This is a genomic window from Pseudooceanicola pacificus (assembly GCF_009789075.1).
Taxonomy (GTDB): domain Bacteria; phylum Pseudomonadota; class Alphaproteobacteria; order Rhodobacterales; family Rhodobacteraceae; genus Pseudooceanicola; species Pseudooceanicola pacificus.
The window spans coordinates 1-57671 of record NZ_WNXQ01000015.1 but is presented as its reverse complement, the minus strand read 5'-3'; the positions used below and the strand labels follow the sequence as shown (position 1 = coordinate 57671).

Genomic DNA, 57671 nt, shown 5'->3' with positions numbered 1-57671 from the left:
GCGCACAGGGCAGGGGCGTTACGTGGACGTGTCCATGTCGGATGCGGTGGTTTCGATGTTGACCGCATTCCTCGTTCCCGCCGCCAATGGAACACCGCTGGGCGAATTTATCGCCGAGCCGGGCTATGGCGTGTTCACCTGCAAAGACGGCAAGCTCTTGACCTTGTCCATCGCGCATGAGGACTGGTTCTGGAAACCGTTCTGCGATGTGATCAACAGGGCGGATCTTGCGCCGTTGACAGGCCGCGACCGTGTCGCCCGCAAGGCCGCGCTGCGCGAAGAAATCGCGGCGATTTTGGTCAACAAGACGCGCGCCGAATGGGGCGACCTTCTGGATAAGGCGGGGGTGCCATGGGGTCCGGTCAATTCCCTGGTCGAAACGTTGGACGACCCCCATGTGCGTGCGCGCCAGCTGCTGCGCAAGATTACGCATGACGGCGGCAAGGCCGAGACTTTTATTGTCCAGCCGTTGAAATTCGATGGTTTCGAAACCGCGATACCGGATCTGCCCCCCGAGCTCGGGGCAGATAATGACAGCGTTTTTTCGGACAGCTCCAACTAGAGGCGGCAGCCGTCCGATGGCGGCTCTAGCAGGCAAAAGAATACCCGCCATTCACCGGATAAGTTTGACCGGTGATCCAGCTGGCAGCATCCGAGCAGAGGAACAGGATCATTCCGGCGGGGTCTTCCGGCTCGCCCAGACGGCGGATCACGTATTGCGACAATGCCCGCTTCTCGGTCTCTGCATCCGGGATCAGGTCGGCGACAGCCGGAGTTCTTGTGCCCCCCAAGGCGACGCAATTCGCGGTGATCCCGAACCGGCCGCCGGCCTTTGCAATTGCCCGCATGAAGCCGGCCGCACCGGCCTTGGCCCCGGAATAAACCGCCAGATGCGGTTCACCGACACGGCCGGCGTCGGAAATGACGGTCACAATGCGCCCATAGCCACTGTTAACCATCAACGGCATGGCGTGACGGGTGCAGTTCAGCACCCCATCGAAATTGGTGGCCATCCAGCGGCGCCATTCGTCGGGATCGGATTCCCAAAAAGGGACCAGATCGTCGAGCCGCGATGTCGGCCCGGCGTTGCCCGCATTGTTGACCAGAATATCCACGCCGCCAAATGTGGTCTGCGTTTCGGCAAACGCCGCGCCAACCGCGTCGAAATCCGAGACGTCGAAGGCGAGCGGCAGAGCCTTTGCACCCGCTGCCTCCACTTCCGCGGCAACGCTTTCGGCCCGTTCGGCGTGAAAATCGTTGACAACGATGGCACCGGCTCCGTGTTCCGCCAGATAAAGCGCGGCTTGCCGACCAACGCCTTGCCCCGCTCCGGTTACAAATGCGGTACGACCTTTGATGGAAAGCAGGTTACTCATCTTCGTTCCTTTCTATCCCAGCCATCTCTTCCGGCGGCGATAGTGTTTGATATCTCGATAGCTTTTGCGCTCGCCCGATGCGGTGACGCCGAGATAGAATTCCTTGATGTCCTCGTTGTCAGCGAGCTTGTCGGCAGGGCCGTCCATCACGATCCGGCCGTTCTCCATCACATAGGCATAGTCGGCGATCGATAGCGCCGCGGCGCTGTTTTGTTCGACCAGGAAGAAGGTCGTGCCTTCTGACTTGAGCTGCTTGAGCACTTCATAAACATCCCGGATCATCATCGGGGCCAATCCCAACGACGGTTCGTCGATCGCGATGATCTTGGGGCTGGCCATCATGGCCCGGCCGATCAGCAGCAGTTGTTGTTCGCCACCAGACATGAAGCCAGAGGTGCGGTTGCGCAGGTCCGCAAGCCGGGGCATCAAGGTGTAAACATGGTCCAGGCGCTTTTTCAGCTCGGCGGAGTTGGGCACCATGTGCCCGCCGACGATCAGGTTTTGCTCTGACGTCAGATGCCGCAAAACGCGCCGCCCTTCCATCACATGGATGAGACCGTTCTTCACGACTTCCGAGGCTTCCATGTTCTGAATGGGAGTTCCGTCCAGAACGATGGACCCCGCCGAAACGGTTCCATCCTCGGATTTGAGCGTTCCCGAGATGGCTTTAAGCGTCGTGCTTTTTCCTGCGCCATTGCCACCGAGCAGAGCAACACATTGTCCCGCACGGACTGTCATGGACACGCCTTTGAGCGCCAGGATGACGTCGGAATATGTCACCTCTACGTTGTTGAGTTCCAGCATGGTCATATTGCCCGGGGCTAAGGATCAGAACGGGCGCCGCGACTGCGGCGCCCGGATTAATTCACCATTTCTCAACTTGCGGAACGTCGACACCCGTTGCCCCGATGGTGATTTTCCCATCTTTGACGGTGCCCACATTCACTTTGAGGCCTTCCAATGGGAACGGTGCTTCTGGCGTAAAGGACAAGGTCGGCAGGAACCCATGGGTTTCTTCGGTGGTGATCGGTTTGGCAAAAAGCGCCTCACGTACCATCTCTCCGGTCAGGCCCTCGGCGCCGTTCGCCTCGATCGCGTGATCGATCACGGTCACGGTATAGAGACCCTGAGATACGCCCATTGCGGTCACGACGTTCCAAGGTGCTTCGAGTCCGTAATCGGCAACCAATGTCTTGTAGAATTGTCGCGCGGGAGTGTCCTCATCGGCCGCAATCGCCATGCCGTAGGCTTCAAAGTCCCCCTCCATTTGCTCAAGCCCGCCAAGCGCGCCACCCGAGGCTGGAAGCCCGTTATGCGAACTCACCATGATCGGGATGTTCGCCCCGTTGGCCTGCAGCCCACGTTTCGCGGCAACCACGATAGAGGTGTTCGTTTGGATTACCAGCGCCTCGGCCCCGGCTCGTACAACGCGGCGCATTTGCCCCGTCAGATCGGTGGGTTGAACTTCGGTATAGATGACCTCGACGAGGTCGATCTCCTCGGGGTGCTCTTCGGCATAGAGTTCAAGGCCCTTTGCCATGTCGACATAGGCAGGCGATGCTTCGGAGGCGAGGATCGCAACCTTGAGCGGTTCGTCTCCTCCGCGCTGTTCACGCATCCAGTTCAGAAAGCCGACACTTTCGTGCGAATAGGTCGGGCGTGGGTTGAAAATCCAGGCATCCGGTTGCCAGGCAAAACCGTAGGCCGCTGTGGCCATGAACATCGGGATTTTGTCTTCCGGCAGGCGTTCGGAAAGGGCCGCGACGTCAGGCCCGCCGAGGCCGACAACCGCAATCGGGTCCAGTTCCGATTTGATCCCGGGCCAGAGACTTGCCACCTGTGCCGCGTCATAGCGGGTTTCGTAGTTTTTGTAGTTCAGCGTGACGCCAAGTTCCTTGCCGCGGGTTTCATTCCACCAGGTGAACACAGCTTCGCGTCCGCCTGCCAGGATGGGCATGATGTCAGCATAAGGGCCGGAAAAGTCCGACAGCAGGGCCAGATTATAGGTCTCTTCGGCCTGCGCCTTCAAAGGCATGGTCGCCGCGGCCGCCAAGGCAGCCGCTGCCAGTAAGCCGCGAAGACCTCGATTCGATTGGTAAGTCATATTCTTCCTCCCAGGTTTAGAGCCGCTCTATTTCTCAGTAAGGAAACGGCCAGATACGGTATGACGACTTCAGGATGTTCCAGCGATGCATCAGCCCCTTGGGTTCGAGGATCATAAACAATGCGATCACGCCGCCAAGAACGACATTCATGCCAGCGAACACGATGTCACCGCCAAGGAATGATACCGAGTCGGCGATATTGGGGCCGACCGTCGCGATAATTTCCTGGATGATGCGGATAATGAAGACGCCTATCAGGGCCCCCACGATTGAACCCATCCCGCCGACGATGATCATCGCGACGAAGAAGATCGAGTGAAACAGGGTGAACTGGTCTACCCCCACGAAGCGGATCAGATAGGCCCAAAGCGCCCCGCCGACGCCCGCATAGAAAGCGCCGATCAGGAAGGCATTTGCCTTTGTGGCCGCGACATTGATCCCCATTATACCCGCGGCCACGTCATCATCCCTGACCGCCACGAAGGCACGGCCGAAGCGTGACCGAACGATCCCGAACGCGCCCGCCACCATGATCGCGGTCACGGCGAAATTCAGATAGAACTGCGAAGATTCGCTGACAAATCGCTGCCCGAAAAGCTCGGCCGGGGGCACGGTGATACCGTTCGATCCACCCAGCCAGGTTGACGGCAGGTTCAATACGGCAAAGTGGAACAGGAACTGAGCTGCAATCGTGGTCAGTGCCAGATAGAACCCCTTGATCCGCGCCGCGGTCAAGCCAAAGAGAAAGCCGAACAGCGCAGCCGAGAGCCCGGCCAGAGGAATGGTCAGCAGAAACGTAAGGCCGGTCTTCGAGGCCAGTATCGAGGCCGTATAGGCGCCGACCCCCATGAACGCCGCCTGACCCAGGTTGATCTGGCCCGCATAGCCGGTGCAGATCTGAAGCCCGACGGCGATGACGGCGCTGATCATCATCATATTCAGGATAGCGATGATACGGCTGCTCACCAGGTAAGGCGCCAACAGCAGTAGAGCCATGAATACGACGAGGGCCAGAAACTGCCAGCGCGTTCGGATCAAACGTCTGTCACTGCGATAGCTTGTCGGGAATACGCCAGAAGGATCCATGGATTACACCCGTTCGATTGTGCGCCAGCCGAACAGGCCGGTCGGCCGGATCAGCAGAATGGCAAGCATTATGATATATGGAACGACACTGCCGAGCGAGCCACCGATCAACGGATCAAGGTAGTTGGTGGTCAAGCTCTGCGCGATGCCGATGATTATTCCTGCCAAGATAAGCCCGCCGATGGATTCCAGCCCGGCAAAGAGCGCCACCGGCAGGGCCGCGAACCCGATATCCGAGGCCAGGAAGGTCAGCGATTTGCCGCTGAGAAAGATCATCGCACCAATTGTGGACAGGATTGCCCCGAGAACCCAGGCAACGGCAATCGAGCCTTTCACCGAAATGCCCATCGAGGAAGCTACGACGTGGTCCTCCGCCACAGCGGTCATACGGAGGCCGGACCGGGTCCGGTTGAAGAACCACGACAGGCCGACGGCCGCGACAATGGTGATGATCCCACCTATCAGGAGGTTCATCGGGATCAACATATCGCCGAGGAACAAGGGTTTCAGCGGAAAAATGATCGGGAAGGGTCTTACCGCGGGACCGAACACAAGCAGCACCAAACCGCGCAGCAGGATCAAAAGGCCGACGGTGACCATGACCATCGAGAAAACCGATTCACCGATCAGCTTTGTCAGGAAAATCCGTTCGATTGCGTACCCGACCAGCCCGGCCAGAACCAGCGAAAGGGGTATCGACAACCAAAGGCTAAGCCCCGCTTGCATCGTTGTGAACCAGACGATGAACCCGCCGATGATCACAAGCTCGCCCTGCGCGAAGTTGAACACCTTGCTGGCGCGGTAAATCACAACAAAGCCCATGGCCACCAGCGAATACAGAAGGCCGATCAAAGCCCCGGTAATGATGTCATTGATGAAATAGACCATTGTCGCCGACCTCCTTTAAGATTTGGACTGCCGCTTGGCAGCCTTCGATGCGTTTTCAACATCCGACACGCGAACCGTGGTCTTGAGAACGCCTTGACGGCCGTCCTGATAGGTCACAGCGATTTCGAGATCTGTCTCGTCATCGCCAGCATAGATCGCCTCGACGAGCTTGGCATACCGTTCCTCCAGAAAGGCCCGGCGAAGCTTTCGGCTGCGGGTCAACTCGCCTTCATCCGGGTCGAGTTCCTTGGGAAAATTCGCAAAACGTGCCACGCGCGAGCCTTCGGCCAGGAGCGCATTGATGCGCGCCACTTCGCCTTTGATAAGGTCCAGAACTTCGGGTTTCTGCGAGAGATCGGTGTAGGTCGAAAAGCTGATCTTGTTCTCTTCCGCCCAACGCCCGAGAACTTCCATATCGATATTGATAAGCGCGCTGACGAAGCTCCGGGTTTCGTCGCCCAAGGTCATGAGATCCTTGATGAAGGGGCTATACCGCAACCGCGTTTCGATGAATTGCGGCGGATAGCTGTGCCCATTTGCCAGGCGGCGCATATCCTTGACACGGTCAAAGAACAAAAGCTCGCCGTCGTCGGTCATCGACACCGCGTCACCGGTCTTGTACCAACCGTCTTCGGTCAATTCCTCTGCGGTCTTTTCGGGCTTGCCGTGATAGCCACCGAAGCCCGATCCGCCACGCACCTGAAGCTCCCCTTCGTCCGAGACCCTGTATTCCAGCGGTTCGCCGTAGTTCGTGTTGCTTTGCATCCAGCTGCCGCTGGTTTCCAGCTGATAGCTTTCGCCGACATGCGCGGTCAGAAGGCCGATTTCGGTCGCGCCATACACGTTGCGCAGCTTAACCCCCATCGCGTGGAACATACGAAAGACGTCAGGTGCCATCAGGGCGCCGCCGCTCATTGCGTTTTTGGCCTTACCAAGGCCAAGATTGTCGCGCAGGTGATGCAGCACCAGAGCTTCGGCAAAGGGAAGCTGCAGGCGTGCGGCAAGGCTGGGGCTACGCCCCTCCAGCCGTTCCACATAAACGTCGTGGCCGACCTTCATACCCCAGTTGTACATCGCATTGCGGATTTTACCCGCCCCCAGCATCCGGGCCTGAACGATGGAGGCGAGATTTTCCCACTGGCGCGGGCTGAACACCAGTGCGTCGACCGCCAGTTCGCGAATGTTGGTCAGTACATCTTCAGGGCCTTCGGGGAAGTTGACGACCATGGGCGCGATCAAACCGATCGACAGGCCGAAAATCTGTTCCGTGACCCAGGCCGGCGAAATGTAGGTCAGGTATTCGGTGCCCGGCGCGATTTCGATTGCCCCCATCACCCGCGAGCAATTGTCGAACAGGTAGCGATGGCTGATGACAACGCCCTTGGGTTTTCCCGTGGTCCCCGAGGTATAGGACAGCAAGGCGGTATCGTCTGCCCGTCCACGTTTTACGTGTTCTTCAAATCTGGCGGGTTCCTTGGCGTGGATCTGACGCCCTGCCGCGCTCACACTTTCAAACGAATGCAACAGGGGATGATCATAGCCCCACAGACCGGAATCGTCCCAGTAAACGACCGCCAGGGCGCCCGAGTACTTGCCCGCAATCTCGATGCATTTATCGACCTGCTCCTGATCCTGCGCCAGAAAAATCCGCGTTTGCGAGTCTTCGGCCAGATACAGAATCTCTTCAGCGTTTTGATCCGGATAGACAGACAGGACTTTGCCGCCTAACGACTGGACGGCGTATTCAGCCCAGAAATGTTCGGGTTCGTTTTCGCCAATCATCATGACAGATTCGCCAGCCGACAAGCCCAGGTTCTCCAACCCGAGAGCCAGGGCGCGAACCCTGTCAAGAACATCGGCCCAGGTGAATTCACGCCAGATGCCCAGGCGCTTGTGCCGTTCGGCGAGGTTGGTCGGTGTGGATGTCGCTCGCGCGAGCAAAACCTGCGGCAGGGTTTCGATATGTGTCACTGCTGGGTCCGAAAAGACCATTGCTGTCCGTTGTTTGACCATGCCGCTACCCCAGATATGCCTTTATGACAGCCGGGTCCTTCTGGATTTCTTCCGGGGTGCCTTCGGCGATGACCCGCCCGAAATCCAGCACCACGATCCGGTCGGCAAGGTCCATCACGACGCCCATGTCGTGCTCCACCAGAACTACCGGAATCTTGCGCGCCTCGCGCACATCGAGAATGAAGCGCGCCAGGTCTTCTTTTTCCTCCGAGTTCATGCCGGCCATCGGTTCATCCATCAGCAGGATCGACGGTTCCTGCGCCAATGCACGGCCCAGATCGACACGCTTGCGCAACCCATACCCCAACGTGCCCACGGGCCGGTTGCGGATTGCCTCGATCTCGAGAAAATCGATGATCTCCTCTGCGGCTTCACGATGTTCCGATTCCTCGCGCATCACGGGACCGAACTGGAAAAAAGCCTGGACTACATTCGATTTCATCAGCATGTGGCGGCCGATCATAATGTTTTCCACCACCGTCTGCCCGGCAAAAAGATGGGTGCCCTGAAACGTCCGCGCCAGACCGCGCCGGGCGATCTGGTCAACACGCAGGCCGGTCACGTCCTGCCCGGACAATTCGACACGGCCCTTCTGCGGACGGTAGAAGCCCGCAGTCACGTTCAGAAGTGATGTTTTTCCGGCTCCGTTCGGTCCGATAATTGCAAGCAATTCATCGTCGGCCACAGAAATGCTCACATCGTCGAGCGCGGTCACACCGCCAAATTTCAAAGTTGCACCACGCACCGCAAGCGGTGAGGATACGTGCCCGTTATTCGTGGTCATGTTGCGGCCCGTGCTTTTGCCCCACACCTCATGGAGGCGCGCATAGCCTGACCGCACGGTTTTTCGTTGGTTACGAGTTTTCCTCGCATTGTTCCTCCTCCCACCTCTAAATTCAGAGGTTTGCCTGGTTTATTTACCAAGTCTCTCCGCGAAGCCTAACAGATGTTAGAAAAATTGGTCAACAACTGAATTCGCTACCGAAGAAGACCGATCAGACGGCCGCGTACTCTGCGGAAAAGCTTCGAAGACCTTTTTGATCCTGACACCAGACTGTCCCGGAGGTGCCGGTCCCTTCATTGTGCAGTTGCAATTCGCAGGGCAGGGTGAGTGGCGCGAGGCCACGGAACGAAAACCGGTGGGGCGATGTTTTCAACGCACCCGCCGCCAGATTCAGAAGCAGCGTGGCCTGCAATGGGCCATGCACAACAAGTCCGGAATAGGCTTCGGTTTCGGTGGCGTAGACGTAATCATAGTGAATGCGATGGGCATTGAACGTCAGCGCCGAATAGCGAAACAGAAGAACAGGATCCGGTGTCAGCGTCGATCTAAGCGTGTTGGGGTCACCCGCGTCAGCTGCGCTCTCGCCCGTGCGGGGGGTGGAAATCTCACGATAAACGATCGTTTGCTGCTCCCGGATAAAAAGCCGGTTGCCACTCAGATACTCATGTTCGACGGTCACAAAGACCAATGGTCCACTACGGCCCTGCTTGGCCACAATATTCCTGATCGAAGAGCGTCGGGTGATGATTTCGCCGATTTTCAGCGGCGCGATATGCGTAACATCGCCGCCAGCCCACATGCGGGCGGGCAGCGGAACAGGGGGCAGAAATCCACCCCTCGCGGCATGGCCGTCTTCTGACAGGGCGGTCGCTGGCACGGTATCAAGGGCAAGGCACCAATGAATTCCCAGCGGGACATCGCCCGCTCCGTCCCAAAGATGCGGACCGAGCGTGGCGCGGAATTTGTCGATCAGCCCGTGCGTCAGAACATCTTCCTTGGTCTCGGTGCGTCCCAGCCAGGGCGCCAGCGCGTCAAGGTCGATCTCACCCATAATCCTAGCCTTCAGAACGATCTTGGCATGCCGAGGATATGTTCTCCGACATATGACAGGATCAGGTTGGTCGAGATCGGGGCGACCTGATAGAGGCGCGCCTCGCGAAACTTGCGCTCAACATCGTACTCCCGTGCGAAACCGAAGCCGCCGTGGGTCTGGATGCAGGCATTGGCCGCTTCCCAGCTGGCTTCCGAAGCCAGCAGCTTGGCCATGTTCGCCTGTGCACCACAATCCAGTCCGGCATCGAACCGCCTGCAGGCTTCAAAGCGCATCAGATTGGCGGCCTCGATGTTCACATAGGACCTGGCGATAGGGAATTGCACACCTTGGTTCTGGCCGATGGGACGGTCAAAGACCACGCGGTCGCCGGCATAGGCGCGGGCCTTGTCAACGAACCAGTATCCATCACCGATGCATTCCGCCGCAATCAGGGTCCGTTCGGCGTTCAGCCCGTCAAGAATATGGTAAAACCCGCGCCCCTCGGTGCCGATCAGGTTCTCGGCGGGGATTTCCAGGTTGTCGAAAAACACTTCATTGGTTTCGTGGCCGGGCATGTTGGCGATGGGGCGGACCTCCATCCCGTTGCCGATTGCCTCTTTCAGATCGACCATAAAGATCGACAGGCCCTGCGACTTTTTCTTGACCTCGCTCAGCGGCGTAGTGCGGGCCAGCAAGATCATCAGGTCAGAATGCTGGATACGGCTGATCCAGACCTTCTGGCCATTGATCTCATACCGGTCACCCTTCTTGACTGCGATGGTCTTCAGTTTGGTGGTGTCGGTCCCGGTTGTCGGTTCGGTCACGGCCATGGATTGCAGGCGCAACGCGCCGCTGGCAATACCGGGCAGGTATGTCTGCTTTTGCTCATCCGAACCATGCCGCAGCAGCGTGCCCATGTTATACATCTGCCCGTGGCAATGGCCCGCGTTTCCGCCGCAGCGGTTCACCTCCTCCATGATGATCGAGGCTTCGGTCAACCCCAGACCCGAGCCACCGTATTCCTCTGGGATCATCGCGGCAAGCCAGCCCTCGCGGGTCAGCGCATCGACGAATTCCTCGGGGTAGGTTTCGTCTTCGCCGAACTTGCGATGATACTCTGGCGGAAACTGCGCGCAAAGTGCGCGCAAGGCGTCGCGCAGATCGGTGTGAGTGTCTGGGGCTGACGTCTGCATCGGTTACTTCGCTCCCGGACCCGACGTTTCAAGAATTTCCTGCTCGGCACGCTGCCAAAGCTCATAGGAAATCGGGTTTTCGCTCTCTTCGAGGATATGACCGACCAGACCGATGGCGCGTGCCATGACGCCAAAGCCCCGCACGATCTTCCAGGGGAAGCCAAATTCACAGCAGATCGCTCCGATCGCCCCGGTGGCGTTGATCGGCAGCATCTTACCCGATTTTTCTTCGGCAACGGCCTGAATTTTCTGGATCAACTCGATGTATTCACCGGACTTGCCGTTCTCGGCAGCGATCTGGAACAGGCGAGGTGCGCGCGGATCGACCGGCTTGTGCACCGGATGGCCCAGCCCCGGCACGATCATCTTGCGGGCGCGGAATTTTTCCACCGTCTCGACGGCCAGCGCATCCAGATCGACACCGGTGCCCAACTTGTCCTGTGGCAGTGCCTCGTAAAGCATCTTCGAGGCACCCTCCATAGAACCGACAAAGACGGTGCCCAGCCCGCACAAGCCAGCCGCCACAGCCGCCTGAAGCGATTCCGGCGCCCCCATATAGGTCATCCGCGCCGCCAGGGCCGAGGGCGTGATACCATGTTCGACCAAGGTAATGACGATGGCGTTAAAGACGCGGCTTTCCTCGGGCGTGGCCTTGCGACCCGTCAACTGCAGAAACGCCAGATCGCCGAGGTTCATGTGGCCCAGGATCTCGTTGGGCAGATCGAGCCCACGCACGCTGATCTTGTCAGAGGTGCTCCAGGCAATGTCGGAGCTGATTTTTTCTTTGCGTTTTCCCATCAAACCGGATCCCACGAAAAGACATCCGCCGAAACTTCGAGCGGCGTGAACTGTGATTTGAGCGCGGGAATGGCGCGCTCGGCGATTTCATCGGCGGTCCAGCCATCATCGGAATGAACCGACCGCACCGGGCGGGGCTGGTTGAACAGGAAGATCTCGTTCTTGCGAACCGCAAAGATTTGTCCTGACACGTCAGCCGCGCGGTCGCTCATCAGGAAACAGGCCATCGGTGCAACCTTGGCCGGTGTCATCTCCTTGATCTTTTCGACCCGTGCCACCTGTTCCGGGGTGTCTGTCTTGATCGACGAGATCATCCGGCTCCAGGCGAAGGGCGCGATGCAGTTTGACCGCACGTTCCAGCGTTTCAGGTCGAGCGCGACCGATTTCGAGAAGGCCGCAATGCCCAGCTTTGCCGCCGCGTAATTCGCCTGCGCCAGATTGCCGATCAGCCCCGAGGTCGAGGTCATGTGCACCAGAGCACCGCCCTCTTGTCCGCGGAAATAATCGGCCGCTGCACGGCTGGTGTTGAAGGCGCCATAGAGATGGACCTTCACAACCGCGTCGAAATCCTCGTAGGTCATTTTGTGGAAGAACCCGTCGCGCAGGATGCCGGCGTTGTTCACCACCGCGTCGATGCGGCCGAATTCCTTGACACCCGCCTCGATCATCGCGCGCGCGGCGTCCGGATCGCTGACGTTGCCGCCATCGGCGATCGCATCGCCGCCCGCCGCCTTGATCTCTTCGACGACTTTCTGCGCCGCAGTTTCTGTCTGACCGGTGCCTTTCAGGGATGCGCCCAGATCATTGACCACCACGGCGGCGCCTTCTGCGGCTGCCATCAAGGCGATATCACGCCCGATCCCACCGCCGGCCCCGGTGACCAGAACCACCTTTCCGTCAAGTGCTTTTGTCATCTTCTTGCTCCCTCAGCGTGACTTGCGGTATTTGTCCAACCCGCCGGTATGCATGACCCGGCCCATCAGCGGCACGCCGATGATTTCTTCGGCCTTGAGCGCCGCCGCGATCAGCTTGTCCAGATCAATGCCGGTTTCGATGCCCAGTTCGTGACATAGGAACACTGCATCCTCGGTGCAGACGTTGCCGGCGGCGCGGGCGTGGCCGTGGCCCGCGAAAGGACAGCCGCCAAGACCGGCGACCGAGCTTTCGAACATGTCCACGCCCATCGACAGGGCGGCATAAACGTTGGCGATCCCCAGCCCACGTGTGTCATGGATGTGCATACCGATGCGCGCCTCGGGCGCCAATTCGCGCAGGGCGCCGATCATGCGTTTGACCGCCTCGGGGTTTCCCCAGCCCATTGTGTCGGCGATCACAAGGATCGGCACGGGGATGTCCTCTTCCTCGCACAGCTGAAGAATGAAGCGGAAATCGTCCAAGATGCGTTCTTGGGGGATGGGGCCTTCGAGGTTGCAGCCGAAGGCAGTCATCACATAGGCCGCGTCGACCGTATATCCTTCTTCCTTGTAAAGACGGACCCAGTCACGTTGTTTTTCCCGCATCTCCGCCGAGGAACAATTGTTGTTCGATTGGGCGAATGCCTCGGAGGGATAGAACAGCAGACGCGGGTCGATATCGACGTCATGCGCGGTCAGGGCCTTGCGAAACCCTTTGTCGTTCAGCCACAGCGATGTGTAATTCACGCCCGGTTCGCGCTTGATACGCTGGAACAACTCGCCGGTGTCGGCCATTTGCGGCACGTATTTCGGGCTGACGAAACTGCCAACCTGAATGCGCTTCAGACCGGTTTCGCTGAGCATGTCGATCAGTTCGATCCGCTCTTCGATCGGATAAATCTTCTTTTCGATCTGAAAACCCTCACGCGGGCCTTCTTCGCGAAACTCGACGAATTTGGGAAAGTCGCTCATTTCATCACTCCTCGGATGGCAGAATCTCGGCGATGACTTGGCCACGATCGACCATGTCTCCATTCGAGACGGATATATTGCTGGCGATCCCGGCCGCGGCCGCCCGGATCGAGATTTCGAGTTTCATGGATTCCATGACCGCGACCACTTCGCCTTCGGCCACGCTCTGACCATCGGAGACCTTGATTTCGACAATCATTCCGGTCAGCGGAGAGGTCACGGCGCGATCCGCCGCGGCATCGCCGCCGGCAAAAGCAAGGGGCGCGGCGGGGCGGAAGACCAGGCGACCTTCGGGCGTGTCCAGTTCGATCACGCCCGCGTGCAGGCGCGCGTCGATCAGATGGACGGTGTCGCCTTCGCCGACACGCCAACGGCCCGGGGTCAGTTCACATGCCGACAGTGTCAGCGCCTCGCCGTTTTCCGAATGGACGGTGTACTTGGCGCCCGGTTTGACAGGGCCGATGCGCAGTTCTTCGGATACCTCGTCAGAATCGGTAAGCGTCACGCGCTGCCCCGCTTCAATCGCATCACCGCCCAGGCCAAGCCGCCAGCCGGTAAAGGCATCACGGTTGGTCCAGGGATTGGCGTTTGTGTCGCTGCGCGACTGGGTCACGAAGAGAATGGCAGCGGTCGCTTTCCACAGATCGGGGCGGGTCAGTCCGGGTGCTTGTGTCAGCTCATCCAGCCTGCCGTCGATCCAGCGGGTATGCACCTGCATCCGTTCGAATTCATGGTTTCGCGCCAGCGCCGTTAGAAAGGCGCGATTGGTCTCGACACCTTCGACCGCGACATGATCAAGCGCCGTGGCCAGACGTGCCAATGCGGTTTCCCGGTCGGGCGCGTGCACGATCAGCTTGGCGATCATCGGATCGTAATAGGGCGTGACGGCATCGCCTTCCTCGACGCCGCTGTCGATGCGCAGGCCCGATGGCAGGCTGAGCGTGGAGAGCGTGCCCGTCGACGGGGCGAATTGCATCGCCGGATCTTCGGCGTAAAGCCGCGCCTCGACCGCGTGGCCGTTGATCGTCAGATCGTCCTGCACCAGTCCAAGGCCCGCGCCTTCGGCAATCCGCAGGTGAAGCGCGACAAGGTCCAGCCCGGTGATCGCTTCGGTGACGGGATGTTCCACCTGAATGCGCGGGTTCACCTCAAGGAAGAAATACTCGTCCCCCGCGACCAGAAATTCGACCGTGCCCAGACCGCGATAGTCCAGCGTTTCACCAAGGCGCACCGCGTCGCGCGCGATGTCGTCCATAAGCGTCCGGGGCAGACCCCAGGCCGGGGCTTCCTCGATGACCTTCTGGTGGCGGCGCTGAAGCGTGCAATCGCGTTCGAACAGATGCACCACATGGCCCTTGCCGTCACCTGCGATCTGCACTTCAACATGGCGCGCCTCGGGCAGGAAACGCTCCAACAGCAGCCCTTCGGAGCCGAAGGTGGATTTTGCTTCGCGCAGCGCGCCTTCGATGTCCTCGACCAGCGTGGTTTCGTCGGTGACGAGCCGTTGCCCTCGCCCACCACCGCCGCCGACAGCCTTGAGCAGCACCGGCAGGCCCATTTGGCGCACCTCCTCGGCAATCTGCTCGGGATCGGACCGCGCACCTTCGGCGCCCGAAATCACCGGGACGCTGGCCGCCACGGCGGCCTCTTTGGCGCTGGCCTTGTCGCCGAAACGTTCAAGCGTTTCCGGCGTCGGCCCCATGAAGATCATGCCGGCGGCTTCGACCGCGCGGGCAAAATCGGGGTTTTCGGCCAGAAAGCCGTAACCGGGATGGATCGCATCCGCGCCCACCGATTGCGCAGCGGCAATCACCGCGTCGATTTTCAGATAGCTCTCGGATGCAGGCCCGGCACCGATACAGACAGATTTGCCGATCTCGCGGACATGCAGGGCATTGGCATCGGCCTGCGAATGCACGCCGACAGGGGTGATACCGCTGGCCCGCGCGGTGCGCGCGATCCGGCAGGCAATTTCGCCGCGGTTGGCGATCAGAAGCGTTTTGATTTTCACGGTTCGCTCCTCACATCCTGAACACGCCGAAGTTGGTATCGACCTTGGGTCTGCGCGATGTCACATCCAGCATCAGCGCCATGACGTCACGGGTCTCACAGGGCTCGATCACGCTGTCGATCCAAAGGTTGGAAGCAAAATTATAGGCTCCCTGAAAATCTTCGTATTCCTTGCGGATCGGTGCCTTGAAGGCTTCCTCCTCCTCGGGGGTCCAGCTTTTGCCTTCGCGTTCGTTGATCTGCGCGCGGACCTGAGCCAGCACGCTGGCGGCCTGTTCCGGCCCCATGATTGCCGACCGTCCCGTCGGCCAGGCGAACATTGCGTCCGGCTGGAACGGGCGGCCCAGCATCGCCAGGTATCCGGCCCCGTAAGAGCCACCGGTGATGATTGTGAATTTCGGCACCCGGGCCGAAGACATGGCCGTGATCATCTTGGCGCCAGCCTTGGCAATGCCCATCTGCTCGACCTCGCGGCCCACCATGAAGCCGTTCACATCGGCCAGGAACAGCAGCGGAATATCACGCTGGACGCAGAGATTGATGAAATGCGTCGCCTTCAGCGCGGCTTCGACGAAAAGCACGCCTGTATTGGCGATGATCCCGACCTCGTGGCCGTGGATGCGCCCCCAGCCGGTCATGATCGTGTCGCCATAAAGCGGCTTGAATTCGTGAAAATCGCTCTCATCGACCAACCGAGCCACGATTTCGCGGTTGTCGGTCGGCACCTTGGGATCGCGGCTGATGAGCCCATAAATCTCTTCGACCGGGTAGGCGGGCGCACGGGGCGTTTCGGGCGTCTTGCGGGGTTGGGGTTTTTCGCCAAGATGGCTGACAATTTCGCGCGTGATGGCCAGAGCGTGGGCGTCATCTTCGGCCAAATGGTCGGTCACACCGGAAACGGACGAATGCATCTTGCCGCCACCCAGTTCTTCGGCTTCGACCTTTTCGCCGGTTGCGGCAAAGGTCAATTCCGGTCCGCCCAGATACATAAAGCCCTGACCGCGCACGATCACCACTTCGTCACAGAGCGCGGGGATATAGGCACCACCCGCGGTGCAGGGCCCCATGACCACGGCGATTTGCGGCACACCATCGCCAGACATGCCGATCTGTTGGTGAAAGATGGAGCCGAACTGGCCTTCGTCGGGGAAAAGGTTGGCCTGGTCGGGCAGGAAGGCACCGCCGGAGTCCACGAGGGTGATGACGGGCAGCCGGTTTTTCCAGGCAATTTTCTGTGCCCGGACGTGTTTGCGGCAGGTGATCCCGAAATAGGTGCCGCCCTTTACGGTGGCATCATTGGCGATGATCATGCACTGACGGCCTTCGATCACGCCAATACCGGTAATGATGCCGGCGCCGGGTGGAACTCCCTTGTGCATATTCAGTCCGGCCAACTCGCCGAGTTCCAGAAATGGTGTGCCCGGGTCGATCAGCCGTTCGATCCGTTCGCGCGGCAGGATTTTGCCTTTGTCCACATGACGTTTGCGCGCCATTTCGGGGCCGCCGACGCGCTGTAAGAGCCGGAGGGCATGTAGTTCATCGACCTTTTCGCGGTAAGACACGTCGTTGGCGCGGAAGTCGTCCGACCCGCTGTCGAGAAGAGATTTCATTCTAGTCATGGCAGGTCTGGATATTTCCTGAGAACGAAGGCGACCTTAGCGGCGCCAGGTTTTTCGAAAGTGTCGGCCGCAACCAGGTGAACGTCGGCCTTGAAGACCAAGGAGTCGCGAAGCCGCTGCTCAATTTTCTTTTTGAGGGTGACGTCATCGGCCGGATCGCGATCGGGGCCCCGTTCGACAATCACTGTCAGCGCGCCCTGCGTGGTATGGCCCTCGAAATCGGCCACGATGCGCATGACGCCGTTGGTGTCCGGCACCATTTCGGTAATGATGCTGTTGATCGCCGACGGGAAGACATTGGCCCCGCGCACGATCAGCATGTCGTCGGTGCGGCCGGTGCAGCGGATCTTCGGTCCGGTGCGGCCGCAGGAGCATTCGGTATCGATCACTTCGATATAATCGCCTGACCGGAACCGCACGAGCGGGCTCGCCTGGCGGCCGAGCGCGGTATAGACCATCTCGCCTTCTGCGCCTTTTTTCCAGGGAATGATCCTGCCGCTCTCCGGGTCGAGCAGCTCGGTCAGGACATAATCCATGTTGACCATGTGCATACCCGACTGGGCGTCGCACTCGGCCCAGTATGTCACGCCCAGATCGGTGCCGCCCAGCATCTCGGTGCATTTCGCACCCCAGGCCTTTTCGATCTTTGCCCGAATTGCGGGAATTCCGCCGCCGGGTTCGCCGCCGACGATCACGCGCTCGATACCCAGTTCGCTGGCCTTGCAGCCAAGTACCTCGGGAGCCTTTTCGGCCAGGTGCAGCACAAAGTTCGGGGCGCCGACCACGCAACGCGGGCGGGTGTCGGCGCAGGCGCGCAGCAGCCGTTCCGCACCGCCATCGGCGCCCACCGGGACATCGATCGTGCCCATGTACTGCAATCCCTGCATCACGGGGATGCCGCCGACAAAGCCCTTGGCGAGCGAAAACGCGTGCAGCACCATGTCGCCCGGCCGCACGCCATTGGCAAAGAAACAGCGTGCCGTCATCTCGTGCCACATTTCGGCGTCGGATTCGGTCAGGGCCACATATGAGGGGCTGCCGGTCGTGCCCGACGATGCCTGCATTTGGATGATCTCGTACATGGGCGCGGCGCGGTGTTTGCCGAACGGCGGATCGGCGGCCAGGCTTTCGCGGATCTCGGTCTTGTAGGTATAGGGCAGTTTCTGCAGGTCTTCGATGGTGCGGATATCGTCGAATTCCACACCGGCTTTCGCGAACTTCTCCTGATAGAAAGTCGAGTTTGCCTTGAGATAGGCCATCTGATCGCGCAGTCGCTCTTCCTGAATACGGCGCACCTCGTCGAGCGGCGTGCCCTCGATCGCGTGCCAGAAGCGATCATTTACCTTGTCGGCGGCATCTTCCCGCCGGAAGCGCATTCCAAATTGCATGTCGTTCTCCGTTCCTAGCCGTGGCGATCAATAGGATCGTGGCAGGCCCATGACCTTTTCGCCGATAAAGCTCAGGCACAGTTCGCGGTTCACCGGCGCTGTGCGCAGCAGGCGGACCAGCGGGTACATTTCGTAAAGTCCCGTATCTTCGGTAAAGCCCGATCCACCATGCGCCTGAAGCGCCGCGTCGACCGCTTCGATCCCGGCTTCGGCGGCGGCATATTTCGCCATGTTCGACGACGCACCGGCAGGCAGCTTGTTGTCGAACTCCCATGCCGCGCGCCGGGTCATCAGACTGGCCATTTCGACTGCCGTATGCGCCTTGGCCATCGGATGCTGCACGCCCTGGTGCGCACCGATGGGTTGGCCGAACACATTGCGCTCGGAGGCATAGGCCACGCCCTTGTTCAGGGCGAACCGGCCGATGCCGCAGCACAAGGCGGCCAGGATAATACGCTCGGGGTTGAGGCTGTCGAACAGGATCGAGAACCCTTCGTCCACCTCGCCGACCACATCCTCGGGGCCGAGATCCACATCGTCGAAGAACAGTGTCCACTGCTCCTCGGGCAGGGGGATCGAGATCTTCACCCGCTGCTTGTGGACGCCTTTTTTCTTCAGATCCACGGCGAACAGGGTAAAGCCGTCGGTCTTGCGGCTGACCTCGGTATGCGGTTTGGTCCGCGCCACCACGAGGCAGTAGTCGGCCACTTCGGCCCCGGTGATGAAGGTCTTTTCGCCCGACAGGCTGAACCGGTTGCCTCGACGCTTGGCCAGCGTAGTGGCCTTCATCGTGTTCGACCCGGCCCCCGGTTCGGTGATCGCGAAACAGAACTGGATATCACCGCGGCAGGCGGCCGGCAGCAGTTCTTTCTTGTGGAACTCGCTCCCGTGGCTGGCGATATGGGCCAGCGACATGGTCGGCCCGACCACCATCATCAAAAGCGGAATGCCGTGATTGGCGGTGCCCTCCATGAACAGGGCCATTTCAGTCATACCAAGGCCCGCGCCGCCGAATTCCTCGGGCACCATGATGCCCAGGAAACCGTCATCGGCAATCTGCTTGAACATCTCGTGCGGGAACTCATGCCTGCGCGCGTGGTCCAGCCAATACGCATTGTCGTATTTCTGCGCCAGCTGGCCGCCATACTCGTAAATCTGGCGTTGTTCGTCGTTCAAAATGAAATCCATGTTTCGTCCTCAGGCCTTGAATTCGGGGGCGCGCCGGTTCTCGAATGCGTCGAGGCCCTCGGCCACGTCATCGCTGGGCAGTGCACGCACCGCGGCATCGCGCTCAAGCCGCATCTGCTGGTCGATACCAAGGTCCGCACCTTCGCGCGCCAACCGCTTCATCTCGGCGATGCCGGGACGCGAGCGGGTGGCGATCTTCTGGCAGTATTCCAGCGAGATCTTGTGCAGATCCGCATCCGGCACGATGTAGTTGACCAGGCCGGCCTCTTTGGCCTCGTCCGACTTGAGCCAGCGGGCCGAGAACATCAGATCGAGCGCCCGGCGCTGCCCCATCAACCGCGTCAGCCGCTGCGAGCCACCCCAACCGGGAATCAGCCCGAATTGCGCATGCTGATCGCCAAACTGGGCGCTTTCGGCCGCAAAGCACACGTCGCAGGCCAGCATCAGTTCGATCCCGCCGGCCAGACACAACCCCTGCACTGCGACTACGACAGGGAGGGAGGAGGTTTCGAGCGCACGCAGGTTTTTCATGCCAAAGGCGATGAAATGGTCCAGCGCGGCGGGATCGTTCAACTTACCTTTCACTTCCACCAGATCGGCACCGGTGCAAAAGTGCTTGCCCTGCGCCCGGATGAGGATCGCCCGAATAGCGGGGTTCGCCTCGAATTCCGCACGCGCGACAGAAATACGCTCATGCACCTCAAGTGACAGGCAATTGAATTTCTCGGGGCGGGCCAGTTCGATGATGCCGGTGTTGCCCTCGGAAGTGACGAGGATGGGGTCGCTCATTTCGAGGCTCCCTTCGCCTTCTTGTCATACTGCAGCGCCATGCGACCGACCTTCTCGCGGGCGATCACCAGCTTCTGGATCTGCGCGGTGCCGTCACCGATCTGCAAGCCGAGCACATCGTTGTAGCGCTGGTGGTGGGGCAGGTCGGTGGTGTAGCCGTAATGTCCGTGCAGGATCAGGCACTGGTGCAGGATCTCGCAGGCGGTTTTGGGCAGGTACCATTTGCACATGGCGGCCTGAGAGGTGTGGGGCAGGCCACGGTCGCGCAGGTCCAGCGTGTAATAGCAAAGCTGGCGCATCATGGTCAGTTGGGTCTCGGCCTCGGCCAAGGGAAAGCTGACACCCTGATACTGCACGATCGGGGCTCCGAATGCCTCGCGCTCCTGAACGTAGGCCCAGGTTTCATCCACCGACGCTTGCGCGGCCCCCAGGCACTCCAGCCCGATCAGTGCGCGGGAATAGTCGAAGCCCGCCATGATCGTGCCAAAGGCATGGTCCTGTTCCGCCATCATGTTTTCAGCCGGCACGAAAACATCGTCAAAGAAAACCGAGCCGCGCCCGACAGGCTTGGTGCCGATGTCGTCAAAATGGGTGCGCTTGATGCCTTCCTGGTTCAGATCGACGAAAAAGGCGCTGACCCCGCGTGAGCCGCCATCAGGATCGCCGGTACGGGCAAAGACGACCGCCGCATCCGCCTGACTGGCAAAACTCATGGATGTCTTTTCACCGTTCAGCCGCCAGCCGTTGCCGGATTTCTCGGCCCTCAGAATCAGGTTCGCCGCATCCGAACCGCCGCGCGGCTCTGTCAGGCCCAGGCCAATGACCGCATCACCCGAAACAACCTTGGGCACCCATTCCGACGCGATGTCCTTGGAGGCATGTTTGGCAACCATTCCGCCCATGAGAGAGCCCAGAAGCTGCACGTAACTTGCGTTGAAATCGGCATAGGCGATCTCTTCGACGATCAGCCCTGACGTGACAGAGCTTTCGCCGAGACCCCCGAATTCCTCGGGCAGATCGGCCCCGATCAGCCCCAGTGCGCCCATCTCCTTGATCAGCGCACGGTCGAATGTATGGCCGCTGGCGCGTTCTTGATATGTGGGCGCAAGCCTTTCAGTTGCGAAGCGCTTTGCGGTCTCGCGAAACGCCTTCTGATCGTCTGTAGGCTGGAATTGCATCGGTGCTCCTCCCCATGAGCGAAAATCTTCTTTCCAAAAATCTAACAAATGTTAGAATGTAGATCAAGTGCAGTTTTGAGGAGGAGAACCAAAGTGAAAAATAGACCAGATGGAAGCTTTGAAACCATGCTCTCGCCCATCCGCGCAGGCCAGCATACATTGCGAAATCGTGTCATCATGGGGTCGATGCACACGCGGTTGGAAACCGAGCCTGACGGCATAGCCAAACAGATCGCGTTTTACGCCGAGCGTGCGCGGGGGGAGGCGGCGATTCTGGTCACCGGCGGGTTTTCGCCCAATGCCGAGGGCATATTCGATCCAGAAGGTCCGAGAATCGATGACCCGGAAGAAGCGCTTGACCTGCGCCCGATCTGCGAGGCGGTGCAGGCCGAAGGCAGCCTGATCTGCGCGCAACTCCTCCACGCCGGGCGCTATGCCAAGATCGAAAGGTGTGTGGCCCCGTCGCCGATCCGCGCCCCGATCAACCGTTTCATCCCGCGTGAAATGACCGAAGCCGACATTCTCCGTACCATCGAGGATTTTGCCGTAGCGGCCGCCAATGCGCTGGCCGCAGGCTTTGATGGCGTCGAGATCATGGGGTCCGAGGGATACCTGATCAACGAATTCACCGTCACCCACACCAACAAGCGCCAAGACGACTGGGGCGGCAGCGCCGCGAACCGCCACCGATTCCCGGTCGAGATCGTGCGCGCGGTGCGCGAACGTTGCGGCCCCGACTTTCTGGTCATCTACCGGATTTCGGCGGCCGATCTGGTCGAGGGCGGCGCGCCCGCCGATGAAATTGCCGCACTGGCCCGCAAGATCGAGGCTGCGGGTGCGGATATCCTGAACACCGGCATCGGCTGGCATGAGGCCCGCGTGCCGACGATCGCCTACCCGGTGCCGCGCGGTGCCTGGCGCAAGGCGGCAGCCAACGTCAAAGCGGCGGTGTCGATCCCGGTAGTCGCCTCGAACCGGATCAACACACCCCAGCTTGCAGAAGACATACTTGCCTCTGGCGATGCGGACATGATCTCGATGGCGCGCCCGTTTCTGGCCGATCCGCATTTCGTGAAAAAGACGCGCGAGGGCCGCGCAGACGAGATCAACACCTGCATTGCCTGCAACCAGGCCTGCCTGGATTTCATTTTTTCGGACCGGCCGGTCGGATGTCTGGTCAATCCAAGGGCCGGGCGTGAAACGGAATTCCGGGATACGCCAACCGACACGCCAAAGAAAGTGGCCGTCGTTGGCGGTGGTGCCGCGGGCATGGCCACAGCCGCCGAGGCGGCACGGCTGGGCCACGATGTCACCCTGTTCGAAGCGCAGGACAAATTGGGCGGTCAGCTGAATCTGGCCCGCGCCGCACCAGGCAAGGACGAATTCGACGAAACCCTGCGGTATTATGCCGGTCAGATGCAGAAACACGGGGTCACGCAGCGTCTGGGACAGCGGGCAGAGGCGAGCGATCTTGAGGGATTTGACCATGTGGTCATCGCCACCGGGGTCACGCCGCGCATTCCCGACCTGCCGGGTATCGACCATCCCAGCGTCGCGACCTACGCCGAAATTCTGTCCGGTGACCGCGAGGCGGGCGACCGTGTCGTGGTGATGGGGGCGGGGGGCATCGGTCATGATGTGGCCGAGTTCCTAGTGACCAAACCCGCCGAGACCGCGAATTCCGACGTCTTTTGCGAAACCTGGGGAGTGGACCCCGAATTTGTCTCCTCGGGTGCCCTGGCGGGTGACCCTCTGGCACCGAAGCCGTCGCGCCGCAAGGTCGTCATGCTGCAGCGCAAGACCGCTAAACCGGGCGCGGGGCTTGGTGTTTCGACAGGGTGGATCCTGCGCAACGCGCTGCGCAAACATGGGGTCGAGGCAATGGGCGGGGTGACCTATGAACATATCGACGATGCGGGGCTGCACATCGTCGCGGACGGAAACCCGACGGTCATCGCAGCCGATACAATTGTGCTGTGCACCGGTCAGGAACCGGAACGGGCCCTGGCCAAAGAGGTTGTAGCGCGCGGCGTCCTGGTTACGATGATCGGCGGGGCAAAGGAGGCCGCCGAACTGGATGCGCTGCGCGCCATTGATGAGGGCGTGCGCCTGGCGCAGGATCTCTGAACCGAGGCTCGGGCAAGGGGGAAACTATGCTGACCGGCGTCATCCGCGCGGGGCGCGCTGATCTGTATTCGATCTTTCGAACCCGCGCACATGACTGCGCCCGCGCCCTCGCCATCGAGGACGGCAGCAGGAAACTGACCTATGCAGAACTGCTGGAGCGGGTCGATCGTCTGGCGGCTGTCTTTCTGGCACGAGGCGTGGCGCCCGGAGACAGGATCGCGATCCTGTCGCATAACCGCTCAGAATACCTGGAGGTCGAACTTGCAGCAGCGGGAATCGGCGCGATCGTCGCCTGTCTGAACTGGCGGCTTGCCCCCGATGAACTGCGGCACTGCATCGATCTGGTCGAGCCGGTTCTCGCGGTTGTCGAACCGGAACTTTCAGAAGCTTACCGCGCCGTCGCGTCGACACCCTGTCTAACCGTCGGGCCAGACCTGGAAACGGCCATTGCCGGGGTCGAGCCGGACCCGCGCACCGGAACCATGGTTGACGACCCCGAGGCCGGTCTGACGATCCTCTATACCTCGGGGACCACGGGCCTGCCCAAGGGGGCGCATATCAGCCACCGCGCGCATATCGCCCGATCCATGGTCTTTGCGGCCCAGCTGGCGCTGGATCCCGGTGACGGGTTCATCGCCTGGGCGCCGATGTTCCACATGGCCTCCACCGATCATGCGCTGGCAACGATCCTGCGGGGTGGGACCGTGGTGATGGTGGACGGGCTGCAGCCCGCCGTCATCAACGAGGCGCTGTCACGCCACAGGATCGGCTGGTTCGTGATGATGCCCGGGGCACTGGAGGCTTTTATTAACGAACGGCACGCCAACCCTTTGCCGCTGAAGGGGATCAAGGTTTGCGGCGCAATGGCTGATCTGGTGCCGCCGCATCAGATCGCGGAACTGACCGGTCTTCTGGACACGCCCTATCTGAATTCCTTCGGGGCGACCGAAACCGGCCTGCCGCCGGGAACCGCCGATCTGATCGCGCCGGGTGTGACCCCGGACCGGCTGTCCAAGCGCATCAGCGCCTTTTGCGAGGTGCGGCTGGTCGATCCCGACGACCGCGAAGTCCCCGATGGAACGCCGGGCGAAATGGCGCTTCGGGGTCCGACGCTGTTTTCCGGGTACTGGAACGCCGACGACACCAATGCCCGTGACTTTCGCAACGGCTTTTTCCACATGGGCGATCTGTTCCGGCGCAATGCGGACGGCACCGTCGACTTTGTGGATCGGGCGAAATACCTGATCAAGACCGGAGGTGAAAACGTCTATCCGGCGGAAATCGAACGTGTGCTTCTTTCTCATCCCGATGTGATCGATGCCGCCGTGGTAAGGGCCTTCGACGCGAAATGGGGGGAAAGCCCGGTGGCCTTTGTCGCCTGTGACGATGACGGGCCGGATGCCGAGGCGCTGCTGAACTTGTGCCGCGAAAGCCTCGCTGGCTATAAGCGACCACGCGAAATTCACTTCATCGCGTTCGAGGATTTTCCCAGATCGACCAGCGGCAAGATCCAGCGGCATATCCTCGAAGCCCGGCTCGCAGATTAATTTTCGCTCTGACCCGATCGTCAGCCAGCCACGCCAGTTCGCCCCAATAGCGATAAAAGCGTTCTTATCCTCGTTGCCACGAGCTTCTTATCCCCGCCCTTTGGAGTAACCCCCTGAAAGTGATCCACCATCTGGGATAGATTGACCCGCGATTGATGCGCAGCCCTCTGTCGGACTACACGGCTAGGGTCAGGACTCATAGCCAGAAAATGACGGTTGCCGCGAGTGCGATGGCTGAAAGGAAGACCTTCGGACACCTGTCGTAGCGGGTTGCGACCCGTCGCCAGTCCTTGAGCCTGCCGAACATGATCTCGATCCGGTTTCGGCGGCGGTAGCGTCGCTTGTCGTATTTGACGGGTTTCTTTCGTGCTTTGCGGCCAGGAATGCATGCGCGTATCCCTTTGTCTTGCAACGCTTCTCTGAACCAATCTGCGTCATAGCCACGGCCCCCGAGCAGCCACTTCACATTCGGAAGTTTGTCCACAAGCACTCTTGCGCCGACATAATCGCTGACTTGTCCGGCTGTGACGAAGAAGTTGATGGGGCGACCCTGACTGTCGGTCACGGCATGAAGCTTGGTGTTCATCCCGCCCTTGGTTCGCCCGATCAGGCGTCCACGCCCCCCTTTTTCACGCCCATACTGGTCGCTGTTCGGTGCGCCTTCAGATAAGTCGCGTCGATCATCACGGTCTTCTCTTCGCCGTGTTCAGCGGCCAATCCGAGCATCATCTGAGCGAAGATGCCCTTGTCGCTCCATCGTTTCCAGCGATTGTACAGGGTCTTGTGTGGACCGTACTCCATGGGCGCGTCACGCCAGCGCAAGCCATTGCGGTTGATGAAGATAATTCCGCTCAGTACGCGCCGATCATCAACGCGAGGTTTGCCGTGGGACTTGGGAAAGTAGGGTTCAAGTCGCGCCATCTGCGCGTCCGTCAGCCAGAAGAGATCAGACATGTTCACCGCTCGTTTTCCGCGCGGTGAACCACGCAGCCACACGGAAATCAATGGGTCCTGACCCTAGGGTTTTCCGGGTGTTTGAGCTCAGGAGGATTCGTAGATCCCTGAGCCATTCATCAATGCGATCGGTGGTTTGTTCCCGGTTTCGCTGTGGGGGCAGCAGTAACCCTGCGCATCGCACGGACGGGCATGGACTGCCGGCAATTGCCGGTTGGGGCTGCTGCGGGCCTTCAAGGGAAAGTCGGCGACTATCCGATGTGCGGGACAAAGCGGACATTCGCCAAGCGACCTCAAACGTCCGGTTCTGTACTGCGGCCCGACAAAACGATATCAAGTGATCAGCGGTCAGCCGATCGCACCTGTGTAACTGTCTTCTTCGGCCCTCCTGTCTGCATGATCTGGGACAGGTAAGAATTGCGCCGTCTGATGAAGTCACGCAGAAGGGTCGGGTAATCTTCACTGACGGCATTCTTCACAGAAACCCGACGCTCCAGTTCATGTCGCCAGGCCCTTACACGGGCAAGCCCTGTGAAGACGCCAAACTCTCCGATGGTGTCAAAAACGTCGAAATAGCGGAAGACCGGGCCGAATACGACATCGACGAGGCTGAACCGGTGGCCATCGAACCATGGTCCCTCCCCAAGCTCCGCGTCCAGCCGAAGGAACTTTGCGCGGAGCGCCGCCACTTTTTCTTCCAACGCTTTCTCGTTCGGCGCCGAGTAGAACCCCGCAATGTCGTTCAAGACAGCAGATCCAAATTCAATCCAGGCACGGTGGCGGGCGCGATCAAGAGCGTCGTGCGGATGAAGCGCGTGGGGTTGTGTATCCTCAAGATATTCGAGGATAACCGCAGATTCGAAAATCGGCGTCCCGTCCACAACCAGGACAGGCGTCTTGCCCAGCGGAGATATGGCAAGAAACCAGTCGGGCTTGTTCGAAAGATCGATGTCAGTTCTCTCGAACGTGACACCTTTCTCAGTGAGCGAGATCGCCGCGCGCTGCACATATGGGCAGAGCGCATGGCTAATGAGGTGGAGGCTCATGTTGTCTCTCCCTCCATCTGCACGTTACCGGGCGCGAAGGAAGGGCTGAGGGCGAAACGGCCGTCGCCCAGAAGCCCTTGCACGATGGCAAGCAGCGTCAGATAGGCCGGGTATTCCCACCCGCCGTTCTCGTATCCGAACATCCAGCCGTTTCCGGAGTGAGCCCAGGTCGCTCCGGCCAGGATGGGCACGGTCGCCGACGCGACCCACCGCGCCTGTATGCCGAGGACCAAAAAGGCACCGGCAATCGCCTCGACTGCAAAGACCATATAAGCAAACCAGCCGGGCAGCCCGATCGAAATGAAGAACTGCGCCGTTCCGGGAAGTGTGAAAATGAAGAGCTTGAGAAACAGGCTGTGCGCCAGGAACATGATACCGAGTGCTATACGGAGCAGGAATATCCCAAATTCTGTGAGGTGCGATTTTGACATGATATGATCCCATATGTCGATGCATTTGCATCTATATATAGCGCGTTACATGCGACGTCAAGGTTGATGCACTTGCATGCACATGATAGGTGCTGGATATGAACGAGATTGACCATGCTACTGAGGCCGCCTGGACAGCCCTCATGACTAAAAGCCGCGTTTTGCTTGAGGCTGTCGAATCGTCTCTGAAATCGGCAGGATACCCGCCACTTGCATGGTATGACGCGCTTCTCGAACTCGAGAAGGCAGGCCCGGACGGACTCCGTCCATTCGAACTCAAAGACCGGATATTGTTACCCCAATACGGTACATCGCGGTTGCTGGACCGCATGGTGAAAGCAGGGCTGGTGGACCGACGGGACTGCTCGGAAGATGGGCGAGGTCAAAACATTTCTATCTCTGAAAAGGGTAAATCTGTCAGGAGGGCGATGTGGCCGATCTATGAACGGGTTCTGTCGGAAAGGATCGGCGCAAAGCTGAAACCCAAAGACGCCGCTCAATTGGCCACGCTACTCTCAAGGCTCTGAAGTCTCGGTCGACTGACGCGAAACCTGTCTGTGACTTTCCACGCTAAGTGGCCTTGATTTTTTTCACGTTAATTGGCCGACAGTTGCCTATGTCGGTGTGCGAAGGGTATTTCGGGCTGTTTCGACGTCCTTTCGCATCCAACAGACTTCTGCGTGATCGTTGATACATCCCATGGCCGGCATGAATGCATATACGGTGGTCGGTCCCACGAATTTGAAGCCAAGCTTTCGTAGGTCTTTGGAAAGGGTCTCGGACGCTGTTGATTTGGACCGCATTTGTGGCAGTGCGTCGTCCTTGGCAGGTTCATATAGCCAGATGAATGCGGCGAAGGAGCCTTCCTCTTGGACGACCTCGAAAGTACGGCGAGCGTTGTTGATCACGGCTTCGATCTTGCCTCGATAGCGAACAATTCCTTCATCGGCAAGTAGGCGCTCAATGTCGTTGTCGTCAAAGTTCGCAACTCCCCGAAAGTCGAACCCGGCGAAGGCAGCACGAAAGTTCTCGCGCTTGGCCAGAATGGTGCGCCAGCTCAGCCCTGACTGGAAACTCCGGTGTGACGGCAGCCCATCGGCACCGTGGGCGTCCATCCGTTCCAATTACGGTTGCAGCATCAGGCCGCTGCCGCATAAACTTGAACAGAAACCGAACCAGATCCTCCGTTACGATACAGTCTCAGCTCTCCGAAAAACCCTGACGACGGACAATCGGCGACCGCACTGCTAAAGGCTAACATTACCGCTTGGCAGGTCTGAACCTGCTGGCGGCGATCTGGATACCGCGCGCGCCTACGGGAAACGGTTGGCCGAGGTCGCGAGCCGCTGGAACAGCTGATCCAGCTGTCTGAATAATCGGTCCGGCCGCCCGGATCGGATGTGCAGCGGCCGGGTTGCGCTCAGTCCGCGACCCCCGCCCGCCCGATCAGCGCCATGAGCGTTCCGGTCATCGTTGCGACGAGCTTTTCATCCTGGCCCTTCACGGCATAGGCACGCGCCTCGCATATGGTCAGCGTCCTGCCTGGTTTCACCACGTCAGCGACGAAGCGAAACCGTTCGCCGTCCGCCGGGTTGAGCAGGTTGATCTTGAATTCGGCCGTCAACACTGCCGCGTCCGCTGACATCAGCGAAAAGGCCGCGTATCCGCAGGCGCTGTCCAGCGCTGTCGACACGATTCCGGCATGCAAAAACCCATGCTGCTGGGTCAGGGCATCCTCATGTGCCATCTCCAGAACAATGCGACCGGGCGATAGCTCGGCAATGCTGATCCCCAACGTGTTCATCACCTCCTGGCGATCGAAACTGTTGCGCACGCGTGCGTCATAGTCGGGGTTTTTCGGTTTGAATTGTGTCATGGCGGGTCTTCCTCTTCGATTTCATTCGTCAATGACCAATCTTAGGCGGTCTTTGGGGCGCGTATCTTGTAGCAAAAGGTCAAAACGACGCGGTATAGACAGAGCGCGCAACGCGCCGGGCGGTTTGCCGGCGAAGATCCGGCAAGCGGCGGACAAGTGAGATTGATCGTAATATCCGGCGTCCAGCGCTAGATCGCTCAGCGGCAGGGTCTTGACGCAAGCTGCCCGAGAGCCCGGCGAAAGCGTCGCAAGGTCGCTAGCCGCGACACGCCGGTTTCCGCCCGCACCTTTCGACGTTTGGTCCGGTGGCTGTAAGCTCCGGGTGGTGCGGCAAAGCGCAGGTCTCTCGCAAGGCCGTCAAGCACCGCGATGAGCGCAGGCAGGTCATCGTCCCCGGTCTGAACCCTGGCCAGTTCAGAGGCCAGCATGTCCAGCCCTTTGGAGTCGGGAAATCGCTGCGGTCGTGACGACAGTCGCAGCCCGGCCACGACACCCAGGAATGGCCTTGGGCGGGGCGAACAATAGGGGCGCGGTTCTGCCAGCGATACGCGCCCGCCGCCGCTGTCGTCGCGCGTTACCGAAAGGGTAAAGAGGTCGGTTGCGAACCGCCCGCGTCCACCACCGCTCAGCACACCGGTATCGCGGAACACGAACAAATGGTCGATCTGTTTAGCCGCTTCCTCAGGCGGCGCCAGTTCGAGATAAAGCGGCGGCGCCATCAGGTTACTTGACGAAAGCATTCCGGTTTTCGGCGATGAAATCGGCAAACCGGCGGGCCGGGCGCTCCACCACCTCGCTGACCGTGGTCTCGATGCCGGCTAGGTAGCCCCTGGGCGCGATAGAGGCCAGTTCGACCATGGCCCCGGCGACCTCGTCCTGCATTCCGCCGGCCACCATGCCCGCCCTGGCATCCTCGGCCGACAGGGACACGCACGACACTGTTCGTCCCGTCACCCCGGACAGAAGGGCCGCGATGTCATCCCCTGCAAGAGCTTCGGGCCCGGTCAGGCCAAGAACCTTGCCTTCGTACCCCGGAGCGGTCAGCGCCTCGGCGGCGACATCCGCGATGTCGCGGGCGTCGATCCAGGCCACGGGGCCGCCCAGATCGTCATAGTACACGGCGTCCTTTGCAATGTTGCCGGCCTGCCACAGCAGGTTCTGCATGAAATAGGTCGGCTGGACAAAGGTCCAGTCAAGGCCGCTTTGCTTCAGCAGTTCCTGGGTTTCCGAATGCCATTTGCCAAAGGTCAGCCCCGCCTTGGGCGACGCGCCAAGCCCCGTGGCCAAAACGATATGGCGCACGCCCGCGGACTTGGCCGCCTCGATCACGTTCGCCTTCCACTGGCGCATGTTCAGATGGGCAGGCGTGACCAGGTATATCTTTTCTGCCCCGTCACAGGCCCGCGCCAGCGCGGCAGGGTCGGTGAAATCCGCGACGACCGCCTCGCATCCTTTGGCCTTTAGCGCGTCTAACTTTGAGAGGTCGCTGGTGACAGCGCGCACGGTCGCGCCTTTTGCCAGAAGCGTGTCGACGAGGGGCGCACCAGTCGTGCCCGTGGCTCCGAAAACAGTGATCATGACTTTTCCTTTTGCAGGTCTGCGATGGGCTGAATGGTTTCCGGGTTGCTGATCGACGACAGATCGCCTGGATCTTCACCGAGAAAGGCGGCGCGCACGACACGGCGCATGGTTTTCATGCTGCGGGTCTTGGGCAGCGCTTCGACAAAGTGGATCTCGCGCGGGCGGAAGGGTTTCGAGACGATCTCCCCGACACGATCCTTGAGCCGGTTCACGAGCTCCGCGCCCGGCGACACATTTGGTGCCGCCACGCAGACGCAGACGACAGCCACGCCCTTGATGTCATCAGGTGCCGCGATGGCCGCGGCGTCCACCACCTCTCCGGTTTCGGTCAGGGCCGCCTCGATCTCGGGCGGGCCGATGCGTTTGCCGGCGATGTTCAGCGTGTCGTCCGACCGGCCCAGGATATACCATGTCCCGTCCGGATCGCAGCGCACCCAGTCGCCGTGCCGCCAGAGGCCGGGGAAGGTGGACCAGTAGGTGTCAAGGTAGCGATCGCGGTCCCCCCTGATGGCCGGGGTCAGACCCAGAGGCGGCTGGGTCACGACCAGTTCGCCGACCTCGCCCGGTGCGGCTTCGCTGCCGTCCTGGCGCAGAACCTTGGCCCCGACACCCAGGGCCTGGGCCGAAAATCCGCCGGGCTTGAGCTCGTGCAGCACGGTCGAGGTCAGGATCGCGCCAAAAAGCTCGGTCCCGCCCGAGATGTTCAGCGGCACGGCGCGGCGGCGACAGATATGATCGAGCTGCCAGAGCCAGGCATCCTCGGTCCAGGGCTCGCCGGTCGAGGCGACGATGCGCAGGGACGACAAGTCGTAGCCCGACAAAGATTCAGTATCCTGCGTCATGAACTGCCGTACCAGGGTCGGGGCCACGCCGAGATGCGTGACCTCCATCTCGGACGCAAGACGCAGCAGCCTGAAGGGATCGCCGGGCATTGATGGTGCGCCCTCGGCCAGCACCAGAGTCGAACCGGACAAGAGCACCGATAAAAGGGTGAGCGGTCCCATGACCCACCCCATGTCGGTCATCCAGAGGTGCCGGTCATCCCGTTTCATGTCGAGGCAAAGCAGGAAATCGGCCGTGGCCTTGGCCTGCACGCCCAAATGGGTATGCACGACACCCTTGGGCCGCCCGGTGGTGCCCGATGTATAGGCGATGAGAAAGGTGTCATCGGCACTGACGGGAACGGCGGCAAACTCCGGACTGGCGCGGCCCACTGTTTCGGTCCAGTCCAGATCGCGGGCCGGATCGGCCACCGCATCGCCGAACCGTCGCAGGCTGATCACGGTATGAACCGATGGTACGTCGGTCAAAGCCTGGGCAAGGGTCGCTTCCATCCAGACCGGCTTGCCTCGCCGGGGTGTGGCATCCGCCGTCAACACCGCCACGGCATCCGCGTCGTTCAGGCGCGATACGATGGCATGGGGCGCAAAACCGGAAAACAGCGGCACCGCAACCGCGCCCAGCCGGGCAATACCCAGAAGCGCGGCCTCGATTTCGGGGATCATCGGCATATAGATGCCCACCGCCTGACCGGGCCTTACACCGCGCGTGGCAAGGGCCGAGGCGACGCGGGAGGCTTCGGCGGTAAGGTCGGAATAGGTCCAGCGGCGGCGGCTTCCGTCTTCGCCGACCCAGTCGATTGCGACCTTGTCGCCCAAGCCATCGGCAATTCGGGCGTCAAGACAGGTTTCCGTCAGATTCAAAGTACTCCCGACGGCCCACCGGATCGATTCGGGCCCTTCGGAGATATCTCGCAACCGGCTGTAGGGCCGCGCGAACCGTATCCCGGCATGGTCAATGATCTGGCCCCAGAACCAGTCTGGGTCTTCATTCGAACGGCGGACGAGTTCCTCGTAACTGTCAATGCCGCAGCCCCTCAGAAATGCGGTCAGCGTGCTTGTCCGCTGGATGTCAGAGCCTGGCTGAAACATTCGCAACCTTTCTAGAATGAAAAAGGGCCGCACATAAGGCGCGGCCAGTCGGGGAGGTAACTCTTGGCACGGTATGGCAGCAGCGCCTTGAGTCCGGCGCTGCTGCCAGCGTTTTAACCGTGCATGGACAGGCCGCCCGAAACCGAAATCACCTGGCCGGTAATGAACCCTGCGTCGTCCGACGACAGGAAGCAGATGATGCCAGGGTAATCCGTCGGCTGCGCAAGACGCTTCATCGGAATCGCCCGCTTGAGACCTTCGGCGATCTTTTGACCGGCCTCGCCCTCGGCAACCTGAGCGAACAGCGGCGTATCGGTCGGGCCGGGGGCGACCGCATTCAATTGAATACCTTTACGCGCCAGTTCGCGCGCTACGGTTTTGGTGAACGAGATGATGCCACCCTTGCAGGCCGAATACACGGCTTCGCCGGATGATCCGACGCGTCCGGCGTCGGACGCGATGTTGACCACACGGCCGCCGCCGTTCTTGACCATGCCCGGAAGCACCGCGTGATGCATATTCAGCGGACCGTAAAGATTTATGTCGATGACCTTTTTCCAAAGGTCGGGATCGGTGTCGAGGAACGGTTTGATCACGTCCCAGCCGGCATTGTTCACCAGCACATCGACCGGACCCCCGGCCTCGAACTCGGCTACAGCCTTGTCGACCTGGGCACGGTCGGTGATGTCCACCTTGAAGGCCTGCGCCTTGCCGCCGGCCTCGGTGATCAGGCGAACCGTTTCCTTCGCCCCGTCTTCGCTCATGTCAAAGATCGCAATCTCGGCACCTTCTTCGCCGAACCGTTCGCACACCGCGCGCCCGATGCCGCTGCCGCCGCCGGTCACGATCACGCGTTTTCCACTCAACCCTCGCATATGGAGGTCCTCCTCTTCCGCTATCATCTTGGCAAAGAACTTGATTCGGAACGTTCCTTCCATTATTCTAACATTTGTTAGATTTAATGCAATGGACAGTCTCGTGTCCCGCAAGTATCGAAATGGAATGGTACACAAGACTGACCCACCCAGGACACTGAGCGAAGACTTGAGCAAGTCTGAGAGGACACGTGAGGGTATCCTTTCGGCGGCTGCGCGACTTTTTCGGTATGAAGGCTATCACGCAACGACTATGCGCGACATCGCGCAGGAAGCTGGCATTGAGGCCGGCAGCATTTATTATCATTTTCAATCCAAGGACCAGATTCTGAGCGATGTTCTCGATCTTGGCGTCCGTCAACTATATCAGGCGGTCAGTGAAATCGTTCGGTCGGCACCGATAAGTTCGGAGGATTTTCGCAAGACTTTCAGACTGCTGATTGAAACACACCTTACCTACCTATTGACCGACAGCGACTTCACGTCAGCCAATATTCGGAACTATCCGATGTTGTCGGACGAAACACGCGCCCCGCATCGCGAATTGCGTGCATCATATGCAGGGGCTTGGGGCAAATTCCTGAATGACGCCAAACGCGCCGGCCACCTTCGAAGCGACATATCCACTGCTGTGATCCGCCAGTTCATCCTGAGTGCCATGAACTGGACCGTAGAATGGTACGATGTCGACAAGTATCCGGTGCGCATCCTCGCGGAACGAATGAGTAAGCTGATACTTGACGGAATGTGTCCACATCGCAAGGCGGGTACCGGAGGCTTGAAGCTGTGCCCCGCCACTCCCGCCAAAACCCCGGATCCCGACGGCAAGGCGGCTAAGACCCGTGCAGAAATTCTAAAGGCCGCAGCGCGCGTTCTGAGGGACAATGGCTACAAGGCGACCACGCTGAGAAAGATCGCGGAAGAAGCGGACATGAAAGCGGGAAGCGTCTATTACCATTTCAACTCCAAGGAAGCGATCGTTGACGAAGTTCTAAACGCCGGACTGAGGGACTTGCTAGCAGGTGTCGAAGCCGCCGTTCGGAAATTCGATGCCCCGTACGATCATCACGCCAGGATAGCGACTGCAATCTGGGCGCACCTGGATTTCCTCTTCAAGGCAAGCGAATTCACCTCGGCGAATATCAGAAGCTATGGAATGCTCCCCAATCATTTCAGGGAGAGGCACAGGGGTATTCGCCATGAGTATGGAAAACTCTGGGATCGGATACTCCGTGACGCTCAGGACGACGGTGCCATACGGTCGGATATCAAGATCGTCCCCTTGCGCCAAGTGATGTTGGGTGCCTTAAACTGGACGGTGGAATGGTTCGACCCGAACAAGGCAGGAGTGGAAGGATATCTATCACTGCCTGAATTCTCCAGCATGCTCATCAATCTGCTATTGGAAGGCATTTGTAACCGGGAAGCGACCCCGTCCACAGGACAAGGTAGCCCTGAAAGCGGTTGCCCCGGTCAGACCAGAAGGAAGTGATACAGCCCTTCGGCAACCGCCTTTTCCCGATCCGTCTGCCAGCTGAGCACGCTGACGCTTGCCATCCGCTTGCCTTTGCGCGTGACGTTAGCGCGCGCAAAAAGCGGTCCCTTCACACCGGGTCTGAGGTAATCGACGGTCAGGTTGATCGGCTTGGCCGGAACGTCGGCGAAATCGGGCTGTACCGCGATGGCGGCAGTGGCCTCCATAAAACTCGCGATTATGCCGCCATGGTAGTACTCCATGATCGGGTTACCGATATGGCGGTCATCAAAGGTCATTTCCGCCTCAGCATGGAGACTGTCTAGACTTCTGACCTCAAAGTTGAGAAATCGGAAGAACGGCACCCGGGATACATTGGCATTGACAGTTTGCACGTCCATCACGAGGTTTTTCCTTTTGTCATTGCGTCAAACAGGCTGGTTTCGCCGCGCGTCAATGCAAACGAGGCGGTTCCCCTGGCTATTTCAGCATCCTCATGGCCCGCGAACCAGACGCTACCGGAATTGAAGGCGATGTGGCGGGTCTTGCGAAAACAATGCGCTTGAACGATGACATCCGCGCGCGAACGGGCCGGGCGCAGGTAATCAACTCTGAGGTCAAGAGTGGCCATGGTACTGACGCCTTCGATGGCAACAAAGTTCGCCAGTCCAAAGACACTGTCCAGAAGTGCCGTCAGGATACCACCGTGGAGCAGCGATTGTTCCGCATCGACGCAAAAGTCCGGATTGAACGGCATCCGAACCCGAACACCTTCCGTCGAGACCTCTTCGATCTCAAGCGCCATATGCGTTATCAGACCCTTGCCGCGCGCATTCCACATCTGCGCGATTTGCTCCATCTTCTTTTGGGTGATGTCTGACATGCGATCTTTCCTTTAACGCCCCGTGAAATTGGGTTTTCGTTTTTCGACGAACGCAGCAACCGCCTCGTGGTGGTCTTCGGTCTGATGCATGAGCGCCTGATAGGCCGCTGCGGAATTCAGGAAATCCGGCAGGTCCATCCGTTCGGCATTGCGCATCAGACGCTTGGCGACCCGCACCGCGCGCGGCGGTTTCGCGGCGATGACAGCGGCCCGTTCACGGGCCCGTTCCATCAATTTTTCATGAGGCACAAGTTCAAGCACCATACCAAGCTCCAGCGCTTCCTTGGCCTCGACCATGCGCCCCGAGAAGGTCAGATCGGCGGCCTTCTGGTGGCCCAGACGACGCAACAGGAACCAGCTGCCCGCATCGCCCGGAATGATTCCGAGATTCAGAAACACCTCGCCGAACCTTGCTTTTTCTGACGCGATGCGCATGTCGCACATCATGGTCAGGTCGCACCCCGCGCCCACCGCCGGGCCGTTGACTGCGGCGATCGTCGGAATATCCATGTTGTAGAGCGCAAGCGGCAGCCGCTGCACCCCATCAACATAGCTCTGCGCCGCCGCCAGCGGCTCCTTGCGGAACACGCTGTCGGGATCGTTCATCTCCTTGATGTCCCCGCCTGCACAAAAGGCCGGGTCGGCCCCGGTCAGGATCATCGCGCTGACCTGAGGATCGGCCTGCACCTTGGCGAAGGTCTCCAGAAGGGCAGCGATCATGTCGTTGCCGGTGACCGGGTTGCGCCGCTCGGGGTCGTTCAGCGTAACCGTAGCGATCCTGTCGGAAATCTCCAGAAGGACGGGCTGTTTATTCATTCTTGCCATCTCCCCGTTCGCGTTTCTCGAACATCGCGGGGTTGATCATGTCCCGCGCGTCATGACCCATATGCAAGGTCTCACCGCCGTCTACATAAATGTCTTCTCCGGTGATGAAACCGCCAAGTTTCGAGGCCAGGAAAATGATCGTGCCTGCGATGTCCTCGGCCGCCCCCATCCGGTTTAGCACCGAGCGGTTCAGCTTTTTCCACTGTTCCGGCGGAATCGGATAGCGGCCAAGCGCATCGGTCTTGATCGTGCCCGGCGCGACACAGTTCAGCCGGATGCCGTACTCGCCCCATTCGGCGGCCAGCGTTTTCATCATGCCCGTCACACCGGCGCGGGCGGCGACGGTGTGTGTAAAGCCGGTAAGCGCGGTGCGCGCCGAGATGGCGGTGACAAACACAACCGATCCACCATTGTCGTACATGAAGTGATCCGCCGCTGCCCGGGTCATCTGCCAAGATCCGATCAGGTTGTTGCGGATCACGGCTTCGAAGCCCTTGTTGGTGATATCGCGGGCGGCCGCGATATACTGGCCGCCGGCATTGTTCACCAAGACATCCAACTGCCCGTAGTGGTCCTTGATGCGTCCCATCGCGGTTTCGATACTGTCCTCGTCGCGGGTATCTCCGGGCACGACAAAGGCCTCGCCCCCCGCCGACCGGATCATCTCGGCGGTCTCCTCCAGCGGCTCTTCCCGGCGCGCGAACAGCGCAAGCCTGGCCCCGCAAGAGGCCATTTCGATCGCCGTCGCCCGGCCCATTCCAGATCCAGACCCCGTGACCAGGGCAACCTGGCCCGCCATGAGATCCGACGCGTAACGCCTTGATTTCGCTTCGCTCATGTTCCGCCCCCTTAGTTCTTCAGCAATTCGCCGGAGATGATGAGTTTGCGAACCTCCTGGGTGCCCGCGCCGACCTCAAGCACGCGACCGGTTCGGTACAGCCGGTTCACTTCGGTATCACGCATGTAGCCTGAGCCGCCGTGAATCTGGACAGCTTTGTCCAGCACGAAGGATGTCGCCTCAGCGGCCTTGTAGATCGCCGCAGCGGTGAGCTTGTGGATTTCGCCGCGCCCGCCTGCGCCCTCTTCGAGGCCCTCACACATGGCTGCGGTGCGCAAGGACAGGCTGCGCGCGGCCTCGATCTGCGTATACATGTCGGCCAGCATCGCCTGAACCATCTGAAAACTGGCGATCGGTTTGCCGAATTGCTGGCGTGTCTTGGCGTAGTCGATGGAAATATCCAATGCCCGCTGAGCAATACCCAAGGCGTTGAAACAGACGATGGCCCGTTCCAGATCAAGCCCGGACATCGTCACGGCAACGCCGCCATCAAGTTTGCCGACCATGTTTTTTGCGGGCACCCGGCAGTCCTCGAACACCAGTTCGCCGGTGGGCGAGCCACGGAAACCCATCTTGTTGAGCTTCTGCGCCACCTTGAAACCGGGCGTGTCGGTTTCCACGATAAAGGCGGAAATGCCCTTGGCCCCTTTTTCGGGCGATGTTTTGGCATAGACCAGCACCAGATCGGCAATCGGCCCATTGGTGATATAGATCTTGGCGCCGTTCAGGATGTAGTCGTCGCCATCCTTTTTGGCCGTGGTCCGCATCGAGCCAAGCGCATCGGATCCCGCGCCGGGTTCGGTCAGACCCAGGGCGCCGATCAGCGTGCCGTTGCAAAGCCCCGGCAGGTATTTTCGGCGCAGATCGTCATTGGCGTTGCGATAGATGTTGTTGACGCACAAATTGTCATGCGCCACATGAGTCAGCCCAATCGCGGCAGAGGCCCGCGACAGCTGTTCGGTGATGATGCAGGCCGAGGTGAAATCCAAACCAGCGCCACCGAATTCCGGCGGCACGTTCAGTCCCAGGTAGCCCATTTCGCCCAGCTTGGGGAAAACCGAAGACGGCAGGTCATCAGTATCGTCCATTTCCGCATTCAGATGGTGGAATTCGGACATGAAGAACTTGCCGGCCTGATCGGCCAGGGCCTGCTGTTCGTCCGTCATGAAATGTGTTGGCAGAGCGGTGTCGTTGCGCAGTTGCTTGTTCATTGTCTCGTCCCCCTCAGGCGCGCAAAAGTTCTTCGGCAATGATGATCTTGCGGACTTCGCTTGTTCCCGCGCCGATCTCCAACAATTTGTTGGCGCGGAACAGCCGGTTGATCTCGGTGTCCTGCATGTAGCCAGAGCCACCATGAATATGACAGGCTTCGGTCACCGCCTTGTTGAATGCCTCGCCTGCGTAAAGACAGGCCGCCGCGGTCAGTTTGTGGATTTCGCCACGGCCCCCGGCCCCTTTTGGTAGGCCCGTACAGGCGGCCAGTGCCCGATAACCGAATGCGCGCGCGGTTTCGACCTCGGTGTAGATCTCGGCCAGTTTCGACTGCATCATCTGGAAACTTGCAATCGGTTTGCCGAATTGTTCGCGAATCTTGGCGTATTCCAGCCCTAGTTCCAGGGCGCGTTCGGCCATGCCAACGCAGACTGAGGCAACCATAGCACGCTCCAGATCCAACCCGCTCATTACCACCGAAACGCCGGTGTTTTCCGGTCCAACCATGGCGGATGCGGGTACGCGGCAATCCTCAAACACCAGTTCTCCGGTTGGCGAGCCGCGAAAGCCCATCTTGTCAAGCTTTTGCGCCACCTTGAAACCGGGATTGTCCGTCTCGATGATGAAAGCAGAAATGCCCTTGGCGCCCTTCGACTTGTCGGTTTTGGCATAAAGCAGGATCACATCGGCAATGGGGCCGTTGGTGATGTAAATCTTCGAGCCGTTGATGACATAATCATCACCGTCGCGGCGGGCAGTTGTGGCCATGGATCCGAGCGCATCGGATCCCGCACCCGGTTCGGTCAGGCCCAAAGCACCAACCAGCTCGCCCGAGCAAAGGCCCGGCACGTATTTCTTCACATGCTCTTCGGATCCATTGCGCAGCAGGTTATTCAGGCACAGGTTGTCATGCGCCCCGTGTGAGAGGCCCACAGCCGGATTCCACTTCGAAATCACCTCGGACACCAGCGCCTGGGTGAACTCGTTCTGTCCCGATCCGCCATGCTCTTCGGGTGCGGTAATCCCCAGCAGGCCCAGCTCGCCCATCTGCTTGAACAGATCATCGGGCCACCATTCCTCGTCATCCATACGCGCTTGCAGTGGGTGTAGCACCTCGCGCGACACCCGATCCACGTGATCGACGATCTGGCGTTGCTCATCAGTCAAAGAATAGTTCGCCCTGATGGCTTCCAGATCAGCCGAGATGGCCTCACTTTGAGTGGTCATATCATCCTCCCGAAAAATGTCGTCCGCCGTGTTGACCAAAATCAAACATATGTTAGAAAATAGATCAAGCCAAGCTTTTGACGACCTGACGTAAGAAAGCGCGGTGTCCTGAATACAGGGGGGGAGCTTCGGAAATGACTGAGAGCGTTGTTCAATCGCAGGCGCTCGGCAAAGAAGTGCGTATCACGATTCGACGTCCTGACAATCGAAATGCCCTCAACCGTGAGGTCGCAGACGGGATCATGGCCGCCATATGTGCTGCCGAGAGGGACAGCGATTGCCGCGTGATCGTTCTGACCGGCGAGGGCGAGCGCGCCTTCTGTGCCGGGGGCGACATCAAGGCGGGGGCGGATGGCGGCCCGTTTGTTCAGGATCCGGCGGACCCGGATCATTTTGCCGGAAGGTTGTTCGAGACGATACAGGCGTGCCGAAAGCCAACGATCGCGCGCATCAATGGTGTCGCGATGGGGGCAGGAGCGGGCATCATCTGTGCCTGCGATCTGGCTGTGATGGCGGATCATGCCCGCATCGGAACGCCGGAAGTGAAGGTGGGTCTGTTTCCTATGACGATCGTGCCACCCATGATGCGCGTGCTGCCCCGGCGGAGGCTGATGGAGATGTTCATCACCGGCGTTCCTCTGACGGCCGAGGAAGCCCTGCAGTTCAATCTGGTCAACTATGTGACCGATGCCGCGGGGCTGGACGACAAGGTTGCAGAACTGGTTGCCCAGATCGCCGCGCAGTCGCCGAGCGCGATCCGGCTGGGAAAATACGCCTGTCACGCGATGGAGGACATGACCTATCCGCAGCAGATGCGGTTTGCAGAAACACTGTTACCGCGTGTGGCGCAGACCGAAGACGCGCGCGAAGGCTTTGATGCCTTTATTGAGAAGCGCAAACCCGAATGGACGGGCCGCTGATCAAACGGGGAGGAGAGGAATATGTCGGAACGAAAGCTGCGCATCGGATGCGCGTCGGGCTTCTGGGGCGATACGCCGGAAGCGATCGGTCAACTGGTCTCAAAGGGCGAGATCGACTATCTGGTGTTTGACTATCTGGCAGAGGTGACAATGTCGCTGATGGCGCGGGCCCGCGCCAAAGCGCCCGAGTCGGGCTATGCGCCGGACTTCGTCAAGGCGCTGGCACCCTGGTTGTCGGATATCAAGGCAAAAGGGATCAAGGTCGTTGCCAATGCAGGGGGCGTGAACCCGCGTGGCTGCAGCGATGCGCTTGCCAAAGCCGCCGCCCAGGCCGGGATCGATCTGTCCATCGGAGTCGTGCTAGGCGATGACCTGTTGCCCAGGGCCGATGAAATTCGCAAAAACGGTCAGACGGAAATGTTCTCGGGTGTCGCATTTCCAGATGATATCTGGAGCATGAATGCCTATCTGGGTGCCCGCCCCATCGCTGCCGCGCTGGATGCCGGGGCCGACATCGTGATCACCGGACGCTGCGCCGACAGCGCGGTCGCGCTTGGTCCCCTGATGCATGAATACGGTTGGGGCGACGATGACTGGGACAAGCTCAGCCAGGGATCGCTGGCCGGCCACCTGATCGAATGCGGCCCCCAGGGAACCGGCGGCAACTTCACCGACTGGCAGGACGTGCCGGGTTGGGACAATATGGGCATGCCCATCGTCGAGGTGTCCGAAGACGGCAGTTTCATCATGACCAAGACGCCTGACACCGGCGGGCTGGTCGTGCCCGGGTCAGTCGGAGAGCAGATGCTCTATGAAATCGGGGACCCGCGCGCCTACCTGTTGCCCGACGTGATCTGCGACTGGTCCGGGGTCACCCTGGAACAGGTCGGACCCGACCGGGTGCTGGTCAAGGGCGGCCGGGGGCTTGGGCGCACCGACAGCTACAAGGTGTCGGCGACCCATGCCGATGGCTGGCGCGCGGTCTCTACCCTGACACTGGCCGCGATTGACGCACCCGCCAAGGCCGAACGTGTGGCCGAGGCGATCCTGACCCGCTGTCGCCGGATTTTCCGCGACCGCAACATGGGAGATTTCCGGCAGGTCAGCGTCGAGGTGCTGGGGGCCGAGGCGGCCTATGGCGCAAATGCGCGCGCCCGGACCCGCGAGGTGGTGCTCAAGATCGGCGCGGTCCATGACGATCGCGCCGCGCTGAACATCTTTGCCGGCGAAATCGCACCGATGGCGATTTCGACCGCGCAGGGTCTGACCGGGTTCTTCGCCGGACGGCCAAAGGTGCAGCCGGTGGTCCGTCTATTTTCCTTCCTTCAGAGCAAGGCCGAGACCCCCGTCGCGGTCGAGGTCGACGGCAAGGATGTGCCCGTGAGCGTGGCCGCCACGCCAGTCCACCTTGATCCGCCTGCCGCACCGCCCGCAGATAGCCGCGAGCCCGGTCCGGACGTTGTCAAGGTCCGCCTCGTCGATCTGGCCTGGGGCCGCTCGGGCGACAAGGGGGACATCGCCAATATCGGCATCCTCGCGCGCAAGCCGGACTACCTGCCATATATCCGCTCGGCTCTCAGCGAAGAGGTGGTGAAGGACTATTTCGCCCATGTCTGCGACGGCAGGGTAGAACGGTTCGACCTGCCCGGAAGCCATTCGCTGAATTTCCTGCTGCATGACTCGCTGGGCGGGGGGGGCATCGCTTCGGTCCGCATAGACCCGCAGGGCAAAGGGTTCGCGCAGATGCTGCTTGATATCGAAATTCCCGTGCCAGCCGATCTGGCCGCACGTGACGGACTGAATGCCGCGGCCCGGAACTAAGAGGACGACACCATGACCATTTCGAAACTCCTGGTCGCCAATCGGGGCGAGATCGCGGCGCGCGTGTTGCGCACCGCTAAGGCCCGCGGGCTTGCGACTGCCGTGTTGCGTCATGTCGCCGAGCAAGAGGGGCCGGCGCATCTGATCGCAGATGAGGTCGTGATGATCGACGGCCCGACGCCCGTGGCCGCCTATCTCGATATTCCTCAGATCGTCGAAGCCGCCAAAGGGATCGGCGCGGACGCGGTTCATCCCGGCTATGGCTTTCTGTCAGAGAATGCCGGTTTTGTCGCGGCGCTGGAAAAAGCCGGAGTGACCTTTGTCGGCCCGACGTCCGAGGTCATCGACCTGATGGGGGACAAGGTCCGCGCCCGCGCCTTCGTCGAGGAACGCGGGTTTCCCGTCGCCCCCTCGGCCATCGAGGATGATGATCCGGCGAGCTTTGTCGAACGCGCCCGCGCCGTTGGCTATCCGCTGCTCATCAAGCCCTCGGCCGGCGGTGGCGGCAAGGGCATGCGCGTCGTACGCGAGGACAGCACGCTGGAGACCGAAATCGAAACCGCGCGCCGCGAAGGCGAACGATATTTCGGCGACGGGCGGCTTTTCGTCGAACGCTATATCGAACGCCCGCGCCATATCGAGGTGCAGGTGATGGGCGACGGACAGGGCAACGTGGTCCATTTCTGGGAACGTGAATGTTCGATCCAGCGCCGGTTCCAGAAGATTATCGAGGAAACGCCGTCACCGGCGCTGACCCCCGAGCAACGGGATGAGATCTGCGAGACCGCTGTCGGAATTGCCCGCGCCGTCAAATACCGCGGGGCAGGGACTGTCGAATTCATCTATGCACAGGATGGGGCCTTTTATTTCCTGGAAATGAACACCCGCCTTCAGGTCGAACATCCGGTGACCGAGATGGTAACCGGCTTTGATCTGGTTGCCGAGCAGCTGCGTGTCGCGGCGGGCGACGGGCTGAGCGCCGTGCAGGCGGATATTCCCCAAACCGGACACTCGATCGAACTGCGCATCTGTGCCGAGGATGCGACCGCCGATTTTCGCCCCGCGATCGGCAATATCCTGCTGCTGGACGAACCCCAGGGCGAGGGGATCCGCGTAGACAGCGGCATTCTGGATGGCGGCAAGGTAACGACCGACTTCGACCCGATGTTGTCCAAGCTGATCGTGCATGGCCCGGATCGCGCGCAGGCCATCGCCCGTGCCCGGAGCGCGGTGCAAAGCTATGTGATTCTCGGGGTAACGACCAACACCGGTTACCTGGATGCAATCCTTGCACATCCGGATTTCGCCTCTGGTGACGTTTCAACTGGCTTCCTGGCTGAACAATCCGAAACGCTAACCGCGCCGGGCGAAGACGTCTCTGACTTGCTGATGGCGGCGGCGGCCCTATCGGACGAGCGCCTGGTGAGTGACGTAATGCAGATACCGGAAATGTACCGCAAGATGGGTGGGTGGAGAAACTGATGCAACGGATTTTTCAGATCGACGGAGAAGAGACTGATTGCTGGCTGGGTCATGATGGCAGCCGGTTCGTGCTCAACACCCCCACTGGCGCTGTTGCCTGCCAATTGGACCCGACGGGTCTGCCGGGCGGTTACAAGCTGCGGGCCAAGGGTGTTGTGCGCGAATTGCGACTGGCCGTGGGGCCGGAAGCAACTTTTGTACACACGGACGGGCGAACCTATGAAGTCGGGCGGGTTGATCCCGCCGAACGCCTGGCCGGAAGCGACGGTGGCGCGAGCGACGACCGATTGGTGGCGCCCATGCCGGGTGTCGTGGTGTCAGTTGCGGTTAAACCCGGCGATGCGGTTGAAGAAGGCCAGCCACTTCTGGTGATCGAAAGCATGAAGTTGGAAACCACACTGACGGCGCCGCGCGACGGGGTCGTTGCCGAAATGCCATTCGCCGAAGGCGACAGTTTTGGTCTGAAAGACATCCTGGCCCAATTGGCTCCGGAGGAGGAGTGACCATGCGCAGAATTGAAAGTCAGATCGACACCAATGCCGCCGACTACAAGGCAAATTTCGCCGCCATGTCTGAACGGCTGAAGGAATTCCACGCTCGCCAGCACGCGGCGCGTTTCGAACGTCCGCAACGCGATATCGACCGCCTCGCCCGCCAGAACAAACTGGGCGTGCGCGAGCGGTTGAAACTGCTGCTGGACCCCGGCACTCCGTTTTTGGAATTTTCAACCCTGGCGGCCTGTCGTGAATATGACGGGGTGGTGCCCGGCGCAGGCGTGGTTACGGGGATCGGCATCGTGCAAGGCCGCGAGGTCGCCATTCATGCCAATGATGCCAGCGTCAAGGGCGGTGCCTGGTATCCGCATACCGTGAAAAAGGTCGTGCGTCTTCTGGATGTCGCGCTGGAAAACCGTCTGCCGGTCATCCATATCTGCGACAGCGCGGGCGGTTTCCTGCCGCTGCAGCACGGGGTGTTTCCCGACCGGTATCTGGGCGGGCGGGTGTTCCGCAACCAGGTCAAGCTGAGCCAGGCCAATATCCCGCAGATTGCCGTGGTCGGCGGACACTGCACGGCTGGCGGTGCCTATGTGCCGACGCTGAGCGACTACAACATCATCATCGAAGGCACAGGCGCGATTTTCCTTGGCGGTCCCCCGCTGGTCAAGGCGGCTACCGGCGAAGAGGTCGGTGTTCAGGAGCTTGGCGGCGCGGTCATGCACACCTCGGTATCGGGCACCGGCGACTATCGCGCCGCGACCGAACAACACGCCTTTTCACTGGCGCGCGAGATTGTCAGCCAATGGATGCGCACCCCGAAAACGATCATCGAAACCGCCGCTTTTGAAGAGCCATACTACGACCCCAAGGAGCTTTATGGGATCATCCCCAAGGACCGGAAAACCCAGTTTGATATGCGCGAGGTCCTGGCGCGGATCGTCGATGGCTCGCGCTTTCACGAATACCAGCCCGACTATGGCACCACGATGGTTTGCGGCTTTGCCCATATCTGGGGTTACAAGGTCGGCATCCTTGCCAACAACGGGGTGCTGTTCAACGACAGTTCGCTCAAGGCAGCGCATTTCATGCAGTTGTGCAACCAGAACCGCACGCCTCTGGTCTTTTTCCAGAACATCACCGGCTATATGGTGGGCCGCGAATACGAAGAACGAGGCATCGCCAAGGATGGCGCCAAGATGCTGATGGCGCAGGGCGGCTCGGTCGTGCCGAAGTTTACCGTGATCGCCAATGCGTCTTACGGGGCCGGCAACTACGGGATGTGCGGACGGGCCTGGGACGCGCGCACGCTGTTCATGTGGCCCCAGGCCGAGATCGGCGTGATGGGGGCGGATCAGGCCGCAAATACCATGGCGGACGTCAAGATTCGGCAGCTTCAGCGCGAAGGCAAAGAGCTGACCGAAGAAGAAATCGCCGCGATCCGCGAACCGGTGCTGGAAAAATACAAGCGCGATGTCGAGGCTTATACCTCGACCTCGGAATTGTGGGACGACGGCATCCTCGATCCGGCGGACACACGCAACGCGCTTGGCATGTCGATTTCTGCCTCGCTCAATGCACCGATCGACGATCCGCACTACGGGATCTTCCGTCTGTAAAGGCTTGAGGGACGGCACACCGGGTCGGGGAGTGCCGTTCCGCGTCAAGGCGCTTCCATCTGGCGCTTTCGGAATCTGAAGTAGTCCTGACCGGTCCGGTTCCCGGACAGGTCAGGACGATGTCCGCCGCGCCTCCTGAATGGAGACGACGTCAGAGGCCGCCATGCCGGGCCGGTTTGCCTCGACCGCCTTCAGCGGCTCGACCGGCGTCAATCCGGCCAGACAGTCGCGCGCAAGTTGCTGGTATTCCGCGGTGCCGCGCGTTTTCCACGCGATTTCTTTCTCGCTGACCTCGCGGATCACCTTTGCCGGCGATCCCACCACCATCGAACGCGGCGGAATCACGGTTTCGCCACGCACAAACGCCTGCGCGCCGACAATCGATTCCGCCCCAAGCTCTACACCATCCATAATGACGGAATTCATTCCGACCAGAGCGTTCCGGCCCACTGTGCAACCGTGCAGGATCGCGCCATGGCCGATGTGGCCGTCGCTTTCCACCACGGCGTCGCGGCCGGGAAAGGAATGGATGATGCAATTGTCCTGAACATTGGCTCCATCCCCGATCACGATCCTGCCGAAATCGCCCCGCAAGCTTGCTCCGGGGCCGATGTAGCATCCATGACCCAAGATGACATTTCCGATCAGAACGGCCTGGGGGTGGACATATGTATCCTCGGGCACGACGGGTATAAAACCCTTGAACTCATAACAGTATGCCATTCCGACCACCTTTCGTAAGCTGAGTGCTAAACGCTTGTCAGCGGTTGCGCCGGGACCAGAATCCCTCAATTGTGCCGCCGATCAGGGCGTGTGGCCCGAAAACAAACACAAGTTAGAAAATAGCGCAAGCTCCCTACGTCACAGCTTGGCGATATTGACACTTCCCAAGGTTGGGATTTAAAATCTAACAAATGGTAGAAAATAGGCTGGCGGACCGATTAGGGTGGCCTGACCGAACTTGGGAGAGAGAGAAATGACAGACAAAGCCTATGTTGCAGGCGTTGGGATGGTCCCGTTCCAGAAGCCGGGAAAATCCGAAAGCTACGATGTGATGGCGACCGCTGCGACCCGGTCCGCTCTGGCAGACGCGGGGTTGGATTATGATAAAGTCCAACAGGCCTATGTTGGCTATGTCTATGGCGACAGCACCTGCGGTCAGCGCGCCCTGTACCATGTCGGAATGACAGGCATCCCGGTTCTGAATGTGAACAACAACTGCTCGACCGGATCGTCCGCCCTGTTCCTGGCCAGGCAGGCAGTTGAAAGCGGCGCGGTCGAATGTGCTCTGGCACTTGGGTTCGAACAGATGCAGCCCGGCGCAATCGGTGCGATGTTCCATGACCGGGTCAGCCCGTTTGCGGCATTCGACAGTGAAACCGACGAACTGGTTGGCAGTGCCGAGATCCCGCTGGCGCTGCGGTACTTCGGCGGTGCGGGCAAGGCGCATATGGACGAGTTCGGCACCCCCCTGGAAACCTTCGCAAAAATCCGCGCCAAGGCCAGCCGACATGCTGCGAAGAATCCGGTTGCCCTGTTCCGGCAGGAGGTGACGGCGGAAGACGTCATGGCCGCCCAGGTCGTCTGGCCCGGCGTCATGACCAAGCTCATGGCCTGTCCGCCAACCTGTGGCGCGGCCGCCGCGATCATTTGTTCCAAGAAATTCGCCGACAAGCACGGACTGGACAGTTCGGTTCGGATCGCGGCGCAGGCCATGACGACGGACGGCCCGGAAACTTTCGAAGCCCATGACATGCGCGAAGTGGTCGGCTTTTCGATGGCCAAGCGCGCCGCCGATCAGGTTTACGAGGACGCGGGCATCGGGCCCGAGGACGTGGATGTGGTCGAACTGCACGACTGTTTCGCCCACAACGAGCTTATCACCTATGAGGCGCTTGGCCTTTGCGGTCGCGGCGAAGCGGCGAAATTCGTTGATGATGGCGACAACACCTACGGCGGAAAATACGTGACCAACCCGTCGGGCGGTCTTTTGTCCAAAGGCCATCCGCTTGGGGCGACCGGCCTAGCGCAATGTACCGAGCTCGTTCAGCAGCTTCGCGGCCAGGCAGATGCGCGCCAGGTTGATGGCGCACGTCTGGCGCTTCAGCACAATCTGGGCCTCGGCGGGGCCTGCGTCACCACGCTTTATGAAAAAGCCTGATAGCGCCTTTCGGGAGGAATCAATATGACTGGAAAACTCGACGGGCGCGTGGCGCTGGTCTCGGGCTCGGGCCGGGGCATTGGCCGCGAAATCGCTCTCAAACTGGCCTCGGAAGGGGCCCGGCTGGTGATCAACGATCTGGATGCGGATCCGGCCAATGAAACCGCCGAGGCGGTGCGCGCAATGGGAGCTGAGGCCGTGGTCTGTGCCGGCAGCGTCACCGAAGACGGTTTTGCCGAACGGTTCATCAAGACCGGCGTGGACAGCTTTGGCGGGTTAGACATCATCGTGAACAACGCAGGCTACACTTGGGATAGCGTCGTTCAGAAGATGTCCGACGAACAGTGGCAGGCGATCATCGACGTCCACCTGACGGCACCTTTCAAGATCCTGCGCGCTGCCCAGCCGGTGATCAGCGCCAAGGCCAAGGAAGAGGCCGCCGCCGGGCAAGAGGTGTTCCGCAAGGTGGTCAACATCTCGTCCATCGCAGGGACCGGCGGCAATGCTGGCCAGATCAACTATTCCGCCGCAAAGGCCGGTATCCTAGGGGTCACCCGGACGATGGCCAAGGAATGGGGCCGCTATAAGGTCAACGTCAACGCCGTCGCCTTCGGCCCGATTCGCACCCGCTTGACCGAAGGCAGCGCGGATGGCGACAGCACGATCAAGGTCGAGGAAAAAGAGATCAAGGTCGGCGTGAATCCCGATCTCCTGTCCCAGATGGAGCGCATGATCCCGCTGGGCCGGGTCGGCACTCCGGAAGAAGCTGCCGGTGCCGTCTATCTGTTCTGTGCGCCGGAATCGAACTTCATTTCAGGCCAGCACGTCATCTGCGGTGGCGGTTTCGTGATCTAAGGCATTTGCCCGGACCCGATGACGGGGTCCGGGCAAGCACATTAATGTCTGGGCGGCCTCTTGGCGGTCGCCAATGCGGAATTTTCCGCAAACTCTAGTCTGGCACGATCACGACGATTTACTCATTTGCGTTATTAACCTAACAGGCGTTAGTTAGGCGTTGGGGCGATACGAAAGTATATGGCACAAAACACGGCAATCAAAGTCAACGAGACATCGCGCAGCGCGGTTGGACGGGATGGGGTGCTGGACATTGCCGCGCGGCTTTTCCGCGAACAACGCTACGGGTCCGTTTCGCTCCGAAAAATTGCCGAGGCCGCCGGGATCAAGGCGGGTAGCATATATTATCATTTCGGTTCCAAGGACGAGATCGTCGCGGCCGTTCTTGATGCAGGGATTCGAGTCGTTCACGAGAGCATGAGAGACGCCGTCACCGACCTGCGGGCCGATGCCGACGGCGAAACGGTACTGCGCGCCGCGATCCGGGCGCATCTGCGCGCGCTTATTGATGTGAGCGATTATACATCGGCGAATGTGCGTATTTTCGGGCAGGTGCCGCAATCCGTCCGGGATGCCAACTTGCCCACGCGCAGGGCCTATGAGGCAGAGTGGGACAGTCTTCTGTCCCAGCTTAAGAAAGATGGCACGCTGAAGCAAGACGTCGATATCCGTCGCCTGCGCCTGATGCTGATCGGTACATTGAACGCCACGCTCGATTGGTTCGACCCGGACCGCGGTAGCGCCGATGCGTTGTCACGCACCTATGCCGATGTGTTCCTCAACGGGATACTCCAAAGACAGGATACCTGACTTCATGGCACGTCTTGAAACAGCGGTGCTGACCGCATCAGAGACCTACACCCGCAACCACGCCGCACAAAGCGAGCGCGTCGAAACGCTGCGTGCGCGGATCGCCGAAGCAACGGCTGGCGGCCGCCCCGATATGGTCGCGCGGCATCGCAAGCGCGGCAAGCTGTTGGTCCGCGAACGGATCGACCTGCTGGTGGATCCGGGCACTGCGTTTCTTGAGCTGTCGTCGCTTGCCGCCTACGGTCAATACGGGGGCGAGGTGCCCGGTGCGGGGATCGTGACCGGTATCGGGATCGTCCACGGGCTGCCCTGCGTTGTGATCGCCAACGATGCGACAGTGAAGGGTGGGTCCTTCTATCACGAAACCGTGCAGAAACACATCCGCGCCCAGGAAATCGCAGCCGAGAACCGGCTGCCCTGCCTCTATCTGGTGGATTGCGGCGGTGCCTATCTGCCAGAGCAGGACCGGGTTTTCCCCGATGCCCGCCATTTCGGCAATTCCTTTTATCGTCAAACCAACATGTCCGCGAGCGGCCTGCCGCAGATCTCGGCGGTCTTTGGAGGCTGCACGGCCGGTGGGGCCTATATCCCGGCCCTGTCGGACGAAGTCATCATGGTACGCGGCAACGCACGCATCCATCTGGGCGGCCCCTCGATCGTCAAGGTGGCGATCAACGAAGAGGTTGATGGAGAAACATTGGGGGGGGCCGAGATGCATTCGCGCGTCTCCGGTGTGTCTGACCATCTGGCCGAGGACGAGTATCATGCGCTTGCTCTGATGCGCGACATCGTATCCGAACTGGGCCTGTCGCGCCCGATGGGTCCCGATGCAACCTGCGCGCCGCCGGCGCGCAACCCAGAGGAACTGCTTGGCGTCATCAGCGCCGATCGCAAACAGCCCTATGACATGCGCGAGGTTCTGCTGCGCATGATCGACGCCGGCGAATTCCGCGAATTCAAGCCCGGATGGGGTGAGACGCTGGTCTGCGGCACCGCGCGGATTCACGGCTATCGAGTGGGCATTCTCGCAAATAATGGGGCGCTTGTGTCCGACAGTTCGCTCAAGGGCGCGCAATTCGTGTCGATGTGCGATCAACGCAACATCCCGCTTTTGTTCCTCCACAACATCTCGGGCTTCATGGTCGGCACCGAAGCCGAGCGCGGCGGCATTGCCAAAGACAGCGCCAAGCTGGTCTATGCCATGTCGGTTGCCAAGGTGCCGCGCCTGTCGGTCCTCTTGGGCGGCTCATACGGGGCAGGCAACTACGGCATGTGCGGACGTGGTTTCGCCCCGAATTTTCTCTTTGCCTGGCCCACGGCGGAACTGGCCACCATGTCTGCCGACATCGCCACAAATGTGATGCTGGAACTGCGCCGCCAGAAAGGGGGCGACCCGGGCAAGATGGAGGCCGACATGAAGCTGATCGAGGAGCAGGTTCGGGCCCAGTACGGTGAACAGTCCGATCCCTATTATGCCACCTCGCGGCTTTGGGATGACGGGCTGATCGAACCCGCGCAAACCCGCGATATCCTTGGCCTGTGTCTGGCCATCGTGACATCGGTGCCCGAAGCCGGTCGCCATACGCCTGTATTCAGAATGTGAGGCTTCAAGTTGACCAATACCTACAACACGATCCTTATCGAAACCGATGCGCGTGGCGTCGCCACGCTGACGCTCAACCGCCCCGACAAACACAATGCGCTGAATGGCGAATTGATCGCAGAGCTATACGATGCCGCCGAAAAGCTGGCTGCAGATGACGATGTGCGTATTGTGGTCCTGACCGGCGCGGGCAAGAGCTTCTGCGCGGGCGGCGACTTCAACTGGTTCGCCTCTAATGTCGAGAAAACCCGTAGTGAAAGGGTCGCACAAAGCGCCACGCTGGCGCGGCTGTTGCGCCGTCTTGACACGCTGCCCAAACCCTTGATCGGGAGGATCAACGGCCCGGCTTACGGTGGCGGTGTCGGCATGATTTCCGTCTGCGACTACACCATCGGCGCCGAAGGCGCGCGCTTCGGTCTGACCGAGGTCAAGCTGGGCCTTCTGCCCGCGAATATATCGCCTTACGTGGTGGCCCGCATCGGCAAGGTGCATTCGCGTGAGACCATGCTGTCGGGGGCGTTGTTCGACACCGCCCGCGCCGAGCGGATCGGTCTGTTGACCGAAGTTGTCGCGCCGGGCGACTTGGACGCCACGGTGAACCGGGTGGTGCATGATCACCTTCAGGCCGCGCCGGGTGCCGTGGCCGATACCAAGGCGCTGATCGCCTATGTCGCGTCCCACGATCTGGAGACCAACATGATCTACACCGCCGACCGGCTGGCCGATGCGTGGGAGACGGAGGAAGGTATCGAAGGCATCAACAGCTTCATCAACAAGGGCGTTCCGTCATGGCGGGTGAAATGAGCTTCACCCGCGTTCTGATCGCCAACCGGGGCGAGATTGCCCGGCGCATCCAGCGCGGGTGCCGCAAACTGGGGCTGGAAAGCGTAGCGGTGTTTTCGGACGCGGACCGCGACGCGCCCTTCGTGGCCGAGGCCGATCATGCCGTCTGCATCGGTGGGGCCGCCCCGTCAGACAGTTATTTGAACGTCGAGGCCATCCTTGAGGCCGCGCGGGCGACGGGCGCGGGTGCGGTGCACCCGGGATATGGTTTTCTGTCTGAGAATGCCGGTTTCGCGGCGGCGGTCGAGGCGGCGGGCCTTGTGTTCATCGGGCCGGAACCCGACGCTATCGCGCGGATGGGCTCCAAGATCGAGGCCAAGGCTGCCGCCGAAGCCGCAGGCGTGCCCGTCCTGCCCGGCTATCGCGGCGAGGATCAGTCCGACGCGCGCCTGCTGCAAGAGGCCGAGGCGCTTGGCACCCCCTTTCTGGTCAAGGCCAGCGCCGGCGGCGGCGGACGCGGGATGCGGCTTGTCTCCGATCTGGGCGACGCACCCGAAGCGATTGCATCTGCCCGGGCCGAAGCGCAGAGCGCCTTCGGCGATCCGGCGGTGTTCCTCGAACGCTATGCGCCCCGTGCCCGCCACGTCGAAGTGCAGGTTCTGGGCGACACTCACGGCACCGTGCTGCATCTGGGCGACCGCGATTGTTCGCTGCAACGCAACCACCAAAAGCTGATCGAAGAAGCCCCCGCCGCCGATCTTCCCGAGGCTGTGCGCGACCGCATGCGTGCGGCAGCGGTGCGGTTGGCGCAGGCGATCGGCTATCGCTCCGCCGGGACGGTGGAATACCTCTATGACCCCGGGCGCGGTGAATACTACTTTCTGGAAATGAATACCCGGTTGCAGGTGGAACACCCCGTGACCGAGGCGATCACCGGCATCGATCTGGTCGAATGGCAGTTGCGCATCGCGCGGGGCGAGCCGCTGGCGCTGACGCAAGGCGATGTGCAGTTTGACGGGCACGCCATTGAAATCCGCATCGCCGCCGAAAACCCGGCCGAGAATTTTCACCCCGAAACGGGCGAGATCACCCTTTGGGCGCCGCCTGCGGATGTGCGGCTGGACACTGGGGTAGAGTGCGGTTCGGTCGTCGGCCACCACTACGATTCCATGATTGCCAAGCTGATCGTCCACGCGCCGGATCGGACCGGGGCGATCCGCCGGGCGATCACCGCGATCGATGCTTTTGCCGTCGGCGGCGTCGGCCTGAACCTGGCCTATCAACGCGCGTTACTGGCACACCCGGATTTTGCGGCGTTCCGTCACCATACCTCGTACCTGCCCGAGATGTTTCCAGGCGGCTGGACTGAATCGTCCGCTGATCACCGGGACATGGCCTTTGCCGCGATGGCGCTGCATCTGCGTCTCGTGCCGGCGGGCGCGTCGCCCTGGGAAAGCCTAGGGTCATGGCGACTCACAGCCCCTGCGCGACAGTCCGGCGCGGCCTTCTATTGGGACACAACCAAAGACGAACCGATCCGCATGTACGGCTCCGGGTCGGGGTTGACTGCCATTCAACCGGACGGCCAGACCATCACGGTCGAGAGTGCCGCTTTAACAGGATGCCGTCTGAGCGGACGCATCGACGGGGTTCCGTTTTCGCGCATCGCTTACGTCGTGCGCGCGCCGAGTCACTGGCGAGTGCACCTGCAAACCCCTGCTGGAATGACCGCGACAGACCTGCGTACGCTGGAAGACCAGCATCTGCAACGTGCCACCGGCGGGTCTGGCGTCGCTGACCTGTTGTCCGCACCCATGCCCGGCGCCGTGGCCGAGGTGCGCGTCGCACTCGGCGATCGCGTCAAAGCCGGAGACACGCTGGTGGTGCTTGAGGCCATGAAGCTGTTGCAAAGCCTGCCCGCGCCGGTCGCGGGCGTGGTGACTGAAATCTATTGTGCACCCGGCGATACGGTCGCCGGGCACGCCCCACTTATCAAACTCGATCCAGAGGAAAACACATGACCAGACAAGACAGCATTACTCAGGTCACCGGCCCGTTCAACGAAGACCTCGAGATGATCCGCAACCAGTTGCGCCGGTTCATTGAAGCCGAGGTGACCGCCAAGGCCGAGCCTTGGGAGGAGCAGGGCAAGGTACCCCGCGACGTGCTGCGCCGGATGGGTGATCTCGGCGTGCTGGGGATGCGCTATGACGAACAGTATGGCGGCGCGGGGCTGGACGTGATGTCCAGCGTGGTTTTGGCCGAAGAGGTCGGGCGATCCACTTTCGGCGGGTTCTCGGCCACGGTTCTGGTCCACACCGACATGGCCTCGCCGCATCTGGAAAACGCCGGCACGCCCGAACAGAAGGCGCGCTGGATGCCGTCGATCGTCTCGGGCGAAATGATCACCGCCGTTGCTGTGACCGAACCGGGCGCGGGCTCGGACGTGGCGGGCATGCGCTCCCGCGCGGTGCGGGACGGGTCGGATTGGGTGCTGAACGGCACCAAGATGTTCATCACCAACGGCGTGCATGGCGATCTCTACTTTGTCGGTGCCAAGACCGATCCGGATGCCAAGGGGTCGCGCGGGATCACCATATTTGCGGTCGAAAAAGGCACGCCGGGCTTTTCGGTCGGACGGGCGTTGAACAAGACCGGCTGGCTGTGCTCGGACACTGCCGAACTGATCTTCGAAGATGTCCGTATCCCGGCCGAAAACGTCTTGGGCGAGGTCAACCGCGGTTTCTATTCGGTAATGAAGAACTTCCAGAACGAACGCATTGTGCTGGGTGCGATGGCCTGTGCCGAAGCGCAAACCGCGCTGGACATGACCGTGGATTATGTCAAGCAGCGCAGGGCCTTTGGCGGCGTTCTGTGGGACAAGCAGGCCGTGCGCCAACGGCTGGCCGACTGTCAGACGCGGATCGCTGCAGGACGTCAGCTGGTCTATCACGCCGCCGGTCTGGATGCCGCGGGCGGTGACTGCGTGAAAGAGGTCTCGATGGTCAAAGCCTATTGCGGCGAACTGGTGAACAGCGTGCTTTATGACTGCGTCCAGTTTCACGGCGGTATGGGTTATATGCGCGAAACACCGGTGGAACGCATGTCACGCGATGCCCGTGTGCAGGCCATCGGCGGCGGGGCGAGCGAAGTCATGTTGGAAGAAGTCGCCAAGCGCATGTGAGCTTACTATCCAAAAAATTAACAATCTACAGAAACAAGGACGAAAAAGATGAATCTGGAAACCACTCAAAGCCAAACACTCGCAAAACTTACCCAAGAGATCTCGATAATTCTCGTCGGCACAATTCTTCTGACACTATCCGCCAAAATCGTGGTGCCGTTCTACCCGGTTCCCATGTCTACACAAACCCTGGTTGTCTTGGGTCTGGGCCTTTTCCTGGGGCCGGTGCGCAGTAGTCTTGTTGTTGTGACATACCTTTTTGAAGGTCTGCTTGGCCTGCCGGTCTTCGCAGGCACGCCTCCGGCTCTGGCCGGACCGGCGTATATTGCGGGTCCCACAGGCGGATACTTGGTAGGCTTCGCACTTGCGGCGGCCGCCGCCGGGTGGATTGTTCAAGCACTGCAAGGACTTCGGCCTGCGTTCAGAGCATCTGTCGCGGTCTTTTTGGGTTCGATAGTCATGTATTGCGCAGGGCTGCTCTGGTTGGGTGGCTTTGTCGGCTATGGCGAAAAGTTGCTGAACGCCGGTCTTTACCCGTTCCTTCTCGGGGATCTGACGAAGGCGACAATTGCTGTAGTTCTGTATACTGCTTACCATAATCGCCGCGCTGTGTGACTGCCAGCCCAAGACTGTATCAGACTGTTTCAGTCTCATACGGGCCTGGTCCAATGTAAGTTGAAATAGTCCGATGCCGGATTTGACAGGCACCGGACGCCAGCCTGAGGTTTCCGGCGCCATGCGAGAGCAATGCGCAAAACTTTGCGAACCAAATTGTTCGCAATCAATACCTGGTCGCACACAATGAAAAGAAGCAGCATATTTTTCTCAGAGCCGGAGCCTTGCCGCGCGAAGGGAGTCGAATTGGCCCCTGGAATTCTGAGGATCGTCGCGAACAATCCCGGAAAGATGACCTACCACGGGACAAATAGCTACATCATTGATACGCCTGATGGTCGGTTCATAATCGACCCCGGCCCAGCAGAAGACAGTACACATTTCGGGGCAATCATCGAAAATTTGGGGGCCAAACCATCCGGGATTCTGCTCACACACCACCATTCTGATCATTTTGGAGTCGTCCCAGCCCTGCGAGCACGGACAGACGCACCTGTTTATGCCTCACGGGCATTCCCTGACGATGCATTTCGACCTGACCGGTTTCTGGAGGACGGACAGGTCATTGCCGGTCTTACCGTCCTGCACACACCTGGTCACGCGAGCGACCACCTTTGTTTCGCGAGACCTGACGGAGTGCTCTTCACGGGCGACCACGTTATGAGTTGGAACAGTTCGATCGTCAGCCCCCCTGACGGAAACATGCACGACTACTGCGCGCAGCTACAGCGGCTGATTGAGCGCGACGATAGGATCTACTTTCCGGGGCACGGACCTATACTCCGGGATCCGCAACCTTACGTCAAACGGTTGCTTTCCAACCGCATGCGTCGCGAGGCGGAGATCCTCGCCCACCTCTCAAACACCCCGGATTCGGTCCAGAATATCGCCGCTTCCGTCTACCAGAAAACCGACCCACATATCGCAATGGCCGCAGGACGAAACGTTGCGGCGCATCTGGAGAAGCTGTTGTCTGAGTCGCGGGTGGTACAAGATGGCGGGGTATGGAAATTAACATAAGAAGGATTATGCGCAACATGAATGTACGCGCAAAGTTAAAATGTCCCACATCTGCAAAGTAGAAATGTCACACTTCCCTGTTGATCAAGCAGGATTGGAGTGTGTCCGTGGGAATGTTGATCATGAGCGAGCGCGAGCTGAAC

Annotated in this window: 53 protein-coding genes (1 of these 53 running past the window's edge); 19 read left to right on the top strand and 34 right to left on the bottom strand. The window is 60.3% G+C overall.

Going from position 1 to position 57671, the window contains the following annotated elements; all coding sequences use genetic code 11:
- Positions 1–562, top strand: the 3' portion of a protein-coding gene (locus tag GLS40_RS17395) for a CaiB/BaiF CoA transferase family protein (protein ID WP_036540260.1). The gene continues 542 nt to the left of window position 1, outside the view; only the last 562 of its 1104 coding nucleotides appear in the window; its start codon lies off the left edge, out of view; it ends in the stop codon at positions 560–562.
- Between the two features lie 25 nt (positions 563–587).
- On the opposite strand, the gene GLS40_RS17390 is transcribed toward GLS40_RS17395, so the two are convergent.
- The 18 genes from GLS40_RS17390 to GLS40_RS17305 all read right to left on the bottom strand — a co-directional run bounded on the left by GLS40_RS17390 (position 588) and on the right by GLS40_RS17305 (position 21334).
- Positions 588–1376, bottom strand: a complete 789-nt coding sequence (locus GLS40_RS17390) for an SDR family NAD(P)-dependent oxidoreductase (protein WP_043753691.1) — start codon at positions 1374–1376, stop codon at positions 588–590.
- A gap of 12 nt (positions 1377–1388) precedes the next feature.
- Entirely contained in the window at positions 1389–2180 is a 792-nt protein-coding gene (locus GLS40_RS17385) for an ABC transporter ATP-binding protein (protein WP_028288589.1), read from the bottom strand.
- Between the two features lie 61 nt (positions 2181–2241).
- Complete coding sequence (locus GLS40_RS17380; protein ID WP_048534155.1) at positions 2242–3480, bottom strand: ABC transporter substrate-binding protein; 1239 nt, start codon at positions 3478–3480, stop codon at positions 2242–2244.
- A gap of 34 nt (positions 3481–3514) precedes the next feature.
- On the bottom strand, positions 3515–4567 hold the full coding sequence (locus GLS40_RS17375) for a branched-chain amino acid ABC transporter permease (protein WP_028288587.1): 1053 nt from the start codon (positions 4565–4567) through the stop codon (positions 3515–3517).
- 3 nt (positions 4568–4570) lie between these two features.
- Positions 4571–5455: a branched-chain amino acid ABC transporter permease gene (locus tag GLS40_RS17370; RefSeq protein WP_028288586.1), complete on the bottom strand. Its 885-nt coding sequence runs from the start codon at positions 5453–5455 to the stop codon at positions 4571–4573.
- Positions 5456–5470: 15 nt separating this feature from the next.
- The gene (locus tag GLS40_RS17365) at positions 5471–7426 is read right to left on the bottom strand and encodes an AMP-binding protein (protein WP_229737743.1); all 1956 of its coding nucleotides are present in this window, start codon (positions 7424–7426) and stop codon (positions 5471–5473) included.
- Positions 7427–7472: 46 nt separating this feature from the next.
- A complete protein-coding gene (locus GLS40_RS17360; protein ID WP_028288584.1) occupies positions 7473–8252 on the bottom strand; it encodes an ABC transporter ATP-binding protein in 780 nt (259 codons plus the stop codon).
- A gap of 211 nt (positions 8253–8463) precedes the next feature.
- Positions 8464–9303 (bottom strand): FAS1-like dehydratase domain-containing protein, encoded by an 840-nt coding sequence (locus tag GLS40_RS17355; protein WP_043753682.1) that lies wholly within the window; start codon positions 9301–9303, stop codon positions 8464–8466.
- A gap of 11 nt (positions 9304–9314) precedes the next feature.
- On the bottom strand, positions 9315–10478 hold the full coding sequence (locus tag GLS40_RS17350) for an acyl-CoA dehydrogenase family protein (protein ID WP_028288582.1): 1164 nt from the start codon (positions 10476–10478) through the stop codon (positions 9315–9317).
- Positions 10479–10481: 3 nt separating this feature from the next.
- Positions 10482–11276 carry a citryl-CoA lyase gene (locus GLS40_RS17345; RefSeq protein WP_043753679.1) on the bottom strand — a complete coding sequence of 265 codons (795 nt, stop codon included), beginning with the start codon at positions 11274–11276 and terminating at the stop codon, positions 10482–10484.
- Positions 11276–12190, bottom strand: a complete 915-nt coding sequence (locus GLS40_RS17340) for an SDR family NAD(P)-dependent oxidoreductase (RefSeq protein WP_043753676.1) — start codon at positions 12188–12190, stop codon at positions 11276–11278. Before GLS40_RS17340 ends, GLS40_RS17345 begins: the two co-directional genes overlap by 1 nt.
- 12 nt (positions 12191–12202) lie before the next feature.
- The gene (locus GLS40_RS17335; RefSeq protein ID WP_328598919.1) at positions 12203–13207 is read right to left on the bottom strand and encodes a hydroxymethylglutaryl-CoA lyase; all 1005 of its coding nucleotides are present in this window, start codon (positions 13205–13207) and stop codon (positions 12203–12205) included.
- On the bottom strand, positions 13167–15173 hold the full coding sequence (locus tag GLS40_RS17330; protein ID WP_043753670.1) for an acetyl/propionyl/methylcrotonyl-CoA carboxylase subunit alpha: 2007 nt from the start codon (positions 15171–15173) through the stop codon (positions 13167–13169). The genes GLS40_RS17335 and GLS40_RS17330 overlap by 41 nt, the downstream gene beginning before the upstream one ends.
- Before the next feature lie 10 nt (positions 15174–15183).
- Complete coding sequence (locus tag GLS40_RS17325) at positions 15184–16791, bottom strand: acyl-CoA carboxylase subunit beta (RefSeq protein ID WP_028288577.1); 1608 nt, start codon at positions 16789–16791, stop codon at positions 15184–15186.
- Positions 16788–18179 (bottom strand): phenylacetate--CoA ligase family protein, encoded by a 1392-nt coding sequence (locus GLS40_RS17320; protein ID WP_043753667.1) that lies wholly within the window; start codon positions 18177–18179, stop codon positions 16788–16790. Before GLS40_RS17320 ends, GLS40_RS17325 begins: the two co-directional genes overlap by 4 nt.
- Before the next feature lie 27 nt (positions 18180–18206).
- Positions 18207–19367, bottom strand: a complete 1161-nt coding sequence (locus tag GLS40_RS17315) for an acyl-CoA dehydrogenase family protein (protein WP_028288575.1) — start codon at positions 19365–19367, stop codon at positions 18207–18209.
- Between the two features lie 9 nt (positions 19368–19376).
- Positions 19377–20156 (bottom strand): enoyl-CoA hydratase/isomerase family protein, encoded by a 780-nt coding sequence (locus GLS40_RS17310; protein ID WP_028288574.1) that lies wholly within the window; start codon positions 20154–20156, stop codon positions 19377–19379.
- Positions 20153–21334 carry an acyl-CoA dehydrogenase family protein gene (locus GLS40_RS17305; protein ID WP_043753664.1) on the bottom strand — a complete coding sequence of 394 codons (1182 nt, stop codon included), beginning with the start codon at positions 21332–21334 and terminating at the stop codon, positions 20153–20155. Before GLS40_RS17305 ends, GLS40_RS17310 begins: the two co-directional genes overlap by 4 nt.
- A gap of 126 nt (positions 21335–21460) precedes the next feature.
- Between GLS40_RS17305 and GLS40_RS17300 the strand changes: the two genes are divergently transcribed.
- Complete coding sequence (locus tag GLS40_RS17300; RefSeq protein ID WP_043753661.1) at positions 21461–23461, top strand: NADPH-dependent 2,4-dienoyl-CoA reductase; 2001 nt, start codon at positions 21461–21463, stop codon at positions 23459–23461.
- 26 nt (positions 23462–23487) lie between these two features.
- The gene (locus GLS40_RS17295) at positions 23488–25008 is read left to right on the top strand and encodes a class I adenylate-forming enzyme family protein (protein WP_043753659.1); all 1521 of its coding nucleotides are present in this window, start codon (positions 23488–23490) and stop codon (positions 25006–25008) included.
- A gap of 196 nt (positions 25009–25204) precedes the next feature.
- Here GLS40_RS17295 and GLS40_RS17290 read toward each other — a convergent pair.
- From GLS40_RS17290 to GLS40_RS17280, 3 genes are all read right to left on the bottom strand, one after another.
- Positions 25205–25962, bottom strand: a protein-coding gene (locus tag GLS40_RS17290; protein ID WP_148562938.1) for an IS5 family transposase whose coding sequence is annotated in 2 segments (ribosomal slippage) — positions 25205–25641 and positions 25641–25962 — 759 coding nt in all. Because the reading frame shifts where the segments join, the coding sequence is not laid out codon by codon here.
- Positions 25963–26303: 341 nt separating this feature from the next.
- Positions 26304–27008, bottom strand: a complete 705-nt coding sequence (locus GLS40_RS17285) for a glutathione S-transferase family protein (protein ID WP_043753650.1) — start codon at positions 27006–27008, stop codon at positions 26304–26306.
- Entirely contained in the window at positions 27005–27439 is a 435-nt protein-coding gene (locus tag GLS40_RS17280; protein ID WP_028288569.1) for a DoxX family protein, read from the bottom strand. The genes GLS40_RS17285 and GLS40_RS17280 overlap by 4 nt, the downstream gene beginning before the upstream one ends.
- Positions 27440–27537: 98 nt before the next feature.
- Here GLS40_RS17280 and GLS40_RS17275 point away from each other — a divergent pair, with 98 nt between their 5' ends.
- Entirely contained in the window at positions 27538–27966 is a 429-nt protein-coding gene (locus GLS40_RS17275; RefSeq protein WP_043753647.1) for a MarR family winged helix-turn-helix transcriptional regulator, read from the top strand.
- Between the two features lie 87 nt (positions 27967–28053).
- On the opposite strand, the gene GLS40_RS17270 is transcribed toward GLS40_RS17275, so the two are convergent.
- From GLS40_RS17270 to GLS40_RS17245, 6 genes are all read right to left on the bottom strand, one after another.
- A complete protein-coding gene (locus GLS40_RS17270) occupies positions 28054–28554 on the bottom strand; it encodes a DNA-3-methyladenine glycosylase I (protein ID WP_081979686.1) in 501 nt (166 codons plus the stop codon).
- Between the two features lie 305 nt (positions 28555–28859).
- Complete coding sequence (locus tag GLS40_RS17265; protein ID WP_043753644.1) at positions 28860–29315, bottom strand: PaaI family thioesterase; 456 nt, start codon at positions 29313–29315, stop codon at positions 28860–28862.
- A gap of 197 nt (positions 29316–29512) precedes the next feature.
- Positions 29513–30034: a hypothetical protein gene (locus tag GLS40_RS17260; RefSeq protein WP_229737742.1), complete on the bottom strand. Its 522-nt coding sequence runs from the start codon at positions 30032–30034 to the stop codon at positions 29513–29515.
- 4 nt (positions 30035–30038) lie between these two features.
- Entirely contained in the window at positions 30039–30893 is an 855-nt protein-coding gene (locus GLS40_RS17255) for an SDR family oxidoreductase (protein WP_043753641.1), read from the bottom strand.
- Entirely contained in the window at positions 30890–32827 is a 1938-nt protein-coding gene (locus GLS40_RS17250; RefSeq protein WP_043753639.1) for an AMP-binding protein, read from the bottom strand. Before GLS40_RS17250 ends, GLS40_RS17255 begins: the two co-directional genes overlap by 4 nt.
- A gap of 113 nt (positions 32828–32940) precedes the next feature.
- Positions 32941–33702, bottom strand: coding sequence for a glucose 1-dehydrogenase (locus GLS40_RS17245; RefSeq protein ID WP_027264415.1), 762 nt, complete (start codon positions 33700–33702; stop codon positions 32941–32943).
- Between the two features lie 169 nt (positions 33703–33871).
- Here GLS40_RS17245 and GLS40_RS17240 point away from each other — a divergent pair, with 169 nt between their 5' ends.
- Positions 33872–35194, top strand: a complete 1323-nt coding sequence (locus GLS40_RS17240; protein ID WP_235905975.1) for a TetR/AcrR family transcriptional regulator — start codon at positions 33872–33874, stop codon at positions 35192–35194.
- Here the strand turns inward: GLS40_RS17240 and GLS40_RS17235 are convergent.
- The 6 genes from GLS40_RS17235 to GLS40_RS17210 are packed head-to-tail and all read right to left on the bottom strand — an operon-like array spanning position 35176 to position 40161.
- Entirely contained in the window at positions 35176–35577 is a 402-nt protein-coding gene (locus tag GLS40_RS17235; RefSeq protein ID WP_028093915.1) for a PaaI family thioesterase, read from the bottom strand. The two genes, GLS40_RS17240 and GLS40_RS17235, sit on opposite strands and share 19 nt — an antisense overlap.
- On the bottom strand, positions 35577–36059 hold the full coding sequence (locus GLS40_RS17230) for a PaaI family thioesterase (RefSeq protein ID WP_027264417.1): 483 nt from the start codon (positions 36057–36059) through the stop codon (positions 35577–35579). The genes GLS40_RS17235 and GLS40_RS17230 overlap by 1 nt, the downstream gene beginning before the upstream one ends.
- A gap of 12 nt (positions 36060–36071) precedes the next feature.
- Complete coding sequence (locus GLS40_RS17225) at positions 36072–36875, bottom strand: enoyl-CoA hydratase-related protein (RefSeq protein WP_043753635.1); 804 nt, start codon at positions 36873–36875, stop codon at positions 36072–36074.
- A complete protein-coding gene (locus tag GLS40_RS17220; protein WP_268892980.1) occupies positions 36868–37683 on the bottom strand; it encodes an SDR family NAD(P)-dependent oxidoreductase in 816 nt (271 codons plus the stop codon). Before GLS40_RS17220 ends, GLS40_RS17225 begins: the two co-directional genes overlap by 8 nt.
- A gap of 50 nt (positions 37684–37733) precedes the next feature.
- Complete coding sequence (locus GLS40_RS17215; RefSeq protein WP_268892979.1) at positions 37734–38888, bottom strand: acyl-CoA dehydrogenase family protein; 1155 nt, start codon at positions 38886–38888, stop codon at positions 37734–37736.
- A 58-nt stretch (positions 38889–38946) separates the two neighbouring features.
- On the bottom strand, positions 38947–40161 hold the full coding sequence (locus GLS40_RS17210) for an acyl-CoA dehydrogenase family protein (RefSeq protein ID WP_048534215.1): 1215 nt from the start codon (positions 40159–40161) through the stop codon (positions 38947–38949).
- A gap of 134 nt (positions 40162–40295) precedes the next feature.
- Here GLS40_RS17210 and GLS40_RS17205 point away from each other — a divergent pair, with 134 nt between their 5' ends.
- The 5 genes from GLS40_RS17205 to GLS40_RS17185 are packed head-to-tail and all read left to right on the top strand — an operon-like array spanning position 40296 to position 46497.
- Positions 40296–41081 (top strand): enoyl-CoA hydratase-related protein, encoded by a 786-nt coding sequence (locus GLS40_RS17205; protein WP_043753629.1) that lies wholly within the window; start codon positions 40296–40298, stop codon positions 41079–41081.
- A 21-nt stretch (positions 41082–41102) separates the two neighbouring features.
- The gene (locus GLS40_RS17200; RefSeq protein ID WP_043753627.1) at positions 41103–42902 is read left to right on the top strand and encodes an acyclic terpene utilization AtuA family protein; all 1800 of its coding nucleotides are present in this window, start codon (positions 41103–41105) and stop codon (positions 42900–42902) included.
- A gap of 12 nt (positions 42903–42914) precedes the next feature.
- Positions 42915–44384, top strand: coding sequence for an acetyl-CoA carboxylase biotin carboxylase subunit (locus GLS40_RS17195; RefSeq protein WP_048534150.1), 1470 nt, complete (start codon positions 42915–42917; stop codon positions 44382–44384).
- The gene (locus GLS40_RS17190; RefSeq protein ID WP_202076289.1) at positions 44384–44887 is read left to right on the top strand and encodes an acetyl-CoA carboxylase biotin carboxyl carrier protein subunit; all 504 of its coding nucleotides are present in this window, start codon (positions 44384–44386) and stop codon (positions 44885–44887) included. The genes GLS40_RS17195 and GLS40_RS17190 overlap by 1 nt, the downstream gene beginning before the upstream one ends.
- 2 nt (positions 44888–44889) lie before the next feature.
- Positions 44890–46497 carry an acyl-CoA carboxylase subunit beta gene (locus tag GLS40_RS17185; RefSeq protein ID WP_043753618.1) on the top strand — a complete coding sequence of 536 codons (1608 nt, stop codon included), beginning with the start codon at positions 44890–44892 and terminating at the stop codon, positions 46495–46497.
- Positions 46498–46608: 111 nt separating this feature from the next.
- Here GLS40_RS17185 and GLS40_RS17180 read toward each other — a convergent pair whose 3' ends face one another.
- Positions 46609–47220 carry an acyltransferase gene (locus GLS40_RS17180; RefSeq protein ID WP_043753615.1) on the bottom strand — a complete coding sequence of 204 codons (612 nt, stop codon included), beginning with the start codon at positions 47218–47220 and terminating at the stop codon, positions 46609–46611.
- Between the two features lie 253 nt (positions 47221–47473).
- Between GLS40_RS17180 and GLS40_RS17175 the strand changes: the two genes are divergently transcribed.
- The 9 genes from GLS40_RS17175 (at position 47474) to GLS40_RS17135 (ending at position 57528) form a co-directional block, all read left to right on the top strand.
- On the top strand, positions 47474–48658 hold the full coding sequence (locus GLS40_RS17175; protein WP_048534149.1) for a lipid-transfer protein: 1185 nt from the start codon (positions 47474–47476) through the stop codon (positions 48656–48658).
- 24 nt (positions 48659–48682) lie between these two features.
- Positions 48683–49513, top strand: coding sequence for an SDR family NAD(P)-dependent oxidoreductase (locus GLS40_RS17170; protein WP_027264429.1), 831 nt, complete (start codon positions 48683–48685; stop codon positions 49511–49513).
- Positions 49514–49693: 180 nt separating this feature from the next.
- Complete coding sequence (locus GLS40_RS17165) at positions 49694–50323, top strand: TetR/AcrR family transcriptional regulator (protein ID WP_043753609.1); 630 nt, start codon at positions 49694–49696, stop codon at positions 50321–50323.
- A 4-nt stretch (positions 50324–50327) separates the two neighbouring features.
- Positions 50328–51926 (top strand): acyl-CoA carboxylase subunit beta, encoded by a 1599-nt coding sequence (locus GLS40_RS17160; RefSeq protein ID WP_043753606.1) that lies wholly within the window; start codon positions 50328–50330, stop codon positions 51924–51926.
- Positions 51927–51935: 9 nt separating this feature from the next.
- Positions 51936–52730 carry a crotonase/enoyl-CoA hydratase family protein gene (locus GLS40_RS17155; RefSeq protein WP_028288551.1) on the top strand — a complete coding sequence of 265 codons (795 nt, stop codon included), beginning with the start codon at positions 51936–51938 and terminating at the stop codon, positions 52728–52730.
- Positions 52727–54730, top strand: coding sequence for an acetyl/propionyl/methylcrotonyl-CoA carboxylase subunit alpha (locus GLS40_RS17150; protein WP_229737739.1), 2004 nt, complete (start codon positions 52727–52729; stop codon positions 54728–54730). Before GLS40_RS17155 ends, GLS40_RS17150 begins: the two co-directional genes overlap by 4 nt.
- Complete coding sequence (locus GLS40_RS17145) at positions 54727–55893, top strand: acyl-CoA dehydrogenase family protein (RefSeq protein WP_043753598.1); 1167 nt, start codon at positions 54727–54729, stop codon at positions 55891–55893. The genes GLS40_RS17150 and GLS40_RS17145 overlap by 4 nt, the downstream gene beginning before the upstream one ends.
- 48 nt (positions 55894–55941) lie before the next feature.
- The gene (locus tag GLS40_RS17140) at positions 55942–56508 is read left to right on the top strand and encodes a biotin transporter BioY (protein ID WP_043753595.1); all 567 of its coding nucleotides are present in this window, start codon (positions 55942–55944) and stop codon (positions 56506–56508) included.
- 132 nt (positions 56509–56640) lie between these two features.
- Entirely contained in the window at positions 56641–57528 is an 888-nt protein-coding gene (locus GLS40_RS17135) for an MBL fold metallo-hydrolase (RefSeq protein WP_238318824.1), read from the top strand.
- The last annotated feature ends 143 nt before the right edge of the window (positions 57529–57671 follow it).

What these genes read in the sequence shown, in the direction of transcription:
- GLS40_RS17390 (WP_043753691.1), bottom strand. Translation starts at nt 1,376, where the DNA reads ATGAGTAACCTGCTTTCCATCAAAGGTCGTACCGCATTTGTAACCGGA.
- GLS40_RS17385 (WP_028288589.1), bottom strand. Translation starts at nt 2,180, where the DNA reads ATGCTGGAACTCAACAACGTAGAGGTGACATATTCCGACGTCATCCTG.
- GLS40_RS17380 (WP_048534155.1), bottom strand. Translation starts at nt 3,480, where the DNA reads ATGACTTACCAATCGAATCGAGGTCTTCGCGGCTTACTGGCAGCGGCT.
- GLS40_RS17375 (WP_028288587.1), bottom strand. Translation starts at nt 4,567, where the DNA reads ATGGATCCTTCTGGCGTATTCCCGACAAGCTATCGCAGTGACAGACGT.
- GLS40_RS17370 (WP_028288586.1), bottom strand. Translation starts at nt 5,455, where the DNA reads ATGGTCTATTTCATCAATGACATCATTACCGGGGCTTTGATCGGCCTT.
- GLS40_RS17360 (WP_028288584.1), bottom strand. Translation starts at nt 8,252, where the DNA reads ATGACCACGAATAACGGGCACGTATCCTCACCGCTTGCGGTGCGTGGT.
- GLS40_RS17355 (WP_043753682.1), bottom strand. Translation starts at nt 9,303, where the DNA reads ATGGGTGAGATCGACCTTGACGCGCTGGCGCCCTGGCTGGGACGCACC.
- GLS40_RS17350 (WP_028288582.1), bottom strand. Translation starts at nt 10,478, where the DNA reads ATGCAGACGTCAGCCCCAGACACTCACACCGATCTGCGCGACGCCTTG.
- GLS40_RS17345 (WP_043753679.1), bottom strand. Translation starts at nt 11,276, where the DNA reads ATGGGAAAACGCAAAGAAAAAATCAGCTCCGACATTGCCTGGAGCACC.
- GLS40_RS17340 (WP_043753676.1), bottom strand. Translation starts at nt 12,190, where the DNA reads ATGACAAAAGCACTTGACGGAAAGGTGGTTCTGGTCACCGGGGCCGGC.
- GLS40_RS17325 (WP_028288577.1), bottom strand. Translation starts at nt 16,791, where the DNA reads ATGACTAGAATGAAATCTCTTCTCGACAGCGGGTCGGACGACTTCCGC.
- GLS40_RS17320 (WP_043753667.1), bottom strand. Translation starts at nt 18,179, where the DNA reads ATGCAATTTGGAATGCGCTTCCGGCGGGAAGATGCCGCCGACAAGGTA.
- GLS40_RS17315 (WP_028288575.1), bottom strand. Translation starts at nt 19,367, where the DNA reads ATGGATTTCATTTTGAACGACGAACAACGCCAGATTTACGAGTATGGC.
- GLS40_RS17310 (WP_028288574.1), bottom strand. Translation starts at nt 20,156, where the DNA reads ATGAGCGACCCCATCCTCGTCACTTCCGAGGGCAACACCGGCATCATC.
- GLS40_RS17305 (WP_043753664.1), bottom strand. Translation starts at nt 21,334, where the DNA reads ATGCAATTCCAGCCTACAGACGATCAGAAGGCGTTTCGCGAGACCGCA.
- GLS40_RS17300 (WP_043753661.1), top strand. Translation starts at nt 21,461, where the DNA reads ATGCTCTCGCCCATCCGCGCAGGCCAGCATACATTGCGAAATCGTGTC.
- GLS40_RS17295 (WP_043753659.1), top strand. Translation starts at nt 23,488, where the DNA reads ATGCTGACCGGCGTCATCCGCGCGGGGCGCGCTGATCTGTATTCGATC.
- GLS40_RS17285 (WP_043753650.1), bottom strand. Translation starts at nt 27,008, where the DNA reads ATGAGCCTCCACCTCATTAGCCATGCGCTCTGCCCATATGTGCAGCGC.
- GLS40_RS17280 (WP_028288569.1), bottom strand. Translation starts at nt 27,439, where the DNA reads ATGTCAAAATCGCACCTCACAGAATTTGGGATATTCCTGCTCCGTATA.
- GLS40_RS17275 (WP_043753647.1), top strand. Translation starts at nt 27,538, where the DNA reads ATGAACGAGATTGACCATGCTACTGAGGCCGCCTGGACAGCCCTCATG.
- GLS40_RS17270 (WP_081979686.1), bottom strand. Translation starts at nt 28,554, where the DNA reads ATGGACGCCCACGGTGCCGATGGGCTGCCGTCACACCGGAGTTTCCAG.
- GLS40_RS17265 (WP_043753644.1), bottom strand. Translation starts at nt 29,315, where the DNA reads ATGACACAATTCAAACCGAAAAACCCCGACTATGACGCACGCGTGCGC.
- GLS40_RS17260 (WP_229737742.1), bottom strand. Translation starts at nt 30,034, where the DNA reads ATGGCGCCGCCGCTTTATCTCGAACTGGCGCCGCCTGAGGAAGCGGCT.
- GLS40_RS17255 (WP_043753641.1), bottom strand. Translation starts at nt 30,893, where the DNA reads ATGATCACTGTTTTCGGAGCCACGGGCACGACTGGTGCGCCCCTCGTC.
- GLS40_RS17250 (WP_043753639.1), bottom strand. Translation starts at nt 32,827, where the DNA reads ATGTTTCAGCCAGGCTCTGACATCCAGCGGACAAGCACGCTGACCGCA.
- GLS40_RS17245 (WP_027264415.1), bottom strand. Translation starts at nt 33,702, where the DNA reads ATGCGAGGGTTGAGTGGAAAACGCGTGATCGTGACCGGCGGCGGCAGC.
- GLS40_RS17235 (WP_028093915.1), bottom strand. Translation starts at nt 35,577, where the DNA reads ATGGACGTGCAAACTGTCAATGCCAATGTATCCCGGGTGCCGTTCTTC.
- GLS40_RS17230 (WP_027264417.1), bottom strand. Translation starts at nt 36,059, where the DNA reads ATGTCAGACATCACCCAAAAGAAGATGGAGCAAATCGCGCAGATGTGG.
- GLS40_RS17225 (WP_043753635.1), bottom strand. Translation starts at nt 36,875, where the DNA reads ATGAATAAACAGCCCGTCCTTCTGGAGATTTCCGACAGGATCGCTACG.
- GLS40_RS17220 (WP_268892980.1), bottom strand. Translation starts at nt 37,683, where the DNA reads ATGGCGGGCCAGGTTGCCCTGGTCACGGGGTCTGGATCTGGAATGGGC.
- GLS40_RS17215 (WP_268892979.1), bottom strand. Translation starts at nt 38,888, where the DNA reads ATGACGGACGAACAGCAGGCCCTGGCCGATCAGGCCGGCAAGTTCTTC.
- GLS40_RS17210 (WP_048534215.1), bottom strand. Translation starts at nt 40,161, where the DNA reads ATGACCACTCAAAGTGAGGCCATCTCGGCTGATCTGGAAGCCATCAGG.
- GLS40_RS17205 (WP_043753629.1), top strand. Translation starts at nt 40,296, where the DNA reads ATGACTGAGAGCGTTGTTCAATCGCAGGCGCTCGGCAAAGAAGTGCGT.
- GLS40_RS17200 (WP_043753627.1), top strand. Translation starts at nt 41,103, where the DNA reads ATGTCGGAACGAAAGCTGCGCATCGGATGCGCGTCGGGCTTCTGGGGC.
- GLS40_RS17195 (WP_048534150.1), top strand. Translation starts at nt 42,915, where the DNA reads ATGACCATTTCGAAACTCCTGGTCGCCAATCGGGGCGAGATCGCGGCG.
- GLS40_RS17190 (WP_202076289.1), top strand. Translation starts at nt 44,384, where the DNA reads ATGCAACGGATTTTTCAGATCGACGGAGAAGAGACTGATTGCTGGCTG.
- GLS40_RS17185 (WP_043753618.1), top strand. Translation starts at nt 44,890, where the DNA reads ATGCGCAGAATTGAAAGTCAGATCGACACCAATGCCGCCGACTACAAG.
- GLS40_RS17180 (WP_043753615.1), bottom strand. Translation starts at nt 47,220, where the DNA reads ATGGCATACTGTTATGAGTTCAAGGGTTTTATACCCGTCGTGCCCGAG.
- GLS40_RS17175 (WP_048534149.1), top strand. Translation starts at nt 47,474, where the DNA reads ATGACAGACAAAGCCTATGTTGCAGGCGTTGGGATGGTCCCGTTCCAG.
- GLS40_RS17170 (WP_027264429.1), top strand. Translation starts at nt 48,683, where the DNA reads ATGACTGGAAAACTCGACGGGCGCGTGGCGCTGGTCTCGGGCTCGGGC.
- GLS40_RS17165 (WP_043753609.1), top strand. Translation starts at nt 49,694, where the DNA reads ATGGCACAAAACACGGCAATCAAAGTCAACGAGACATCGCGCAGCGCG.
- GLS40_RS17160 (WP_043753606.1), top strand. Translation starts at nt 50,328, where the DNA reads ATGGCACGTCTTGAAACAGCGGTGCTGACCGCATCAGAGACCTACACC.
- GLS40_RS17150 (WP_229737739.1), top strand. Translation starts at nt 52,727, where the DNA reads ATGAGCTTCACCCGCGTTCTGATCGCCAACCGGGGCGAGATTGCCCGG.
- GLS40_RS17145 (WP_043753598.1), top strand. Translation starts at nt 54,727, where the DNA reads ATGACCAGACAAGACAGCATTACTCAGGTCACCGGCCCGTTCAACGAA.
- GLS40_RS17140 (WP_043753595.1), top strand. Translation starts at nt 55,942, where the DNA reads ATGAATCTGGAAACCACTCAAAGCCAAACACTCGCAAAACTTACCCAA.
- GLS40_RS17135 (WP_238318824.1), top strand. Translation starts at nt 56,641, where the DNA reads ATGCGCAAAACTTTGCGAACCAAATTGTTCGCAATCAATACCTGGTCG.